This is a genomic window from Streptosporangium sp. NPDC023963 (assembly GCF_040639135.1).
In the GTDB taxonomy this organism is placed as follows: domain Bacteria; phylum Actinomycetota; class Actinomycetes; order Streptosporangiales; family Streptosporangiaceae; genus Streptosporangium.
The window spans coordinates 172,127-229,797 of sequence record NZ_JBEZZK010000014.1 but is presented as its reverse complement, the minus strand read 5'-3'; the positions used below and the strand labels follow the sequence as shown (position 1 = coordinate 229,797).

At 70.6% G+C, this 57,671-nt stretch carries 39 protein-coding genes (1 of these 39 cut by a window edge); 26 read left to right on the top strand and 13 right to left on the bottom strand.

The window, feature by feature from the left end; all coding sequences use genetic code 11:
• Positions 1-260: 260 nt before the first annotated feature.
• Positions 261-1,919 carry an NERD domain-containing protein kinase family protein gene (locus tag AB0F88_RS33190; protein WP_362693221.1) on the top strand — a complete coding sequence of 553 codons (1,659 nt, stop codon included), beginning with the start codon at positions 261-263 and terminating at the stop codon, positions 1,917-1,919.
• A 135-nt stretch (positions 1,920-2,054) separates the two neighbouring features.
• Here the strand turns inward: AB0F88_RS33190 and AB0F88_RS33185 are convergent, their stop codons facing one another.
• The 3 genes from AB0F88_RS33185 to AB0F88_RS33175 all read right to left on the bottom strand — a co-directional run bounded on the left by AB0F88_RS33185 (position 2,055) and on the right by AB0F88_RS33175 (position 6,149).
• A complete protein-coding gene (locus AB0F88_RS33185; RefSeq protein WP_362693218.1) occupies positions 2,055-2,210 on the bottom strand; it encodes a hypothetical protein in 156 nt (51 codons plus the stop codon).
• A gap of 108 nt (positions 2,211-2,318) precedes the next feature.
• Entirely contained in the window at positions 2,319-3,257 is a 939-nt protein-coding gene (locus tag AB0F88_RS33180; protein WP_362693215.1) for a diacylglycerol kinase family protein, read from the bottom strand.
• A gap of 111 nt (positions 3,258-3,368) precedes the next feature.
• Entirely contained in the window at positions 3,369-6,149 is a 2,781-nt protein-coding gene (locus AB0F88_RS33175; RefSeq protein WP_362693212.1) for an immune inhibitor A domain-containing protein, read from the bottom strand.
• Between the two features lie 191 nt (positions 6,150-6,340).
• Between AB0F88_RS33175 and AB0F88_RS33170 the strand changes: the two genes are divergently transcribed.
• Positions 6,341-7,702 (top strand): FAD-linked oxidase C-terminal domain-containing protein, encoded by a 1,362-nt coding sequence (locus AB0F88_RS33170; RefSeq protein ID WP_362693209.1) that lies wholly within the window; start codon positions 6,341-6,343, stop codon positions 7,700-7,702.
• A gap of 109 nt (positions 7,703-7,811) precedes the next feature.
• Complete coding sequence (locus tag AB0F88_RS33165) at positions 7,812-9,662, top strand: protein kinase (protein ID WP_362693207.1); 1,851 nt, start codon at positions 7,812-7,814, stop codon at positions 9,660-9,662.
• A 168-nt stretch (positions 9,663-9,830) separates the two neighbouring features.
• Here the strand turns inward: AB0F88_RS33165 and AB0F88_RS33160 are convergent, their stop codons facing one another.
• Complete coding sequence (locus AB0F88_RS33160; protein ID WP_362693204.1) at positions 9,831-11,066, bottom strand: MFS transporter; 1,236 nt, start codon at positions 11,064-11,066, stop codon at positions 9,831-9,833.
• 86 nt (positions 11,067-11,152) lie between these two features.
• On the opposite strand from AB0F88_RS33160, the gene AB0F88_RS33155 reads away from it, so the two are divergent.
• The 6 genes from AB0F88_RS33155 (at position 11,153) to AB0F88_RS33130 (ending at position 16,723) form a co-directional block, all read left to right on the top strand.
• The gene (locus AB0F88_RS33155; RefSeq protein WP_362693201.1) at positions 11,153-12,091 is read left to right on the top strand and encodes a helix-turn-helix domain-containing protein; all 939 of its coding nucleotides are present in this window, start codon (positions 11,153-11,155) and stop codon (positions 12,089-12,091) included.
• Positions 12,092-12,796: 705 nt separating this feature from the next.
• Positions 12,797-13,063: a hypothetical protein gene (locus tag AB0F88_RS33150; RefSeq protein WP_362693198.1), complete on the top strand. Its 267-nt coding sequence runs from the start codon at positions 12,797-12,799 to the stop codon at positions 13,061-13,063.
• Positions 13,044-13,556: a DUF6879 family protein gene (locus AB0F88_RS33145; RefSeq protein ID WP_362693195.1), complete on the top strand. Its 513-nt coding sequence runs from the start codon at positions 13,044-13,046 to the stop codon at positions 13,554-13,556. The genes AB0F88_RS33150 and AB0F88_RS33145 overlap by 20 nt, the downstream gene beginning before the upstream one ends.
• A 17-nt stretch (positions 13,557-13,573) precedes the next feature.
• A complete protein-coding gene (locus AB0F88_RS33140; RefSeq protein ID WP_362693192.1) occupies positions 13,574-14,431 on the top strand; it encodes a DUF5753 domain-containing protein in 858 nt (285 codons plus the stop codon).
• 262 nt (positions 14,432-14,693) lie between these two features.
• Positions 14,694-15,587, top strand: coding sequence for a radical SAM protein (locus AB0F88_RS33135; RefSeq protein WP_362693189.1), 894 nt, complete (start codon positions 14,694-14,696; stop codon positions 15,585-15,587).
• A gap of 2 nt (positions 15,588-15,589) precedes the next feature.
• Positions 15,590-16,723 carry a methyltransferase domain-containing protein gene (locus tag AB0F88_RS33130; RefSeq protein WP_362693186.1) on the top strand — a complete coding sequence of 378 codons (1,134 nt, stop codon included), beginning with the start codon at positions 15,590-15,592 and terminating at the stop codon, positions 16,721-16,723.
• Here AB0F88_RS33130 and AB0F88_RS33125 read toward each other — a convergent pair.
• The 3 genes from AB0F88_RS33125 to AB0F88_RS33115 form a co-directional block, all read right to left on the bottom strand.
• Complete coding sequence (locus tag AB0F88_RS33125; protein ID WP_362693183.1) at positions 16,720-16,983, bottom strand: hypothetical protein; 264 nt, start codon at positions 16,981-16,983, stop codon at positions 16,720-16,722. The two genes, AB0F88_RS33130 and AB0F88_RS33125, sit on opposite strands and share 4 nt — an antisense overlap.
• Positions 16,980-17,393 carry an ATP-binding protein gene (locus AB0F88_RS33120; protein ID WP_362693179.1) on the bottom strand — a complete coding sequence of 138 codons (414 nt, stop codon included), beginning with the start codon at positions 17,391-17,393 and terminating at the stop codon, positions 16,980-16,982. Before AB0F88_RS33120 ends, AB0F88_RS33125 begins: the two co-directional genes overlap by 4 nt.
• A 400-nt stretch (positions 17,394-17,793) precedes the next feature.
• Positions 17,794-19,044: a helix-turn-helix domain-containing protein gene (locus tag AB0F88_RS33115; RefSeq protein ID WP_362693176.1), complete on the bottom strand. Its 1,251-nt coding sequence runs from the start codon at positions 19,042-19,044 to the stop codon at positions 17,794-17,796.
• A gap of 112 nt (positions 19,045-19,156) precedes the next feature.
• Here AB0F88_RS33115 and AB0F88_RS33110 point away from each other — a divergent pair, with 112 nt between their 5' ends.
• Both AB0F88_RS33110 and AB0F88_RS33105 read left to right on the top strand, forming a co-directional pair.
• On the top strand, positions 19,157-19,708 hold the full coding sequence (locus tag AB0F88_RS33110) for a flavoprotein (RefSeq protein WP_362693173.1): 552 nt from the start codon (positions 19,157-19,159) through the stop codon (positions 19,706-19,708).
• 54 nt (positions 19,709-19,762) lie between these two features.
• Entirely contained in the window at positions 19,763-19,912 is a 150-nt protein-coding gene (locus tag AB0F88_RS33105) for a hypothetical protein (protein ID WP_362693170.1), read from the top strand.
• A 63-nt stretch (positions 19,913-19,975) separates the two neighbouring features.
• Here AB0F88_RS33105 and AB0F88_RS33100 read toward each other — a convergent pair whose 3' ends face one another.
• Genes AB0F88_RS33100 through AB0F88_RS33090 form a run of 3 tightly spaced genes read right to left on the bottom strand, consistent with a single transcriptional unit; the run spans position 19,976 to position 33,637 of the window.
• Complete coding sequence (locus AB0F88_RS33100) at positions 19,976-24,343, bottom strand: DNA methyltransferase (protein ID WP_362693167.1); 4,368 nt, start codon at positions 24,341-24,343, stop codon at positions 19,976-19,978.
• Positions 24,343-27,339, bottom strand: coding sequence for a DEAD/DEAH box helicase (locus tag AB0F88_RS33095; protein WP_362693164.1), 2,997 nt, complete (start codon positions 27,337-27,339; stop codon positions 24,343-24,345). The genes AB0F88_RS33100 and AB0F88_RS33095 overlap by 1 nt, the downstream gene beginning before the upstream one ends.
• 46 nt (positions 27,340-27,385) lie before the next feature.
• Positions 27,386-33,637: a protein kinase gene (locus AB0F88_RS33090; RefSeq protein ID WP_362693161.1), complete on the bottom strand. Its 6,252-nt coding sequence runs from the start codon at positions 33,635-33,637 to the stop codon at positions 27,386-27,388.
• 927 nt (positions 33,638-34,564) lie between these two features.
• Between AB0F88_RS33090 and AB0F88_RS33085 the strand changes: the two genes are divergently transcribed.
• Positions 34,565-37,048: an AAA domain-containing protein gene (locus AB0F88_RS33085; protein ID WP_362693158.1), complete on the top strand. Its 2,484-nt coding sequence runs from the start codon at positions 34,565-34,567 to the stop codon at positions 37,046-37,048.
• Positions 37,049-37,113: 65 nt separating this feature from the next.
• Here the strand turns inward: AB0F88_RS33085 and AB0F88_RS33080 are convergent, their stop codons facing one another.
• Positions 37,114-37,701: a hypothetical protein gene (locus tag AB0F88_RS33080; protein WP_362693155.1), complete on the bottom strand. Its 588-nt coding sequence runs from the start codon at positions 37,699-37,701 to the stop codon at positions 37,114-37,116.
• Positions 37,702-38,080: 379 nt separating this feature from the next.
• On the opposite strand from AB0F88_RS33080, the gene AB0F88_RS33075 reads away from it, so the two are divergent.
• Positions 38,081-39,070, top strand: a complete 990-nt coding sequence (locus AB0F88_RS33075) for a hypothetical protein (RefSeq protein WP_362693152.1) — start codon at positions 38,081-38,083, stop codon at positions 39,068-39,070.
• An 11-nt stretch (positions 39,071-39,081) separates the two neighbouring features.
• Here AB0F88_RS33075 and AB0F88_RS33070 read toward each other — a convergent pair whose 3' ends face one another.
• Complete coding sequence (locus AB0F88_RS33070) at positions 39,082-40,038, bottom strand: TIGR01777 family oxidoreductase (RefSeq protein WP_362693149.1); 957 nt, start codon at positions 40,036-40,038, stop codon at positions 39,082-39,084.
• 210 nt (positions 40,039-40,248) lie between these two features.
• On the opposite strand from AB0F88_RS33070, the gene AB0F88_RS33065 reads away from it, so the two are divergent.
• From AB0F88_RS33065 to AB0F88_RS33055, 3 genes are all read left to right on the top strand, one after another.
• Positions 40,249-41,571 (top strand): SWIM zinc finger family protein, encoded by a 1,323-nt coding sequence (locus AB0F88_RS33065; protein WP_362693146.1) that lies wholly within the window; start codon positions 40,249-40,251, stop codon positions 41,569-41,571.
• On the top strand, positions 41,568-44,144 hold the full coding sequence (locus AB0F88_RS33060; RefSeq protein ID WP_362693143.1) for a DUF6493 family protein: 2,577 nt from the start codon (positions 41,568-41,570) through the stop codon (positions 44,142-44,144). The genes AB0F88_RS33065 and AB0F88_RS33060 overlap by 4 nt, the downstream gene beginning before the upstream one ends.
• 214 nt (positions 44,145-44,358) lie before the next feature.
• Positions 44,359-45,525 (top strand): PrsW family intramembrane metalloprotease, encoded by a 1,167-nt coding sequence (locus AB0F88_RS33055; RefSeq protein WP_362693140.1) that lies wholly within the window; start codon positions 44,359-44,361, stop codon positions 45,523-45,525.
• A gap of 219 nt (positions 45,526-45,744) precedes the next feature.
• Here AB0F88_RS33055 and AB0F88_RS33050 read toward each other — a convergent pair whose 3' ends face one another.
• A complete protein-coding gene (locus tag AB0F88_RS33050; protein ID WP_362693137.1) occupies positions 45,745-45,942 on the bottom strand; it encodes a hypothetical protein in 198 nt (65 codons plus the stop codon).
• A 186-nt stretch (positions 45,943-46,128) separates the two neighbouring features.
• Here AB0F88_RS33050 and AB0F88_RS33045 point away from each other — a divergent pair, with 186 nt between their 5' ends.
• From AB0F88_RS33045 to AB0F88_RS33000, 10 genes are all read left to right on the top strand, one after another.
• Positions 46,129-46,866, top strand: a complete 738-nt coding sequence (locus AB0F88_RS33045; RefSeq protein ID WP_362693134.1) for a TetR/AcrR family transcriptional regulator — start codon at positions 46,129-46,131, stop codon at positions 46,864-46,866.
• Positions 46,863-48,482, top strand: a complete 1,620-nt coding sequence (locus AB0F88_RS33040) for a carboxyl transferase domain-containing protein (protein WP_362693131.1) — start codon at positions 46,863-46,865, stop codon at positions 48,480-48,482. The genes AB0F88_RS33045 and AB0F88_RS33040 overlap by 4 nt, the downstream gene beginning before the upstream one ends.
• Positions 48,483-48,490: 8 nt before the next feature.
• Positions 48,491-50,524, top strand: coding sequence for a biotin carboxylase N-terminal domain-containing protein (locus AB0F88_RS33035; protein ID WP_362693293.1), 2,034 nt, complete (start codon positions 48,491-48,493; stop codon positions 50,522-50,524).
• 56 nt (positions 50,525-50,580) lie between these two features.
• Positions 50,581-51,393 carry an enoyl-CoA hydratase-related protein gene (locus AB0F88_RS33030; RefSeq protein WP_362693290.1) on the top strand — a complete coding sequence of 271 codons (813 nt, stop codon included), beginning with the start codon at positions 50,581-50,583 and terminating at the stop codon, positions 51,391-51,393.
• A gap of 129 nt (positions 51,394-51,522) precedes the next feature.
• A complete protein-coding gene (locus AB0F88_RS33025; RefSeq protein ID WP_362693128.1) occupies positions 51,523-53,439 on the top strand; it encodes an acyclic terpene utilization AtuA family protein in 1,917 nt (638 codons plus the stop codon).
• A gap of 256 nt (positions 53,440-53,695) precedes the next feature.
• Positions 53,696-54,721, top strand: a complete 1,026-nt coding sequence (locus AB0F88_RS33020; RefSeq protein ID WP_362693125.1) for a phosphotransferase family protein — start codon at positions 53,696-53,698, stop codon at positions 54,719-54,721.
• Between the two features lie 208 nt (positions 54,722-54,929).
• Complete coding sequence (locus AB0F88_RS33015) at positions 54,930-55,511, top strand: TetR/AcrR family transcriptional regulator (RefSeq protein WP_362693122.1); 582 nt, start codon at positions 54,930-54,932, stop codon at positions 55,509-55,511.
• Between the two features lie 220 nt (positions 55,512-55,731).
• Positions 55,732-56,838, top strand: coding sequence for a Gfo/Idh/MocA family oxidoreductase (locus AB0F88_RS33010; RefSeq protein ID WP_362693119.1), 1,107 nt, complete (start codon positions 55,732-55,734; stop codon positions 56,836-56,838).
• A 254-nt stretch (positions 56,839-57,092) separates the two neighbouring features.
• On the top strand, positions 57,093-57,317 hold the full coding sequence (locus AB0F88_RS33005) for a hypothetical protein (protein WP_344745052.1): 225 nt from the start codon (positions 57,093-57,095) through the stop codon (positions 57,315-57,317).
• A gap of 135 nt (positions 57,318-57,452) precedes the next feature.
• Positions 57,453-57,671 carry the beginning of a helix-turn-helix transcriptional regulator gene (locus tag AB0F88_RS33000; protein WP_362693116.1) on the top strand. Its footprint extends 654 nt past the window's final position, so 219 of the gene's 873 nt are visible here — the first part of the coding sequence; it begins with the start codon at positions 57,453-57,455; its stop codon lies off the right edge, out of view.

Genomic DNA, 57,671 nt, shown 5'->3' with positions numbered 1-57,671 from the left:
GGCGGCCGGGCCGCGCCGGGCCGGGCCGGGCCGGGTCGGCGAACCCGGCCGGCGTGCCGAACGGCACGGCGGTGGCGGTGGCCGGGAGCGGGGCGGACATGCTCCGGACACGTCGATCACGCCTCGCGGCCGGGACTACGCCATGATCATAGGGAGGCCCGCGTGTCCCAGTGGTGGAAAAGTAGAGGTACGGGCGAAGATGAGCCTCTTGGGATAGTGCGTGGCACGATGAGCGCGATCAGAAAGGCGGCACGCTAGAGATGGCACAGATCGTCGGCGGCGGGAGCCCGGTCAACGACGCCGAGCGACGGGTCATCGCGCATCTGCGAGACAACGCCCCGGACGACTGGCTGCTGCTGCACAACATCGAGGTGCCCCGCGGGGACGACACCTTCGAGGTGGACGTGATCGTCCTGACCGGCCACTCGCTCTGCGTCATCGACGTCAAGGGCACCCGCGGCCGGATCGAGGTCGCGGGAACCCGCTGGTTCCCGCAGCGGCGGGAGGCGTTCGGCTCCCCCGTCGCCAAGCTGCGCGGCAACGGGCGCGCGCTCAAGGGCCTGCTCACCCAGGAGCGCCGCGAGCTGGACCGGGTCTACGTCGACAGCCTCGTGGTGCTCACCGGGACCGACGCGGAGCTGGTCGACCCGGCCGGCCGCGACTCGCGGCACGTCACCGACCTCGCCGGGCTGATCGGCACTCTGGGCGACGTCTCCCGCGTCAGGCGCGGCCACACCACGGACACCGCGCCGTACGGCACCGCGATCATCGAGGCGCTCAACGGGAGCGTGCGGCGCTCCACGGCGCCGCCGCGCTTCGGCAGCTGGGAGGTGGAGGAGCAGCTGGGCGGCGACAACCGGGTCACCGAGTACCGCGCGATCAACGCGACGGTCCCGGGCAGCGAGACGGTCCTGCTGCGCGTCTACCGGGCCGACCCGCTGGCCGAGGAGGAACCGAGGGCGGCCGAGCGACGGCTGATCACCAACGCCTACCAGGCCCTCACCAGGATTCCCCCGCACCCGTGCGTGGTGCGGGCCCGTGACTTCTTCGCCATCGACGACGAGAGCCGGTTCGTGCTGGTCCTCGACGACGTGCACGGCCAGGCGCTGCACCTGCACCTCACCGCCCCCATGTCCACGCTCTCCACCGCCGCCCGGCTGGACGTGGTGGAGGACATGCTGCTGGGCCTGGCCCACGTGCACGCCAACAACGTGATCCACCGGGCGCTCAGCCCCGCGTGCGTGCTGGTGACCGAGGAGGGCCGGGCCATGCTCACCGGGTTCGACTACGCCAAGCCGGGCCCCCGCGCGCACACCGTGGCCAGCGAGCTGCCCAACGTCCTCGACACCCATTACGCGGCCCCCGAGTGCCAGGCCATGCCGGAGCGGATGACGGCCGCCTCCGACGTGTACGCGGCCGGGGTGATCGCCTTCCAGCTGCTGACCGGGAGGCTTCCCCCGATCACCCCCGACGCCGAGCCCGCCTCCGGCGAGGCGCCCGTGGAGGTCATGGACCTGCTGCGGCGGATGCGCGACCACGCGACGAGCAAGCGTCCCGGCGCGGCCGAGGCCCTGGCCGACCTGCGGCGGATACGGCGGCCCCGCCCGCCGGAGCCCGCCGTGCCGGACCTTCGTCCCCAGGACCTTCGGCCGCGGCACCTCGGCCACCCCGAGGCCCCGGCCCTTCGGGAGGTCGTCCCCGAGTTCCCCGGCGTCCCCGAGATCCCCGCCGCGGCGGGCGCCGGCGTGGCGGACACCGGGCGGCCGGAGGAGCGCGGGCCGGAACACCACCCGCGGGACGCCCGCCCGCAGGCACCCGCGCGGTACGAGGACGAGCACCACGGGGGTCTGCCGGCACCGGAGCCGCTGCTCGACAGGCTCAGGACGAGATTCCGGCGTATCACTGGAAAACAGCCGTAAAGTTTCACTGGAAAACAGCCGCGAAGGCTCACCGGAGAGCAGCCGTGAGCCAACCGGCCGCCCGCCCGGCCGACGGCCGTGCGGGGGCCGGGCCCGGGCTCTCGGCCGGGGCCCCGGCGCCCGCCGGGCGGCGGGTCAGTGGCGGGTGTGGCCGCCCCGGAAGCGGGCAAGGAGCCCGCGCAGCTTCTGCTGGTTGCGCGGGTCGCGGGCCATCGTCTTGGCCTTCTCCATGTGCCGCTGTCCCTGCGGGGTGCGCAGGTAGTTTCGAACCCGATCCATCAGCGATGCCATGGTGTCCTCCATCTGTCGGAACCTCCGACTACCCGCTGAGACCGGTTCCAATCACCACCGGCACCCGGCCTCCCGGCTCCCCGGGCTCTCCCGGGCCGCATCGCGGGCTCAGGAGTCGACGAAATCGTCCGGGACCATCACCCGCAGGCCGTTGGGAACGGTGCGGATCATGATGGGGGTCATCAGGCGGACCTCACCGTCGACGTCGGCGGCCATCGGCGGGTCGGTCTCCAGATACATCTCCCGGCCCACGACGAAGGGGCCTCCCGCCAGGCTGCGCCAGCGGCCGCTGCCGGCGCGGACCATGGTCTCCAGCAGCAGGCGCAGGCGCTTGCCCGAGCCGAGCTGGTACGCGACCAGGCGGCCGTTGTCGATGCTGATGTCCCTGGCGACCTGCCAGCCGCCGTGGAAGCGGCCGTTGGCGATGTTGAGCTGGTGGGTGAGCAGCTCGTGGCGGCGCCCGTCCACGGTGAGGAAGGCCCGGAACGGCTGGTGGCCCGGGAGGATCGTCAGGGCCGTGATCGGGTAGGCCGCGCGGCCCAGGAGGCGCTTCACCCCGTGCCTGACCTTGCCCGCGACCTCCACGGAGACCCCGAAACTGGCCAGGTTGGCGAACTCGCGGTCTCCGGCGACACCCAGGTCGATGTCGGCGACCTTCCCCGTGCGGAGGACGCCGATGGCCCCGGCGAGGTCGAGGGGGACGCCGAGGCTGCGGACGAAGTTGTTGGTGGTGCCCAGGGGCAGCACGCCCAGGGCGACGTCGCGGTGGGCGACGTGCTTGACGGCGGCGCTGAGCGTGCCGTCGCCGCCGCCCACGACGAGCAGGTCGGGCTCGTCGGCCAGGGCCTGCTCCAGGGTGGCGCGCAGGCGTTTGGTGTCGACCACCGGGAAGAAGCGGATCGAGTCGAATTCCTGGGCCCGCAGCGCGCGGACCACGGCGGGGTAGTGGCGCCGGCCGCGGCGCGAGCGCGTGTTGACGACCACGCAGACCCTGCCCTTGGTCCGGATGGCCTCGGTGTGCTCGGCCTTGCTTCGAAGCTCTCCCACGCTGCCCCTATCCGATCGGGTGGTTGCCCGTTCAAATGGTAGGGCCCCGCCGTCGGTGACGGCGGGGCCCCGGGGCCCGTGGGCCCTCATTCGCCCGAGGGGCGGGGTGATCTACTTCTTGGGCGGGGTGACCTGCACGATCGCGCCGAGGTCGCCCGGGAACGGGGTGACCAGCTTGATCTTCACGCCCAGCGCCTTGCCCTCGTCACCGGGGTTGCCGGAGCCGAGGACGTGGCCGTTGCCCATGTCGGTCCCGTACAGCTCGGTGGCCGGGGTGCCGTCGGCGTTGACGACCCGGGTGCTGTAGGGCTGGTCGCCCTTGGAGGGGACGACCACCGAGGCGTCGAAGTCGCGGTAGAACAGGCTGGTGCCGCGCGCCTCGAACCCGGGGTACCAGGTCTTGGCGTCGGTGAACTCGGAGACCCCGCGCTGCGCGGCCACCTTGGTGCAGTACTCGCTGAAGGGCTCGCCGGGCCCCTCGAAGCACTCGGTGAAGGGGTAGGTCTTGGAGAAGGAGAAGGCGGCGTTCGAGGTCTGCACGCGGCCGTTCATGTTCTTGAGCGTGGTGGTGTCCTTCTCGGCCGCCGCGCCGGTCCGCCGCAGCGGGTCGAAGTGGGAGTCGACGAGGAGCAGGCTGCCCTTGGAACCGATGCTCGGCGCCAGTTCGAGGTTGTTGGCCAGCGAGTTGTTGGTGTAGTTCGAGTCGCGGAACCACACCAGCATGCCGGGGGCGTTGTACTTGACCTTCTCCACCTTCCACGCGCCCTCACGCGAGTAGTTGGTGGTGTAGGTGTACTGCAGGCCCTTGTCGAACCCGTCGAAGTTGCGCCACTCGGCCAGGTAGAACCGGGAGACCTCGCGCTTGCCGTCGTTGACGACCCAGCCCGCGCCGGTGGTGCCGTTGAAGGTGCCGCGGCCGGTCGTCCAGCCGCCGGCGCCGCTCTCCAGGTCGTCGCTCCAGACGGTCTCGGCGCCGTTGGTGAGCGCGAAGTCGTCGACGTGCCAGCCGCGCGGGGTGAAGGCGGCGTCGGTGTTGTAGGTCAGGCGCAGCTTGACGGTCGTGCCGGCGAACGGGGCGAGGTCGACGTAGTCGTGCCGCCAGCCGTCGGTGTTGCCGGTGAGGCCGTACTTCTTGTTGCCGAACGTGGCCAGGTTCTTGTTGGGGTCGGTGTAGTCGTCGTCGGTGGAGACCAGGGCGCCGCCCTCGGTGTAGACCTTCTGCTGGGCCCAGGTGGTGCCGCCGTCAGTGGAGATCTCGACGAAGCCGTAGTCCCAGTCCTCCTCGATCTCGTAGTTGTTCCACATCCAGAACTTCAGGTCGGTCCCGGCGGGCACCTGGACGTCACGGCCGAGCTTGACGTCGGCCCACTCCTGGTCGAAGTTCGACCAGAACGTCTTGGTGCCGCTGTGCGGCTCGACCATCGTGACCGGGGGGCTGGCCAGGTTCACCCTGACGCCGTCCTGGGTGAGCTTGGGCGTGCGCGAGGCCTGGCCGATCGTCACCAGACCGCCGCGGTCGCCGGGGTTGAAGACCTTGGGGTCGGCCCAGCCGAGGATCCACTTGCTCCAGATGCTCATGTGGGAGGGCATCGACTGGAAGATCGGGCCGCTGTGCGAGCCGCTGGACATCAGGTCCCAGAAGTCGACCGCCGAGGAGGCCTGGCCGCTGGTGTCGTAGAGGTCCGGCAGGCCCAGGTCGTGGCCGTACTCGTGCGCGAAGACGCCGACGCCGGAGTCCTCGGGCTGCACGATGTAGTTGGAGATCTTCACGTTCTCGCCGGGCACCTGGTAGCCGCCGGCCACCGCGCTGGAGTGCGCCCAGATCGCGTAGGTGCCCTCGGCGCCGCCGTCGGAGGACTTGTCCTTGCCCGCGTGGACCAGGACCAGGTGGTCGACCACGCCGTCGGGCTCGGCGAAGTTGCCGTCGCCGTCGGCGTCACCGACGTCCTCGATGTCGTAGTCGGCCCAGGGGAAGTCCGGGTCGGTGGCGGCCAGGGTCTTGACCGCGTCGATGGCGAGCTGGCCGGCCCCGAGCGGGTTGTCCGGGTGGCCGCTCATGTCCTGTACCGGCTGGCCGCAGGCGCGCGCGCCGTAGTAGGCCTCGGAGTGCGGGACCTTGATCCACGGGCTGGCCTGCCCGGTGACCGTGTAGGCGCCCTTGGACATCTCCTCGTACATGTTCTTCATGGTGGAGCCGGAGATGTCGATGCCCTTGCGGCCGTCCCGGGGGTCGGTCAGGTCGGTGCGGACGCGCTGGGTGATGCCCTGCTTGGTGTAGAGCATCTTGTTGAAGTGGTCGGGGCTGAAGTCCGGCACCCAGAAGCTGTTGTTGTCCTTGTGGGACAGCGTGGCCGGGTTGGGGATCTTGTTGTGCAGCGGGCCGTTGAGCAGCGTGCCCGCCGGCTCGGTGACGCACTCGGCCGGGTCCTCGCTGTTCACGTCGGCCGGGCGGGAGAAACCGGAGAAGTCGTCGTTGGCCTTGTCGTTGAACTCCACCAGCAGCGTGAGGAGCTTGGCCGTCTTGACGGTCTTCGACTTCTTGAAGAGGAAGTCGGCCGGGTTGGTCCCCGTCCTGATCGCCTGGGCCTCACGGGCCGCCAGCACCCGCGCGGCGACGGGGTTGCCCGCGGAGTACTTCTCGGCGATCTTCTTGGACGGGCTGACCTTGCGCGCCTTCGCCGACGGCACGGCCGGGTCGTCGACCTCCGGCTCGTCCCTGGGGGGCGCGTAGTTGATGTAGTAGTCGGCCGCGGTCGGCTGGTAGCGCGCGACCGAGGTGTCGCTTTCCGCCGAGGCCCCGCCCACGGCCAGTCCCGTGACGGCCAGGCCGAGTACGGGGACTATCGCGAGAAAACGCCTTCCGGCGCCTCCACTACTGACTCTGCCGGACAACGTGTCCCCTTCCCTGCGCCCGGGTTGGCCGGACGCGTCCCACTCACCGGCCCGCCGTATGAGCGCGCCGAACCGGGAGATTAGACGAGAAGGTAAAGTTAGAGTCAAGAGTCCAAATGATGTTGCGAAACTGCAATAAAGTGCGTTTTGTCCGGAGAAGGCATGTTGGCACAGGCCGTACAGTCCAACGTGTGACCGCTATCTCCGAACTCGTCGCAGCGCTCGCACCGGAGAAGGTGCTGACCGACCCCGACGTGACCGACTCCTACGCGCGGGACCGCACCTTCCTGGAGCCGGGGAGACCGCTCGCCGTGGTGTTGGCGCACACCAGGGACGACGTCGTCGCCGTGATGAGGTGGGCCACCGAGCACCGGGTGCCGGTGGTGCCCAGGGGCGCCGGGACCGGCCTGGCGGGCGGGGCGACCGCCGTCGAGGGATGCGTGGTGCTGGCGCTGCACAAGATGGCGGCGATCAGGGAGCTGTCCCCCGCCGACGAGATGGCCGTGGTCGAGCCGGGCGTCATCACCGCCGACCTGGACCGGGCCGCCCGCGAGCACGGGCTGATGTACGCCCCCGACCCCTCCTCGTACGAGATCTCCACCATCGGCGGCAACCTGGCCACCAACGCGGGCGGGCTGCGGTGCGTGAAGTACGGCGTGACCCGCGACTCGGCGATGGGCCTGGAGGTCGTGCTCGCGGACGGCCGGGTGATCAACACCGGCCGGCGCACCGTGAAGGGCGTGACGGGCTACGACCTGACCGGGCTGTTCGTCGGCTCCGAGGGGACGCTCGGGGTCATCACCGCGGCGACGGTGCGGCTGCGCAGGGCCCCGTCGGTCTACCCGGCGACGATCGCGGCCGAGTTCACCTCCCTCAGGGACGCCGCCGCCGCCGTCTCGGCGATCATCGCGGCCGGCTGCCAGCCGTCGCTGATGGAGATGCTCGACCGCAACACGCTCAAGGCCATCGACGACTGGCGGAACATCGGGCTGGAGGAGTCGACCCGGGCGATGCTGATCGCGCAGTCGGACGCGGCGGACGGCCCCGCGGTCTCCGAGCGGATGGCCGAGCTCTGCACCGCCAACGGCGCGGCCTTCGTGGCGGTGTCGTCGTCGGCGCAGGAGGCCGAGGAGCTGATCGGGGTCCGGCGGATGGCGTACCAGGCCAAGGAACGGCTGGGCAAGTGCCTGGTGGAGGACGTGTGCGTGCCGCGTTCCCTGCTGCCGGACATGATCGAGAAGATCGAGGCGATCGCGGTCAAGTACGACGTGCTGATCAGCACGGTCGCCCACGCGGGCGACGGCAACCTGCACCCGGTCTTCATCTTCGACCACGCCCTGACCGAGCCGCCGCCGCAGGTGTGGGCGGCGGCCGACGAGCTCTTCAGGGAGACCCTGGAGATGGGCGGCACGCTCACCGGCGAGCACGGCGTCGGGCTGCTGAAACGGCGCTGGCTGGCGCTGGAGACCGGACCGGTCACCGAGGAGATCCACCACGGGATCAAGAAGGTCTTCGACCCGCTCGGCATCCTCAATCCCGGCAAGGCCATCTGAACGGGCTTTCGCGCCGCGGCAACTGTCCATCGGCACTCACGCTGGTAGCGTTCTGCCACACATAAACCATTTTTTCGGGGTTTGTTCAGGGTTTGTTTCGGGGGAACACATGACAGAGCCGCTCACCGGGGAGGATCCACCACGGCTGGGCTCGTTCGAGCTGATCGGACGGCTCGGCGAGGGTGGCCAGGGGATCGTCTACCTCGGGCGGGGGCCCGGGGGCGAGCAGGTCGCCGTCAAGCTCCTGCACCACGGGCTGACCGGCGACCCCGAGGCCAGGGCCCGCTTCCTGCGCGAGGTGTCGGTCGCGCAGCGGGTGGCCCGGTTCTGCACCGCGGCCGTGCTGCACGCCGACCTCGCCGGCAGCCGCCCGTACATCGTGAGCGAGTACGTCCCGGGACCGTCCCTGCGCCTGCTGGTCGACCGGGAGGGGCCCCGGCGCGGCGCCTCCCTGGAGCGCCTCGCCGTCAGCACGGCCACCGCGCTGTCGGCGATCCACCGCGCGGGCATCCTGCACCGCGACTTCAAGCCCGCCAACGTGCTAATGGGCCCCGAGGGCCCGGTGGTGATCGACTTCGGCATCGCCAGGGCGCTGGACTCGCCGGGGATGACGGCGACCGGGGTGGCGATGGGGACCCCGTCCTACCTCGCGCCCGAGCAGCTCGGCCCCGGCGAGGTGACGCCCGCGGCCGACGTGTTCGCCTGGGGCGTCACGATGGTGTTCGCCGCGACCGGCACGCCCGCGTTCGGCCAGGACTCCATCGCCGTCGTGATCAACCGGATCCTGAACGCGCAGCCCGAACTGGGCCCGCTGGAGGGGCCGCTGCGCGACCTGGTCGCGGCCTGCCTGTCCAAGGACCCGGCCCAGCGCCCCACCGCCGAGCAGCTCGTCAGCCACCTGATGGGCTCGGGCCCCACCACCCCGGTGCCGCGCCCGGCCGCCTTCCCCCTCCCCGGTACCGGCGTCGGACCCGCGTCCGGCGTCGGACCCGCGCCCGTGCCCGGGACGACCGCGCGACAGGGCGGGCAGGGCGTACAGAGTCAGGCCGGACAGGCCGGGCCGCGGCACGGCGGACCGAAGCATGGCGGATCAGGACAGAAGCGTCAGGAACCCGGCGGGAGGAAGGCGCCCCGGCCGGTGGGGCTCCTGCTCGCCGGGGTGGCGGTGGTGGCCGCGCTCGGCGTGGCCGCCGGGGCCGTGGCGCTCCTCCAGGACGACGGCAAGGCCGCGGCGGCGCGACCGGTGGCGACCTCCGCCGTGTCGGAGGCCGCGGATCAGGAGCCGACGCTCATCCCCGACGTCGTGGAGGAATCCCCCCAGCCCTCGGAGCCGGCCTCGGAGGAGGATACGGTCGCCGCGATCACGCCCCATCCGTCCCGGCGCACCTCCCCTCCGACCTCCCGGCCGGCCGGGGGTCAGGACCCCGATACGGGGAAGCCGACGCCGAAGCCCAGCGGATCCCCCTCGCGGACCCCCACCGCCAAGCCGACCCCGTCCGCGAAACCGACGACCACGCCGACGACCACGCCGCGGCCGAGCGGCACCCCCAAGCCCTCCTCGTCTCCGAGTCCGACCTCCAAGCCCACCACCGCGAAACCGACGGTGAAGCCCACCGCCACGCCGAGCCAGAGGCCCAACCCCTACACGGCCACCGGCGTCTGCGGGAGCGGCTACAAGGTGGTCGCCTCCAGGGCCCTGGGCCGCGCGGCGACCGTCTACCTCCTCTACAACACCGCCCAGGGCAGGAACTGCGTCGTCACCATGTCCAGGTACGTGTTCCCGTCCAAGATCGCGATGAACGCGATCCTCCAGGTGAAGGGCGGCTCCACCGCGAGCAACTCCGGCAGGTTCACCGTCTACGCGGGCCCCGTACGGCTCCCCGCCGTCAAGAAGTGCGTCATCTGGGGCGGCTCGCACGGGTCACTGTCGTGGAGGAGCGGCTGGAGCCACTGCGGCTGAGCACAGAGGTGCCGCAGGTCTCGCCGGTTCCTGTCGTTCGCCGTCGAAAGCCGTCCTCGGGCAGCACCGGAGCAGATCCCCCGGGAGCGACCGGAACTCCGGGCCGCTCGGAGTGCCGGAAGCGGTGATCAGACGCTCGGGCGTGCGGACCCCTTCCCGCCCGGACGGTCAGATCCTGTGCAGGCGGCGGATCGGCGGGATGAGCAGGAGTGCGGCGCAGACGGCGGCGGTGACGCCGGTCGAGACGAACAGCAGGTCCCGGGGTTCGACGATCGAGGAGACCGGGCCGACGAGGGCCTGGCCCACGGCGACGCCCGAGACCGAGCCGGCGACCTCGTAGGCGGTCACCCGGTTGAGAACGTCCGGAGCCACCTGCGTCTGGACGCTCGTCGACCACATCACCGACCAGAACGCCCAGGAGGCGCCGCCGAGCAGATGTCCCGCCATCAGCGGGAGAGGCGGGAGTTCCAGGGCGGCCGACAGCGGGATGCAGATGAAGCCGGTCAGGGCGACCGCGCCCGCGGCCAGCGGGCGGGCGGGGCGGAAGCGGATCGCGACCAGGCCGCCGAGCACGGTGCCGGCGCCGAGGGCTGCCATCGCCCAGCCGTAGGCGGCCTCGCCCAGGCGGTCGCCGATCAGCCGGGAGCCGAGCGGGATGTAGGGGCCGAACACGAACATGCCGAAGAAGACCCAGACCAGGATCACCGACCACATCCAGCTGCGGGAGCGGAACTCCGTCCAGCCGCGCCGCAGGTCGAGCAGGACCGTCGAGGACTTCCCGGCTCCGGCTCCAGCCCCGGCTGCGGGGGCGAGCCTGATCAGGGCCAGGCAGAGGCCGCTGACCAGGAAGGTGGCCGCGTCGAGGGCGTAGACGGCGCCCGCGCCGGTCAGCGCCATCAGCAGTCCGGCCAGGACCGGGCCGCCGAGCTGGGTGGCCGCATCAGCGATCTTGAGGGTGCCGTTGGCCCGCTGGGGGTCCTTCGCGACCAGCGGGACCATGCCGTTGACGCCGGGCTGGAACATCGCGGCGGCCGTACCGGACAGCGCGGAGGCGACCATCAGCAGCCACAGCGACGGGGTGCCGGTGAAGAACGCGACGGCGAGCACGCCCTGGGTGACGATCCGCACCAGGTCCGCGCCGACCATCATGGCGCGTGCGCCGATCCTGTCGGAGAAGACTCCGCCGAACAGCACGAACAGCACGAAGGGCGCCGTCCAGACGGCGAGAACGTACCCCACGCCCGAGACCCCGTAGACGGCGCCGACCGCCAGCGCCGTCGCGACCGGCATCATGGCGTCGCCCAGCAGCGACACCACCCGGGCCGCGAAATAGAACGAGAAATCCCTGGTCCAGAGCGCGGGCGGGACGCTCGCGGCATCTTCACGATCGAGAATCGCGGTCATGTGACGAACTCCATGACCACTCATTCTGGATATCAGCGCATATCCCCGCAGACGTCCCGAATGACATTGTTGGGTACATTCTTGCCATGAGGCATCGCGTGGTCGCCCTGGTCGGCCCCACACAGGAGATGTATCCGGTGACCTGCGCGTCCGCCGTGTTCGGCTACCACGGTCCCGACATCCCCCAGCACTACGACTTCCGGCTCTGCGCCGAGCGGCCCGGCGCGATCCCGACCACGCTGGGCGCCGACATCGTCGTCCCCGACGGCCTGGAGACCCTGGCGCAGGCCGACACGATCCTCATCGCGGGCTGGTGCCCAGGGCCGGACGTCTCCGCCGAACTCGGCGCGGCGGTCCTGGCCGCCCACGGCCGCGGCGCGCGGATCGTCGGGGTCTGCGCGGGCGTCCACGTCCCGGCGAGCCTGGGCCTGCTGGACGGCCGCGGCGCCGCGGCCCACTGGGAGCTCACCCACGAGCTGGGACGGCTCTACCCGAGGGTCCGTGCCGACGCGACCGTCCTGTACGTCGACCACGGCGACGTCGCGACGGCGGGCGCCACGGCCACCACCGTCGACCTGTGCCTCAACCAGGTCAGGCGCGACCACGGCGCGGCCCTCGCCATGCGCATCGGCCGGCAGCTGTCGGCGGCCCCGCACCGGGAGGGCTGCCAGCGCCAGTACCCCGCGCTGCCGACGACCGGGCCGCTCCCCGACTCCCTCGCCCCGCTCCTCGACTGGATAACCGCCAACCTCGACCGGCCGCTGACCCTGGAGGACATGGCGGCCCGGTCGGGGATGTCGGCGCGTACCCTCAGCCGCCACTTCACCGAGCAGCTCGGCATCTCCCCGGGCCGCTGGCTGCTCGACCGGCGCATCGCCGGCACCCGCGCCCTGCTGGAGGAGACCGACCTTCCGGTGGAGACGATCGCCCAGCGCGTCGGCCTGTCCTCGGCGGTCAACCTGCGCCGCCGCTTCCGCAAGGCGCTGAGCACCACCCCGGCCGCTTACCGGCGTTCGTTCCGCTGACCGGCGTCCGGCTTGGTTCGCCGCGCGTACGGCGCCGAACCGCGCCACCGCCTAGCCCCGACATACCGCTCGTTGAGCCGGGTCGGTCGCCACGGCGGCAGCGGTGCTCCGGGGCGGGGACGGGGACGACGTCTGGAGCATGACGGCAGCACACCACCTCGCCCCCGCATCACGAGGATTGGACAGTTCACCGACGAGCGCCTCCGTCCAGGTGCCCACACGCGAGGCAACAGCAGACAGGTAAAGCCGCCAAACCTCTACGTCTCGCAGTATGGCGGCTGTGGCCATAGTGCAGGTCCGTGCGTACTGGTGCCGTACGAGGGCCGAGACAAGCCTCAGTCAAAGAAACCGGGGAGGCCGTCTCCACCAGCACCAGCGGCACCTTCCGCAGCGATGTCCGCAGCTCGCGCATTCCGCAGATGAGCATCGACGACCAACGGCTGTGCGGCACAGCCTTCCACGTCCTCGACGAGTTCGAACGGCGTGTCCGGGAACTCACCGAACCGACAACCGCGCCACTTCCCTGGCCCGCGGCGGCCTCACCGGTGGAGTCCTGCACCCCCACACCGACCGGTGAGAGGCGGGGCATCTCCCCACCGGCGTGTCCGGCTCCGGCCAGAGCAGCGGTCAACGGGCCGGGCGCCTTTACCGGCTCGCCACACCGGGTAAAAGTCCGCTGGTGCAAGTCCGTGCATACTCCCGATGGTGGAGGTCATCATGGCGCTACGGTTTCTGGGCATCAATCCCGGCACTCCGAACGACGGCTCTCCGACGATCTGGATCGACGAGGAGACCGGCGACTACATCGTTCAGTCGTACAAGGTGGACGAAGCGATATTGGAAGAGTGCAGGAAGACCGGCGACATCCCCGGCCACGAGACGGTGATCCGGCTCCCAGCGGTGATGATGCAGTTCTTCCCCGAGGTGAACGGCACGACAGAGGCGGCGAGCAATGACATCGGACATCCGTGACGGGCTCAGAGCAGCCCAGTCCTCAGCCGTACACCTGGAGCTCCGGGACGTCTACACTCCGAACGATCCCGACTACCTCGCCTGGATGGCGGGAAACCGGTTCGACCCGGCCGAACGCTGGAGCGACTGGTTCGATCTGATCGTCGCGACGGTCGCCCGGGGTGTCCGTGTACGGCGGGCCCGGATCGTGTCCGAACCGGTGACCGACTACATCCGCTACGAGTACGACATCACCGCCGCACACAACATCGCCGCAGGCGAGGAGGTCCGGTGGCTGCCCCGGCGGCAGGCCGCCGACCTGCTCGTTCCGGGCAGCGATCTGTGGATCTTCGACGGATCCGTGGTCGTGTTCAACCACTTCACCGGCGACGGCACGTGGCCCGCGGACGGGGTTGAACGGCGAGCCGACGAAGCTCTGGCCAAGCGACTTCTGGACGCGTTCGACACGGTCTGGGAGCGGGCGACACCCCACCAGGAGTATCGGCCCACCTGATCGTTTAATGTCCTCTCGTGTCCTCGTCCGTCTCCTCCAGCGCCCGCGCGGCCAGGAAATCCCTGGCCGGCCGACTGAGGGAGATCCGCCTCGATGCGAGTCTCAGCGCACGAGCGCTGGCGGCGGCGGCCGGATGGCATGAGTCGAAAACCTCCCGCATCGAGAACGCGAAGACGCCCCCCGCCGACGCCGACATCCGTGTCTGGTGCCGGGTGTGCGACGCCGAGGACCAGATTCCCGACCTGATCGCCGCGGCACGTGAAGTGAACTCGATGTGGGTCGAGTGGAAACGGATGGAGCGGGCCGGTCTGCGGCAGGCACAGGAGGCGCAACTGCCGCTGTACGAGCGGACCCGTCGCTTCCGTAGTTACGCGCCCAGCCTGGTCCCAGGGATCATCCAGACGCGCGCCTACACCACCGCGGTCCTACGGGCGATCATGCAACGACGGTCGATCCCCGATGATGTGGATGCCGCTGTCGCGGCCCGGATGGAACGGCAACGCGTTCTCCACGAAGGCGGTCATCAGTTCGCTTTCCTCGTGGAAGAGGCGGTGCTGCGCTCGGTGATCGGGGGCAGGGAGGTGATGGCCGCCCAGCTCGACCACCTGACCGTGGTGGCGTCCCTGCCGTCTGTCAGCCTCGGCGTCATTCCGCTCGGCTCGGATCGGACTCCGATGCGATGGACCGTCGAGGGGTTCTGGATCTTCGGCACCGAGCAGGTGTCGGTGGAGCTTGTGTCGGGATACTTGACGGTGACGCGGCCCAGCGAGATCGACATGTACGACCGCGCTTTCACCGAGCTTGCCGAACTCGCGGTGTACGGCGCCGACGCGCGGGCACTGATCTCGGCCGCGCTGCATGCTCTTACCCGATGAATTGTGCAAGCACCTGCAAGTTCGTTGAACCTCGCACGCGCTGATTTCTACCGTCAGGAGCATCCGCTCACCTGCCGCCGCACATCGCCTTCGCTTGCACAACGGCTCCGTCACACGCAGCCGAGAGCCACGGCCACAGCGGCGCCCCTCCCGGCAAAGGGTGGAGTCGCACTACAGCGCACCTCACGGCACGGCACGTTCCCCTAACCGGAAAGGGCACATGATGGTCACCGATCCTCTTTCCCCGCTCACACCGGCCTCCGTGGAGTTCCTCGAACTCGAACTCACGAACCGCTGCCAGCTCGTCTGCGCGCACTGTTACGCCCGCTCCGGCCCCACCGAGAGCCACGGCACCATGAGCACCGCCGACTGGCAGCAGCTCATCTCCTCCGCGCCCGCCGCCGGTATCCGCAAGATTCAGTTCATCGGCGGCGAGCCGACCGTGCACCCCGGCTTCGCGCATCTGCTCACCCACGCGATCAGCAACGGCTTGCAGGTCGAGGTGTTCTCCAACCTCCTGCATATCCTCCCTCCGCTGTGGCAGGTGTTCTCCCAACCCGGCGTCGAGCTGGCGACGTCTTACTACAGCGACGATTCCGCCGAGCACGACCGGCTCACTCGGCGAGCAGGCAGCCATGCCCGTACCCAGGCCGCGATCATCGAGGCACTCGACCGCGGTATCCCTCTCCGGGTCGGGATCATCGATCTCGGCGATGGGCAGCGCACCGAGCAGGCTCGTGCTGAGCTGGAGCGGCTCGGCGTCACCCGGATCCGCGTCGACCGGGTGCGTGGTGTCGGCCGAGGCGTCGTACCGGCAGGCACAACGCCAACCGTGGCAGAGCTGTGCGGCCGGTGCGGCGACGGTCGCGCCGCCGTCTCCTGCGACGGCGAAGTCCGCATGTGCGTACTGTCGCGCTTCCTGCCCTCCGCGGGCGACGTCCGCCGAACTCCGCTGACGGACATCTTCACGGGTGCCGCGTGGCGGAACCTACTCGTCCAGGTGCCGCGCCGCCGCCCCGTCACGGCGTGCAACCCCGACAGCGACGGCAACGACTGCTCCCCGGCCGAGACCGTCGCTCCGCCTCCGGTGCCGCTGCCGGTCACCATCCCCCGCCGCACAGTGGCGACGGCCGGTACGGCGGGAGCAGACTCCTGAGCATGGACTGGATCCCGTACGCCTCCGCGCTCGCCGAGCATGCCACCCGCCCCGGATCACCGTGGCGGCTCCCCGTCACGGACACACCCCGGCACACGTTCGTACCCCGCTGGTGGAAAGCCGCCGGCAACGGAGCGTGGACCCTGCAGGACGGGCCCGGCGACGCGGAAGCCTGGATGGCCGCCGCCTACAGCGACCGCAGCCTCGTCACCCAGGTCGGCACGTCACACGCCGACCACGCCAGGCCGCAGGACCATCCGACCGGGAAACCGACGTCCTCGTCCACCCTGCCGACCCTGGTCGTGCAGATGCTTGAGCACGCCGCCATCGAGGACACCTCCACCGTCCTGGACGTGGGCACCGGCTCCGGGTACGGAACGGCGCTGCTGTGCGCCCGTCTCGGCGCGGCCCGGGTCACGTCGATCGACGTGGACGCCTACCTCGTCAAGGCGGCCGGGGAACGACTGGCCGAACTCGGCCACCAGCCGTCCATGGTGACCGGCGACGCCACCGGCTCCCTGCCGGGGCCGGTGGATCGGATCGTCGCCATGGTGTCGGTACGGCCGGTCCCCACCTCCTGGCTGGCGGCGCTCCCGGCCGGGGGACGGCTCGCCACCACCATCACGAACACGTCGATCATCCTCACCGCCACCAAAACCGAGGACGGCGGCGCGATCGGTCGCATCGAGCGAGACTGGGCCATGTTCATGCCCACCCGCGTCGGCGCCGACTACCCACGCCGGGAACGGACACTCCTGAAACGAGCCCGGACCGAGGACGGCGAGGACGTCGGCCCAGGCAGGTTCCCGGTGCTGGATGTGATCGAGTCATGGGAGGTACGGTCCATGCTGGAACTCGCCGCCCCCGGCATCGAGCACCACCACGAGACCGACGGCGACACCCGCATCGCGCTCATGCTCCACGCGGACGGGTCATGGGCACGCGCCGAGCAGGCCGGGCAGGCGCCACCAGTGGTGCATCAGGGTGGCCCGCGTCGCCTGTGGGACCTGCTGGACGAGGTCCGTGACCACTGGCTGCGGCATGGGCGACTCCCGCTGTACGGCGCCCTGGCCCGGGTCACTCCGGACGGGACGATCCACCTGCGGCGCGGCACCTGGAACGCCGTCATCGGCTAGGCCGACGAGCCGGGAAGAGGAGAACGACCCGGGTGTGGCTCGTGGTCGCCCGCTGAGCAGGACGGGTTGCACAGCACGTCGACCCAGATGTCGGCGACCGGCGCGGTGATCTGCTCGACGGTCTCGGCCGGGATCACGTCGTCGGTGACATCGGCCCAGATCAGGCGTACCGCCGCCGCCAGCGTGACGATGTGGGTTCCACACCCCGCACACAGGCGCACCCCGTCGGACAGGTCCACGATGGGCAGCGGACCGCTCACCGAGACCTCCACTCCGCGCAGACGAACCAGACGATCTTGCCGTCCGCCGGCTTGCCCTCCGACGCCGGTACGACGCCCCACCGGTCGGCGTAGGCCGTGACGATCGCCAGCCCGCGACCATGCTCCTCCTCCGGACCGGCCGGGACCGGGTTCGGCCACCCGGCGCTGTGGTCGGTGACCTCCCCACGAACCACCCGCCCGTACATGTACAGGGCGAGGGTGATCGGCGCCTTGCCGTGTAGGATCGCGTTGCTCACCAGCTCGGACACGACCATGGTCACGTTCTTCTCCACGGAGGACATGTCCCAGGCGGCGAGAACCTCACGCGCGAGACCGCGCGCCTTACCGACCGCTTCGGGATCGGCGGGCAGATCCCAGCATGCCTCAAGGGCGTTTTGAGGTGTCTTCATAAGTGCTCCAGCGAGGGCGAGGCCGACAGAGGGAGTGCCGCACTTGGCGTGCGCGCTTAGAGAAAAGACCGGTCTCCATCACTGGTGAGCCGAATCCTGCTTGGTCATCGCGGGATGGAGAGGCCGGCGTCTCGGACGAGTGGGGATCAGGTCCGTGGACGCCGGCCTTTGTGCGCTCCACGTCCGGCAAGGGAGACCGCAGATGTGGACCGGCCTCGGGTTCGGCGGATCGGGCGGTCTTCGATGTCGCGGAGCCGTACACGGAGGCGCCGTGCTCTCGGCTCTTCAGCCGGTTCCCGCAGTGCCCGTTGAAGGGCTTCCTGGCCGACACGTTCTCGGTTCATGCCGCTGACCGTACGACGGGCCTTGGACGGAGAACCCAACCAGCGGTTGGGGGTCGCTATCCGATGAGGCGGGCTCGGGTGGCGAGATCGAGGAGGGGGTGTGCGGGGCGGCGCTGTTTCTCGATCATTTGTGTGATGGTCTGCCGGGCGACCGGACTGAAGACGATCGTTTCCGTGGAGTGCCGTTCGGACATCAGCAGGCACGTCAGCGCCTGGTCGGGGTCGCGGCGGTGGAGTTGGCCGCGTGCCAGGTCGATGAGGTGCTGCGCGCGGCGGTTCGACGAGGGGATGGTGGAGATCGAGATCGCCTTCGCGCGGTCGACCGCTGCGGCCGAGCAGCCGACCTCCACCTCGATGGCGACGGCGTAGATGGCCACGTTCGTTTCCCCGAACATCGTCAGCGGGTTGTGGTGGGTGGGTCCCAGCTTGGTCGCCGCGCGGTGTGCGAGGTCCCAGTGCCGCCAGGCGTTCGCGGTCTGTCGATTTTTCGCGTACGTGATCGCGGTGAACAGCTGAAGAGAGCCCCACGCGGACAGCGCGTTGCCGGACGTGCCAAGAGCGGGCCGCAGATGGTCGGCCGCCGTCGTGGCGATCTCGCATGCCTCGTCGATCTGGTCACGGCCCAGGGCGGACATGGTCGAGGTCCAGGCCGAGGTCGCGATCAGGACCGGGTCGTCGGTTTCCTCAGCGGCGACCATCGCGCGATCAGCGGCACGGGCCGCGAGTTCGGGCTCACCGACGCAGTAGAGGAACCGCTGGGCCAACTGGAACACCTCAGCCAGGATCGCCCAGGTTTGGGGACGTTCGGAGTGCTGCGCCGACCGGTGAAGACCGAGGGTGTCTCGCAGCAGTCCGGGAGCCACCATGCCCAGCGCCGTGTACGGCCGGGCGGACCGATGCCAAGCCGACCAGGCCATCGCCAGCCGACGTCGTACTCTGCCGATCTCGATCGTGAGGTCACTGACCGGCTGGGCGGGAAAGGTCGGGGTGGAGAGCACATTCCGGATGGCAGGCACCGCCTCGTGCTGGAGTCTGCCGCCCTCGCTGCGGCTGCAGGTCAGCCCGTCCAGGCGGTTCTCCACGATGAGGGCAAGGTCGCGGACTCCGAGCACGTGAGCCAAGCCGACCAGTGTGGAGAGCTTGTCCAGGCGTTGTTCACCGCGTTCGACCTGGCGGAGCCATTCTTCGGTGCGTCCGCAGAGTTCCGCGCAGGCTCGCAGGCCGAGTCCTCGGCGTAGCCGGAGCGCGCGGACGCGTTGGCCGATGAGCCGGTCCGCCTCGCCGGGATCTTTGTGTCGCGTCGCCATGGCAGGACCTCGGCCCTCGGACGTAGTGTTCGCCTGGGCTCACAGTAGCCCTGTCGCTACGTCATCGGGTGACAACGTTAAGTGATTTCTGCAGTGAGGAGAGCGGCGGAACATGACGAGCGGCAAGCCGGTTCTGTATGTGATCGCGTGTGGAGGGCGACCGGCCGCGGAGCTTCCCCGTCTCGTGGGGCATGCCCAAGCGCAGGACTGGACCGTCTGCGTGGTCACCACACCGTCGGCGACGAAGTTCGTCGACACGACACGGCTCGCACAGCTCACCGGATACCCGGTGCGAAGCGACTACAAGCGCCCCGAGGAGCCGGACGTCCTTCCCCCTGCTGATGCGATGGCCGTGGTGCCCGCCACCTTCAACACGATGAACAAGTGGGCCCAGGGCATCAGCGACACCCTCGCCCTGGGACTGCTCAACGAGGCGCTCGGGCTCGGACTGCCGCTCGTGGCCGTGCCCTGGCCCAACATCGCACTCGCCCGCCACCCTGCCTTCGCCAACAGCCTGGCCCTACTGCGCGAGTGGGGCGTGCGGGTCATCTTCGACGTGGAGCGGCTCCCCGCCCCCAACTCGGGCGAGCCCGGAGCGGTCACCTTCCCCTGGGACGAGCTTCGCGAAGAACTTCAGGAAGTACGATCCGCCTGCAAACCTTGATCACCGCTGCACACGAGACCGAGCTTCTCTCTGACGGGCATCGGCTGTGCGGGCATGACCGTGACCAACCGCCGGGCCAGGGCTTTCAAGCCCGGCCGGTGGCTGGTCAAGACGGAGGCGCCGCGCAGCACGAGTTCGGCCAGGCGCGGCGCGTTCTGGTGGCGGGCGTTGAGCCGAGTGGGCCGCCAGACGGGCAACTCGTGACCGCGTGAAGGCAGGGTGGTGTCGACCAGCCGAACACGCAGGCGCAGCAGTCTGGCGCGGACGTCAACGCGGGGGTTTGTGTGGGTCGATCACGTCACTGCCACCCGACCATGTCATTCCACAGACGGGGCAGTGGACGTACCAGTCCTCCCACCCGTCCCGGAACTCCAGGCGTCCCTTCCGCCCGGTCCCCGGACATACTTCCGGGACTGGGGGTTCCTCCGATACTTCGGGATCGACATGGAGGGCCGCTCTGGGTGCTTCGCCGGTCGTTGACGCACTCTCCGAGCTCTGGAAGGTCGTGGTGGTCGACTGGTTGGGATGGCGAGGGCCGTGGCCGGGGGGCGGGGTGAGGGTGGAGGTGTAGTTCTCGCCGTCTAGCAGGGGGGTGGTGAGGCTTACGCCGGATGCGGCCATGCAGTCGTACTCGGCGAGGACGAGGTCCTTGGTGCGGTACGTGCCGTACTTTGCGATCTCGTTGTTCTTGAGGCCGCCATTCTCGGTCTGGAAGGTCTCCAGGATGTAGTCCACGTCGGGGCGGTCGATGCCGTAGAGGTAGAAGAAGTAGGCGTCCAGCTCGGCGCGGATCTGAGCGCGGCGATCCTCGTCCCATCGGAAGGGAGCATCGGTGTCGCCGAGGTCACGAGCGAGTCCGGCCATGTCGTGGGCGGCGTAGACGAGTTCGAGGACGCGAGGAACGAGGAAGGGGGTATGGGGTTCCAGTGTTCGAGGCGCGGGGACAGGGAGTTGCTTCCATGTCATGAGAGCCATGTGAATGCCGCCTACCTTCTGGCGGCTCACGAAGTCGAAGACCAGGGAACTCTGAGCAGCGACGAGGGCAGCGACGAGGATGGGTGAGACACGCGGCAGCATCAGGGGATACGTGTGTCCAGCAGCGGCACGTGGAAGGAAGGCGGGAATAGCGGTCCGCTCGTTGGTCGACGAGGTGACATCACACCAACCGCAGAGCCAGTCTCGATCCCACTGAATATCCTTCAGGCGTAAGGAGACACCGGGAACAGAAATATCCTTACCATTCCTCTGTGTCGGAATCAGTCCATTATCGGCGATCCAATTCAATGGTAGAGCAAGCCGATTCGCATCCTGAAGTTCCTTGACCGTGAGGTAACGCGGCTGGTTCTGACGGTTGACCGCTGTCTCGCTCTTGACCACGTCGGCGGCGCGATGGTTGAAGAAGTTGACCATCTTCGCCTCGTACAGCGGCAGCATCCGTTCCCCGCCCCGGACGAACACGTTGCCGTGTAACTCCCACCCCTCCTTGTCCAGTTGTTCCCGCGTGCGGAAAAGGTCGGAGTCGTCGGTCATGTTGAAGAGATTCTTGAAGGTAATACCCCAGGTATTGCCGTTTTTCTCGGTCTCGTTCCATAGGACCGGGACATGCCGGTAAATCGCAACAGTTAAGTCAGCATCCTTGCGAGTACGGAAGATGGGGAGAGTTCCGGTGTTGGGGTTGATGAGGGCGATCTCCTCGGGACTGAGCGCGAATACGCGCTCGGAGTCGTCGAGGTCGGTCGTGTCCTCAAGGAAGAAGGCGAACTTCGCCGCCGGTTCACGTAGGTTCCGGCCGGTCATCGAGAGCAGACAGAACTTGTAGCGGGAGTCCACCCCGACGAAGAGTGGCTTGAGGTTCTCGAAGTCGTACAGGGAGGCGATGGCGCCGCGCCGGGTGAGGTCGCTGAAGAGGTGCTGCGCTCCCGCCCCCGTCGCGATGGCCGTCGGGATGATGCAGCCGAAGCGCCCCTGGGGTGCGGCGATCATCGTGAACCGCTCGGCGAAGAGTTGATCGGTCTGAAGCGAGTTGACGCCCTTAACCGTAAGCCCCTTGGCACACAGCGGGTATGCCCCAGAGCCGCCCGCGAACAAGAACGTGGACTTGACCTTGCGGCGTTCGGCCCAGTAATGCTTACCGGCCCCCGGATTCTCTTCGGCCCACTCGGCGATCCGGGTCCGGCGGGCCGTGCCTGAGATCTCGGCGATCGACGGCTCGACAATGCTGAAGTACTTCTTGTCCTCGAAGTCGACCTTGTCCCACGGCGGATTGCCGAGGACGCAGGAGAAGCCGCCTGTCCAGCCGGTAGCAGGGTCCACGCCCGCGCCGCCATCTGGAACCGTGAAGACATCGGGAAACGCCAGATACCAATGGAAGAAGCGGTACTGCTCGCGGAGCCGCACGATCTCCTCGTGGGTCTCCTGTGAGGCCGCCGTCGCCTCCGGGTCCTGCAGAGCGCGGAAAACCTTCTCGGTGATCGCGGGCGGGGCGTCCTTGGTCTTGTGCCACATGAACGCCGCGCACCAGGCGTCGGCCACGTGCACGGCGTGGACGTACGCGGCGGAGGTCTCCCAGGCGCGGTAGTCCTCGGCCTGCCGGTGGACCTCGGCGAGGGTGCCGGAAGGAGCGGTGCTGATCCGGCGCAGACCGGCGGCGAAGGCGGTGTTGGCCACCTTCGTCTCCTTCACCACCTCGAACAGCGTGCCCTGTCCCGCGCGTTCTTGGTCGTTCTGCTTCTCCAGAGACCTCGCGAATGCAGCGTCGTCCCCCTCGACCGCCTTGAACGCCTTGTTCGGGATACCGTCACGCAGCAGGACCGGTGTCGCCCCGATCAGGCCGTTGCCGTGCTTGATGTGCGCGTCCAGGAAACCGAGCGGCTTGCCCGGCTCCAGGGCCTCCAGCCAGAGCGACACCTTGGCCAGCTCGACGGCCATCGGGTTGAGGTCGACGCCGTACACGCAGCGCGCGATCACCTCGTGCAGCGCGTGCCGGACCGCGTCCAGGGTGGGTTCGGGGTTGCGTTCCCGTACAGCGGCGACGCGCTTGGCGATCCGGCGGGCGGCGGCGACCAGGAAGTGGCCGGAGCCGCAGGCCGGGTCGCAGACGGTCAGTGAGAGCAGCTCGGTGACGATGGCCTCGGCCGGGTCGGGCTCGCCCGCCGCCGACGCCTTCAGCTCACCGCGCTTCTGCGCGTCGTCGATGACCGGATCGAGGGTGGAGTCGAGCAGTGTCTCGATCAGGGAGCTCGGTGTGTAGTACGAACCAGTCTTCTTGCGGTCGTTGCCGAGGCGGTTGACCAGCTCGAAGGTGCGGTCGACGGCGCTGTGCTTGGGGACGAGTTCGAGGAGCGACTCGTAGATGGAGCCGAGTTCCTCCGAGCCCATGTTGCGATAGTCCACCTGACGCCAGCGGGCCGAGTTCACGTCGCGGACCCGGTCGAGGTGGCGTATGGCCTCCAGCAGATGGACGTTGGAGAGCGACAGGCCGTGCAGCGGGGCATCGGCGGCGGTGTCGTCGAATAGCCCGCCGAGGCCGGGCAGTCCCAGTTCCGGGCGACCTTTCTCGTCTCCGAGCGCCTTGAGCACGATCCCCAGAGCCTGGTAGAGATCGGTGTGCGCGGTGCCCCGGCGGCGGCGTGCCTGGCCGCGTAACCGATCGGAGGAGAAGTAGGCCGCGTATCGCTCGCGGGTTCTCTTGTCCGTCCCGGGCGGGTGGAGCACGTCCCGGTCCTCGGTGACGAAGAGGAAGATCAGCCGGTAGGCGAGGCGGAGCAGTGCGGCGTGGAAGGCGTCGACGTCCAGGTTCTCGCGGAGGGCCTTGTTGTCGGGATGCTTGAGGAAGCCGGTGCCGAGCGCGGTGATGGCCTTCTGGACCCCTTCGCGGTGGTTCTCCAGTGCCCGTGTGCCGGACGCGATCGCCTCGATCCGCCATTTCTCCAGCCAGCACGCCGACGGTGCCTGATCCTCCTCGATCCTGAAGCGGGTGAAGTGCAGCAGCCGGTAGAGCAGGACGAACTCGCTGAACAGCTCGCCGTCGAAGATGGCTTCCAGGTCGAACTCGACGTACGAGGCGGTGGCGAGCGCGTTGGAGTCGCGCAGCAGGCGCAGGCGGCGGCCGTTGGTGAGCACTCCCCACAGCTGGGCGTCGGTGCGGTTGAGGCACTCCTGGAGCAGGGACTGCGGCGGGACGGTGCCCGCGCCGCCAGGACGCTTGTCCAGGGCGGCGTTCCAGGCGACCAGGTGCAGCGGGACGTGACCCCAGCGGTGGCTGATCGCGAAGGTCTTGCCGCCGTCGTCGGACGGGATGCCCGACGCCCCGACCGCCGCAAGGTCACCGAAACCGAGCTCCGCGAAGAGCGGTTCGAGCCACTGTTTGATCGCGAGACCGGTGGGGTCGGACGGGGCCTCGACCTCCGGGGCGACGGGGAGCTTCTCGCGCAGTTCCTTCCAGATCGACTTGAGGTAGTCCCAGTGGCGCTCGGCGTCGTCGCGTACCGAACGGGAGCCGACGGCGCGGTAGTCGGCGGGCAGTGAGCCCTTGACGTCCCGGCCCTCGGAGATGCGGACCAGCATGTCGGCGGGGATCAGGCCGCCGATGGTGTGGACGGCGGAGAAGACCTGGTTGCGGACGGTGGCGGACATCAGGCTGCTCCTCCGGCGACGGCGACAGTGGCGGCGGGAGTGGGGGTGACGGCGCCGGAGGCCGGCAGGTAGACGTAGACGCCGAGGATGTCGGCGGGTTTCTGCGCGGTGACGTCCACGCCCCGGACGATCTCGCCGGAGGCGCTGCGGACTCGGCGGTGCGAGGCGAGGAGTTCGTCGGCGAGCTCCTCGCCGTACGCCTCCAGACGCGCCTTGGTGGCGGGCAGGCCGTCCAGGACGCGGCTCATCGTGCGCTCGCCGAAGGCGGGGGCGGTGTTCTCGTCGGCGGTGGCGTCGAGCAGGCCCAGTGCCTTCTCGGCGGGCAGCCAGACGGCGTTCGCGGGTGAGCCCTCGAAGGCGAGCAGCCGGGCGTCCTCGGCGACGAGCTCCCGCTCCCCCGACCTGGACGGCAGCGTGAGGTGGAAGCGGTAGCGGACCAGGAGCAGCGTGGTGCGGTCGCCGACGGCGTTGGTACGGATCACTCCGCAGCGGCGGGCCGGGCGAGGTCCTTCGGCCTTGGCGTCGAGTGCGGCGTTGAGGACGTAGCCGGCGAGCGCGCCGACCACGGGATCGGTGCGGACCAGGGCGGCCTCACCGCGTGCCACCGCAGCCGTCGTACGGAACGGGACCGGGCGGCCCAGCTCGACGGCGTCGCCGCCGAGGACGGGGGCGAGGACGTCGCGGAGCCCGGCGGGGGCGCCGCTCACCTCCGCGGTGAAGTCGCCGGCGCCGCTCGCGTCGTCGCGCAGGACGCCGTCGAGGGCTGACAGGGAGTGTCGTACGAAGTCGCGGGTCTCCGCCGAGCGTCCGAGGGTGTCGCGGATCGCGGCGACCTCGCGGGCGACCTCCTCGGGGTGGATGGAACGCTGGGCGAAGCGGGAGCGGGAGGTCTTCTCCCGTTCGGCGGCGGACTTCCACTCCGTCTCCAGCTCGGCGGCCCTGTCGTCGATCGCGCCGAGTTCCTCCAGGCCGAAGAGCGTCTCCTGACCGCGTTGCCGGTCGCGCATCAGCACCCATTCGACGATCGCGTCGGTCACCCCGGAGGAGGCCGCGTCCGGGACGGAGACGGAGATGCCGAGGTCCTTGCGGATCTGGCGGTGCTTCTTGATCAGGACTTCGAGGACCTTGCCGTCGATGCCGTTGTCACTGCCCCAGAGAGTGATGATCTTGACGATGTCCCGCTTCTGGCCGTAGCGGTCGACGCGGCCTTCGCGCTGGTCGTGGCGGGTGGGGTTCCATGCCAGGTCGTAGTGGACGACGGCGTCGAAGTGGTGCTGGAGGTTGACCCCCTCGGACAGGCAGTCGGTGGCGATCAGGACGCGGCGGGCCGCGCTGTCGTCGCCCGCCTCGTCGGCGAGTTCCTCGATGCGCTGCAGGCGCTGCTGCGGGGAGAGGGTCCCGGTGACGGCCCGGACAACGGTCTTCTTGCCGAGCTTGCCGTCCAGGTGTTCGGCGACGTACTCGGCGGTCGGGATGTAGCGGCAGAAGACGATCGGGTGGTAGCCCTCGTCGAGCAGTTTCTTGAGGTGCCTGACCAGCGCCGCCAGCTTCAGGTCGTCGGCCGTTCCCTCCAGGCGGGCCGCCCGGTCGGCCAGTTCGGCGAGCCGTGCGTCCCCCTTTCCGGTCTTCGCGATCTCCGCGCCGGTCCCCGTGATCTCCGCGATCTCCGCGCCGGGGGCGACGTCGAGACCTTCCAGGGCGTCGTTCTCCGAGGAGTCGCTGGTCAGGGGTGCGCCGAGCCTGTCGGCCTCCTCGGCGGTGGTGGCCTTCGCCGCCGCCGAACGGGTGCGCAGCGTCTGAGCTGCGGCACGCGGTGAGGAGACCAGGGAGCGGAGCAGCGCGATCGCCGACCACCAGGCGATCCGGGTCTCGCGCCTGCCCCGGTCGCCGGCGGCGGTCACCCGCTCGCGTGCGTAGGCGATGGCGTCGTCGAGGAGTGCCTGGTAGGCCGGGGAGAGCTTGTAGGTCTCGTCCTTGAAGTACCGGTCCGAGGGGAACGAGGTCTCCTCGGCCAGGCTGTCGTCGGCCAGCCCGTCGTTCACGGTGAGGAACTGGCGGACGTCGGCTCGCTTTCGGTGCACGAAGTGCGCGGCGAGCAGCCTGCGGCCCTCCTCCGAGCCGAGGTCGACCTCGGCGAGCTCCGGCCTGACCAGGCCCAGCAGGTTGCGGAACGCGCTCTCCTTGCCGCTGTGCGGGGTCGCCGTCACCAGCAGCAGGTGGCGGTCGGCCTTGGGGTCGGCGATGCGTCGCAGCAGCTCGTAGCGCAGCTGGTTCTGCGTGGAGCTGTTCTCGTCGGCGGCGACGCACGTGTGGGCCTCGTCGACGATGACCAGGTCTGGGCAGTGCCGGACGAAGTCGTCGCGATGCCGGGTGGACTTGATGAAGTCGGTGGAGACCACCACGTGGGGGTGCCGGTCGAAGAGGGACTGGCCCAGGTCCAGGCCGCGCTCCAGCCTGGAGACCGTGGAGGCCAGCACCAGTTCGGCGTCGATGCCGAACTTGGTGCGCAGCTCCTGCTGCCACTGCTCGGCCAGCGCGGGTGAGCAGAGCACGGCGAGCTTCTTCGCGCCGCCCTGGGCGAGCAGCTCGCTCGCGATCAGACCGGCCTCGATGGTCTTGCCGATGCCCACGTCGTCGGATATCAGCATCCGTACCGTCTTCTGGCGCAACGCCATCATCAGCGGTACGAGCTGGTAGGCGCGGGGATCGACGGCGATCCCGGCCAGCGAGCGGAAGGGACCGGCTCCGGAGCGGAAGCCGATGCGCAGGGCCGAGCGGAGCAGGCCCGCGGCGTGCGCGTCGCCGAGGTCGGTGGCTGCCGGGGGTGCAAACTCGGCGCTCGTGACCTTCTCGAAGTCGGGGAAGACGGCCGCGATGTCGTCGTCGGCTCCGCCGAGGGGACGCAGGACGAGCATGTCGGGGGCGCTCTCGGGGAGCACCACCCAGTCACGGCCTCGGGCGGAGACCAGGGAACCGACGGTGGGGGGAGTCGTCATCGAAAGGGGGGATCCTTGGCTAGTTGATCGCTGTCGGTTTCCTGGTTCAGGCGCCGGTCCCGAAGTAACGCCCGAACTCCGCCACGATGGCGGACCAGTCGGCGTCGTGGGGGAAGCGGACCACGTCCCAGCCCTTGTCGAACAGCCGCTCCTCCGCCTCGCGGTCGCGTTCGGCGACCGAGGCGTGCTCGTGGACGGGGCCGTCGACGAAGACCGCGACGTTGGCGCCGGGCAGCCGGTAGACGTAGTCGGGCCGGGCATGTGCCTCGGCGACGAGGGTCTGCGCTTCGTCGGGCAGGCGCAGACCCCGCTCCTTGAGCCAGGTGATGAGCCTGGTCTCCAGCGCGGTGTCCGACTGCGCGGTCAGCCGCGCCAGCTGCTCGGAGCGGGACTCGCCCCTGCCGGTCGTACGGGCCGTCGAGCCCGCGATCCGCAGCAGCAGGTCGCGCATCGAGTGGCGGTCGATGAGGGCGTGGTTGAACTGGTTGCCGTAGGTGAGCAGGCATTCGTAGCAGCCCTTGGCGCAGGGGCGGTCGGGGTGCGGTCCGCCGAGATCGTTGCCGTCGGCGTCGAAGTGGCAGATGGCGAGGGCCTCCGCGGCGGCGCGGGCGAGCGCTCCGGACTCGGACTGCATCAGGCGCAGCACGCCGGCGCCGCCCTCGGCGGCCTCGGTGAACAGCATCCGGTCGCGGGGACCGTCGTCGGGGGGCAGCAGTTCGCTGCTCAGCTCGGAGTCCTCCAGCTCGAAGGCGGCCTCGATACCGCGTTCCAGCGCGTACATGAGCGAGAGCGCGACCGGTTCGTCCAGCGGTTCGTCCAGCTTCAGTACCAGGATGTTGCGGCTGTCCTGGACGTAGGGGATGACCCGCTTCTTGCGCCGCTTCTCGTTGCCGTCCGCGTCGATGACGGGCATCTCGCCGGAGTCGCCGGAGGCCTCACCGGCGTCACGCTCGTTCATCCAGCGGCCGTCGGCGGGGTCGAGCCAGAAGCCGTCCGGCTCGGTCGGCTTGGCTCGCACCCGGCCGACGTTGGTGATGCGGACGGTCGCCGAGTCGCCGTAGGACAGGATGGCGAGTTTGTCTCCGGCCTCGAAGACGAGGGCGTCCTGACGGCCGGAACGATCACCGTGATCCTGGAAGCTGTAGGAGGTCACCAGCCGGAACCCGGCCCTGCGCCGCTCCTCCTCGTCGGAGGAGATCCGCTCACGACGCCTGGTGTAGACGGTGTGCAGCTGGAGCAGCCCGTAGGTGGTCTCGCCCAAGGGTTCCTTGCACATCTTGCAGCGGTCGTCGCGGTCGTGGACGTCGTGGTGGTAGCCGCACCCGGCGCACCTGCGGGCGCTGCTGGTGACGACGTCGCCCGTCGCGTCCGGCGGCAGCTGGATGCGGGTGACCTGGTATCGGGACCCCTCGTGGTAGATGAGCGCTCCGGGCCCGAACTCGCGGATGGCCAGGAAGCGGGGACGCTGGAGGTAGTCGCCGTCGCCGAACCGGCTGCCGGTCGTGGGGATGTAGGCGGCGAGCGGCAGACGCGGGAAGGAGTAGCCGGGCAGGAAGCCCTCGCCGGCGAGGTAGCGGTAGGGGTTGAAGTCGGAGAGCACCGACCTGCTGTCCGCGCTCTCGTTCTTGAGGAGGTTGAGCTGAGTCTCGGCCTCCCTGCGGCGGCCGACGGCGATCTTGCGGTCGCGCTCTGAGAGGGTGTGGTCCAGGACCCGCCGATTCTGCTCGGCCTGGTCGACCAGGGCCGCCCTGAACAGGCCACGCCAACGGTCGAACGCCCGGTCGAACTCCTTCGGAGCCAGGCGGATCGCCGCCTCGATCCACCGGTCGTCCCACCAGGTGGTGGCCGCGAAGTCGGTCAGCAGTCCGCCGAAGACCTTCTGTGCGGCCTGTAGCGCACGCTCCTGCGCGGCGGTGTCGCGCAGGGCCTCGTCGATGTGGTCCTGCAGGGCGAGTGCGGGATTGGGGACGCGGGCGTCCTCGGCGTAGCCGATGTCGATGATGTTGGGGATGGCGTTGCCCAGTTTGAGCCCGGCCTCGGCCAGCCAGATGGCCTGGACGTGCGAACGGACCAGGTCCTCGTTGGCGAGGTCGAGACGGGGTGGGGCGACGGCTCCCGCGACCATGCGCTCGGAGCGGCGGAAGTAGTACTGGTCGTGGCTGTTTCCGGTCGCGCAGTAGGTGGTGACGAGCGCGGGCTGCCCGGACCGGCCCGCCCGGCCGCTGCGCTGCGCGTAGTTGGCCGGGGTGGGCGGCACGTTGCGCATCATCACGGCGTTGAGCTCGGAGATGTCGACGCCGAGTTCCATCGTCGGCGAGCAGTAGAGCAGCTTCAGCTCGGCCTTGCGGAAGGCCTCCTCGCGTCGCTCCCGCTCCTCCGGGGTGACCTGGGCGGTGTGCTCGCGGGCGACGAGGCCCCCGAGGGCACCGGCCGCGCCCCGGTAGAGGTCGCGGAAGAAGGCGTTGACCCGGGGGCCGTCGCCGCTAGCGTAGGTGCGGGTCAGCGGGTCGTGGGTGCCACTCTCCCCCGTTCCGGCCCGCCAGATGAGGGCCGCGGCGGAGATGCGGTAACCGGTGACGGCCGGCCCTGAGCCGCTCCGAAAGCGGCCCGCGCGCTGCGGGGTCGTGGCGATCTCCTTGACCAGTCCTGCCTTGGCGAGCACCTTCAGCAGCTCTGCGATGATCAGCTGGGCGTCGTCGACCGGCAGGTCCTGGCCGAAGTGCACCCGCCGCAGGTACTTGCCGAACTTGCCTCGGCCGGACAGGAAAAGACCCGACCGGTCCAGACCGGGCCTGGAACCCTGTGGGTAGGCGGTGCCGACCTTGGGACGGTCGCTCGCGGCGAGTACCCAGGGATCGACGAGGCGCTCCTCGCTGGCGCGCTGGAGGGTGTCGAAGTCCTCACGGAAGTGCTGCACGTCGATGGCGAGGGCCCGGCGCATCTCGTCCAGCAGTGCCCGCATGATCTCGACACGCTGGCCGGGGGCCGCCTCGCGCAGCTTCCGGTGGGTCCCCGACCACCGGTCCTGTTGCTCGGCGAGCCACTGCAGATCCGCGTAGTGGATCTCCAACAGGCCGGTCTGCTCCAGGTTGGGCATGGTGATGCGCCAGCCGCGTTCGAGATCCAGGTAGAGGCGGAAGGCGACGACGTCCTGGAAGGTCTTCGCGGCGTTGCGCGCCATCGAGGGAGGCAGGTCCGCGCTGCCCGCGTAGTCGGCGAGCTTCAGACCCAGGGCGACCGAGACGCGGGAGGCGAGCTCCTCGTGGTTGACGCCCTCCTCGCCCGCCTCCCCCGCCTCGACGGCCGCGTGGTAGAGGGCACCGCGCAGCTGGGTGATCTGGACGAAGTCATTGAAGTGACCGGCCTGCAGGGAGGCGTCCTGCCGGTTGTCGACGAAGGTGAGCAGCTTGCGGGCCTCCTTCTTGAGCGCCTCGGCGGGCACCTCCTTGAGGGAGCGGACGATGGAGGCGGAGACGAGGGAGGTCGCCGAGGAGCGGCCTTCCTGGTCGAGGGTGGCGAGCTTGGCGAAGTCCTTCCCCCTGACCTGCTCGTAGCTCACCCCGCAGTGCATGCAGAAGAGGAACGGCGAGGGGATGAAGGCCGCCTTCAGCTCGCCCTGGCCCTCGACCCCGTACGCGTCGACGGTGACGGCTCTGGGCAGCCGGACCCGGTAGGAGGCGCGTATCACCTCCTGTCCCCGCTCGTCGATCTCCAGCCAGGACTCGGGCAGCCGGCGATCGGCGATGACGTCCTCCGGCGTGCTCGGCCAGGGCCGGTCAGAGTCGACGTAGAGGTAGCCGTCCCCGGCGCGGCCACCGGTGGCGGCGGTGTCGCGGCGAGGCTCGTAGACGACGCGACCGTCCTTCTCGGTGCGCCACACGGTCGGGTACTCCTGGCCGCACTCGCGGCAGAAGGCGAGCGGCAGCAGGATCTTGCCGTCCGAGCCGGGCTGGACGAGCTGGTAGTCGCGCGTCAGGTGACGGACCGGCTTGTCCTCAAGGGTGACGTAGACGGTGTCGCCCTTGGAGAGGAACTGGTGCAGCCGGAAGGCGAACAGGGGGCGCTCGGTGACGGGGTTTCTCGCCTCGGAACCGGCCTCCAGCGTGCGGCGGATCGCCCGCACGCACTCGGCGGCGGTCAGCCCGCTGTCTCCGGCGAGTTCGAGGGCCGCTTCCTCGATCTTGGCGGGTCTCTGCCGGACCAGCCGCCCCGTCTCGTCCGTGGTGAGACCGAAGCGCGTCTCGATCCAGCGGGCGAGGGGGTCCTTCACCAGGTCGGCGTAGGCGCGCGGCGCGCCCGGGGCTCGGAGGCGCTCGACCGGGACCGTGCCGGGGGCCTCGTCGGTGGCGCGCACGAGGGTCTCGCCGATGATGTTCTTGGGTCCCACCGTGGTGCCGAAGAGGGTGGTGGCGACGCGGCCGACGGCCTTCCGCTGCTCTTCCGCGGTGCCCTCGCTGGACATGGTGGCGGAGGTGCCGATGCACTGCAGACGCGTCGCCTGGCAGGCCTCACGCACCCGGCGGATGAGCAGGGCCACGTCCGCGCCCTGGCGGCCTCGGTAGGTGTGCAGCTCGTCGAAGACGAGGAACTCCAGTCCCTTGGCCATCTTGATGAGAGAGCGCCGGTCACCCGGTCGGGTGAGCATCAGCTCCAGCATCACGTAGTTGGTGAGCAGGATGTCCGGTGGGTTGTCGCGGATCTCCTTGCGCTGCTCCTCGTTCTCCTGGCCCGTGTAGCGGGCGTAGGTGACCGGCTCGCGGCCGGGGCCGTAACCGTCGCGCAGATACTTGTCGAGCTCCTTGATCTGGCTGTTGGCCAGCGCGTTCATCGGGTAGACGATGATCGCGCGGACCCGCTTGCGCGCCTCGGGTCCCTGCCGCTCGCGGTCCCTCAGCACCTTGTCGACGATCGGCACGATGTAGGAGAGGGACTTTCCCGAGCCGGTTCCGGTGGTCAGCACGTAGGAGGCGCCGGACTTGGCGGTGTCGATCGCCTCGCGCTGGTGGCGGTGCAGGGTGAGCGGGCGGCCGTCGCACACCGTGCCGTCCTCGGTCTTCCCCGCCTGGAAGATGCGCGCGCACTCCGGATGCAGCACCCCTGCGGTCGCGAGTTCGAGGACGGTGCCGCCCGAGGCGAAGAACGGGTTCAGCGACAGCCAGGGGTCGGGCCACTGGGACTTGGCGTCCAGGTCGTTCTCGACGAAGGCCGCGATCCGGTCGTCGCGGATGACCGTGCCGCCCTCGGTGAACGAGCGGTAGTCCTTGATGAGCTTGCGGTGCAGCCCGAAGACGTCCATCCCGGACCCGGAGGTCTGGGGCTCGGGGGTGTCTGCGGGTTCAGTGGCCGGCTGGGAGAGGCGGCTCTCCGCGCGTACCTTCGCCAGGTGTCGTACCGGGTCGAGCCCGTCCCAGCCGAGGACGCGCTCCTCCCCCACGGCGAACGGCAGCAGCGTCTCGCGGATGGTGACGGCGTCGGCGGGCCGGTCGGCCGGGTCCTTCGCGAGCAGCCGTTCGATGAGCCTCTCCAACTCCGCGGGAACATCGGAGCGGAGCAGCCGTACCGGGGGCGGCGGCTCCGTGAGGTGTTTCCGACCGAGCTCGTACGCGGACTCGCTGTGGAACGGCGGGACACCGGTGAGGAGTTCGAACAGCATGCAGCCGAGGGCGTACAGGTCGGCCGCCTGTGTCACCGTCGAGGCGAGGAACTGCTCGGGGGCCATGTAGCGCGCGGTGCCGACCGTAACACCGGTGCTCGTCACCTTGCCCCCCTCGATGTCGTCGAGGATCCGCCCCATGCCGAAGTCGAGAACCTTGACCACTCCGCCGCGCAGCAGCATCACGTTGGCGGGCTTGAGGTCACGGTGGATGACACCGGCGGTGTGCGCCGCGGACAGTCCGTCCGCGATCTGCGCGCCCAGCGCCGCCCCCCAGCTGACGGGGAGCTGCGGATGCTCGCTCACCAGGTCTTTCAGGGTCTCCCCGTCGAGAAACTCCATCGCGATGTAGGGCAGGCCGTTGGCGTCCACGTCGCCCGCGATGATCCGGGGAAGGTTGCGGTGGTCGAGCCTGCGCATGATGCGCATCTCACGGCCGAACCGCTGGACCGCCTTGTCGTCGGCGCGCGAGTCGATGATCGCACCGGAGCGGTTGCGCAGGATCAGCTTCACCGCGACTACGCGGTCCCGGTCTTCGGTGTCCGCCTGGAGGTCCTCGGCGCGGTAGACCTCCCCCATGTTGCCCTTGCCCACGGCCTCCAGGAGACGGAAACGACTCGCCACCCGGTCCAGGTTCACAGGCACTCCGCGTTCTCCCCATGCTCTGAGCTGGGAACGCGCCCCAGCGGCCGTCAGCGGGATCCAATACCGTGGTTAGGCAAAACCCCACTATTCCCGGCAGGCTACACGATGTTTCAAAAGTGAGATAGGGTTTCTCTATTGACTTAGTTAACAGACTTATAGCCTTCCCGTAGTCGAACGACTTCGAGTCCGAAGCGGACAGGCTGATCACGGAGGAGAGCAGGGGCGGGCCGCGATGACAGGGAAGCTGCATGGAGAGGCCACATGCCCGTGATATCAGGGATTGACGGGGGGAAGGTTACGCCGCATGTGCTGATTGTTATGAACTCGGAGCCTTCTTTGGTGGCTATCCGCCCGCGAAGACGGATTCGTCACGATTCTTCTCCTCGGCATGGCGACCGCAACCGCGACGATGCAAGAGATCACCTCATGGACGTGGCGAGGTTCGGAACTACTATGTCCCGATTTTGATCGTGACCGAAAATATCCAGCGGCGCCTGGCCCAAGCCCTGGACGGCGTGCAGACCCCTGACGTCCGCAAGGCTCAACCAAACCCGGCCTGCGCTTCCCACGAGGACCCCAGCGGCATCCCTGGCGAAAGCCGGATCGGTTGTCCCGATGATCGTCTGTCCTTACCGGCACCGACTGACTGGAACTCCCATGACAGGTCTCAGGAAGCCGAACCTGGTCAGCGTCATCCAGAGAGCACTGGCAAACGGGCCCATTAGGGCTGATGACCTGCTCGCCACGATCCATCAGGCCGGACTGCGGCGAACCGACTCCGGGGCACTCTGGGAAATCTGCGCCACCCACGGCCTCGCCGATCTTCGTGACGGCATGTGGGTACCGCGAGGATGGGCTGCTCTCCCTGCCGTACAACCTCGCCCTCGGGAGTCTGTCGAGGAACGAGCCGCAGCGGAGGCCACACGTATGGCCATGTCGCTTGGCCTGCCCGCGCACGAGCCCCTGCCGCCCGCCGGCCCCATGTCGCCCCAGTGGCCCGAAGCCGCCAGGAAGGCGGCGGCCGCGCTCCGTCACGAACTGACGGCCGTCTCCAAACGCCGAGTACAGACCGATGTCCCGCTGATCGCAGTCGCGGGCTCGGCAGTGTCAAGAGGCAAACTGCGACGTTTCGAGGCGCAGGGCGAGATCGGCGCCGGTGAGGGCACCTCTGCCATATTGATCATCAAGGACAAGCAGTTCCAGGTGGAGGTCGTGTCGGTGTTCGGCAGCGTTGTCACACTGTCGACACCACCCGACGCACCGGTGGTGACTGAGGCGACGCTGCGCACGGACCTGTCGTGGCTGCTGACCGAACAGAGCAAGCGGCTCAACGAGCTGGTCGAGGGCGGCCCCGGTTTCAACGCCGTAGCCGCCCTGGCCGCTGTGACGCCGCCTGAGGCCGGAGCACCCATACGTCTCGTAAAACCAATCGGCCCCGCAGACCTCAACCAGGGGCAGCGGACGGCCGTTCATCTCGCGCTCACGCCCGGCGTGACCTGGCTCTGGGGCCCGCCGGGCACTGGCAAGACGACAACGGTCGCCGCGCTGATCGCCGAACTGTGCGCACGTGGGCAGCGGGTGCTGCTGGCGGCGCCGACCAACGCGGCCTTAGACGTGGCGATCCAGTCGCTACTCAGGCGCCGCCCCGGCTTGGCCGATGGTGCGCTCGTCCGGATCGGCCAACCCGCCGACCCGTCCCTGACCCGCCAGGTCCTCGTCGAGGAGATCGCCGCCACCCGAGGGGCTCCCCTGGCCCAGCACCGCGTCGAGAAAGGCCGGGAGCTACGTGAATGCCGCAAAGATCTCAACGCGCTCAAGCAACGGGAGCTGACCCGAGCCGAGGAAACCGAACGACTGCGGCTGGAGACACAGATCGCCGAGTTGCAGGCGCTCCTGCGTGAGCTGGACAGCAGACTCGGGCAGGTCCGGCGCCAGGTCTGCCGGGAGGCCACCGTGGTGGCCGCCACCGCTCACCAGCTCGCGCTGGAAACCCTCAAAAATCTCAGCTTCGACGTCGTGGTCCTCGACGAGGCGAGCATGACCACAGCCGCGCTCGCCATGCTCGTGGCTGGAGCGGGTAGCGGGCACACCATCATCGCGGGTGATTTCCGGCAGTTACCGCCTGTGGTGATCGCCGACACTCCCGAAGCACAGGAATGGCTGCGCCACAGCCCGTTCGAGAAGGCGGGCATCCCCGTGGCTGTGTCGGAGCGCAAGGATCCGCCTCGCCTGGCCGCCCTGACCGAGCAGTACCGCATGCGCCAGACCATCGGCGACGTCGTCAGCACCGCCTTCTACAGCAGTCGGCTTTCAACAGCGCCCGGCACGGCGAGCAGAACCGTCCGCAGCCGGGCGTCATGGGCCAAAGCCGAGCTCGTCGTCATCGACACCGCCTCCATGCGCAGCCGTACGGCGCGCAGACAGGGCAGCCAGTCTCGCTACAATCTCGCGCATGCCCAGCTGGCCGCCTCGCTCACCAGCGACGCCACCGCGACGGCAGCGGACCTCGGCCTGATCACGCCCTTCGCCCCGCAGGCCCGTCTGCTGGAGTCGCTTCTGCCAGAGGATCATCTGGAGGATTGGGCGGCCTCCACGGTCCACCGCTTTCAGGGTGGCGAAAGAGACATCGTCATCTACGACACCGTCGACACCGGCCGCGGCGTCTCGCCGCTCAACCGCTGGTTCACCGAGGGGCACACCGGCAGCGAGGGCGCCCGCCTGCTCAACGTGGCAGCCAGCCGGGCACGTGACCACCTCGTGGTGATCGGCGCGCTGGACGCCCTGCACCACCGGTCTGCCGCCTCCCGTGACCCGGTGTGGACATTCTTCGCCCACCTCATCGACACCGCGGCACCGATGCCGTGGCAGGCGGCAGTTTCTGCCGGAGTGACCGAGCGCATCGATGAGGACCTCGTGGAACGGCTGCGGTCCGACATCAAACGAGCCGCAACGGTCGACATGTGGCTGCCTCGCGGTTCCCATCGCGCTCTGCCGTCGCTCCTTCCCGAGCTCACCTCCGTCCGCGGTGACGGCTCGGAAGCGGTGACGATCTGGATGGAGCCGGAGCGAGATGGCTACCTTTCCGTCGAAGCCCTCCAGGCCCGGCGGGAGGGAGTCAATATCCGGCCCTGCCTGCCCATCCTCGAATCCAGTGCCATCATCGGCGACGTTGTCTGGTCCTCGTCGGCATCTCTGCTCGGGATGGAGCCGGGGCTTGTGCTCCGTACCGAGCACCGTGCCTTCGCCGATGCCGCACGCCGAGCCCAGCGGCGGCGTTCCGGCGCGGGAGCCCCGGGAAGCGGGCAGCTCGGTGACAACTGCGGCCGCTGCCGCCGGATGCTGATCCGTTACGAGCAGGACCGTCGTGGCAGGGCCGGTCTCCGTTACGAATGTGCGGCCTGTGGGGCATAGCACCGAGTCGTGGAAGAGCGGCTGGAGCCACTGCGGCTGAACGCGGGGTTCGGCCACACTCCCTGTCAGCCGGAAGCCCGGAGGGGGGCGGTCTCCTCCCGGGCGGCCCAGAGCCGCGCGGACATCCACGCGATGCCCACGGCCGCGATCACCAGGCCGGCCAGGTAGACCGGTACGGGCACCAGGTTCCGGAGCGAGCCCGGGATCATGCCGGCGGCGTAGAGCGCGACCGCGACGACCGGCAGGGCGCCCGAGCGCAGGGCCGCGGCGCTGAAGGTCAGCACTCCCACGATCAGGACGACCGAGGTGACGAGGAAGGCCCGTCCGGTGCCCCCGGCCAGCAACTCGTCGATCGCGGACCTGCCCAGAAGCGGGAAGACGTAGTGCAGGGTGTACTCGATCGCGAACGCCCCGGCCAGGCCGGCCGAGTTGAGCAGGTAGCCGACGAGGCCGAGCCCGCCGGCCGTGTCGCGTATCAGTAAGTAGAGGCCGGTGATCGCGAGCAGTCCGGCGAGCGCGCCGAACGGTGCGACGGCGTGGGTGAGCGCGGTCTCCGGCAGCACGCCCGCGCGGCGCAGGATGTTGACGAGCAGCAGCACGGCGCAGACGAGGCCGGCCGCCCCGGTGGCCCGGTAGAGAGCCGATTGACGCATGGGGAAACTCCATTCCTTATGGTCATGACGCTCGTCATCGTGCGCGTTGCCGGCCACGAAGTTGAGTGGGTGCGCGAAGACGTAAGCACCCCGAAAGAGGGACGTAAGCACCCGGAAAGAACCGGGCCGACCGCGCCGCGAACCGCTCCAGGCGGGCCTGCGCGGGCCACCGATCTCCTGGACCCTTCGAGACGCCGCACGTCAGCCGGGAGGGACGTTGCCCCGTCGGCGAACGCTCGCCTCCTGGGCGCGCTTTCCGACCACGTGGTACGGCCGGTCCCGGGGGCCTCGTCCCGTGCCCGCTCGATCGGCACGTACCGCCGTGGCCGGTAGCATCGGGCGGAAGATCTTTCTCGTACAAACCCGTTGGACGTGGTGAATGAGCTCGCACACTCACGGTTCCGGAAGCCGCGGCGATGACGGCACGCGGGATTCGATCTGGGACGTCCTCGCGCGGCCCTACTCCGGTGAGGTCGGATCGGCTCCCCCGTGGATCGCCAAGTGCCTGAACGGCTCCAACGCGCCAGGTGACCGCATACGCCTGGGCGATTCGGCGACCGGGACGTACGTCATGTTGAGCAAGTTCATGGACCGGTACGTCTGCGCGGAGATCTTCGAGGCGCGCGGGCTTTCCGACGCCCGGCAGGAGCGGCTTCACGCGCTGGGCTGGAGACTGGAGGCCACCGGAACCTCGCAGATCCGTCCCACCTGGACCGTCGGCTGGACATGGTACGAGAGCGACCTGGAATTCCTCACGGGTCGCGCCGAGGCCGTCATCGGCGCGTTGCGCGACGTGCTCGCCGTGCCGCCGGAGCGGTTGCGCTGCTGGTCGTGGGGTGACGACGGCCCCCTCGACGCCCCGTACCTGTTGAAAGACCGCGACGAGCGGCCCACGGCCACCGGCGCCCCCGCCCGGTGCACCGAGTGGGAGGACCTGCGGCGGCGCCTGGACTGGGTGCTGCAGACCCTCCCCACCGACAGCGCCGTGATCCTGACCAACAGGGAACGCGGCGGGGTGCAGTTCATGACGGATCACTATGGCTCCATGGACACCGGCGCGCTCGACTACCGGCCGGTGTCGACGGAGGACCCGGATCCGGACAACCCCGGGAACGACCGCGAGCGGCGACTGTTCGAACTCGGCTGGACTCCCGACATGGTCACCGCGAGATCCGCCTGCTGGACGGTCGGCAGCCCGGTCGTCTGGGCGGACATCGGGCCGCTGGCCACGCAGGCGGTCGAGGCACTGCGGGCGCTCGGTTTCCACGATCCCTCGGAACTCGCCGTCAGGACCTTCCGCAACGGCATGGGCGACGAGCACGTCAAGCACGTCGCCGAGGAGCTGGGCATCCGCCCCGAGGGCGTCTGATCCGCCAAGCCCTACCCGGTAACGCCGGACCCGCCGCGCACGCGCCGTACGAGGTCGCCGGCGGCCTCCGGCCAGCGGGCGTGGTCGAAGGCGAAACCCGCTTCGAGCAGGCGTCCGGGGACGACCCGGCGGCTCTTCAGCAGGAGTTCGGTGTCCGAGCGCAGCGCGAACGCGCCGAGCTCGGCCATCCACCTCGTCGCGGGCAGGCCGACCCGAACACCCCACGCGGCGCGCAGCACGCGCATGAACGCACGCTGGGGCAGGGGATCGGGGGCGGCGAGGTTCACCGGCCCGGCGAGGTCGTCCCGGCCGGCCAGGAACTCGACGGCGCGGACGAAGTCGCGGTCGTGGATCCAGGACACGTACTGCGCGCCGCCCGCGATCGGGCCGCCGAGGCCGAGCCGCGCCATCCGCAGCAGGACGTCGAAGACGCCGCCGCGATCGGGACTCATCACCATGGCGGTGCGCAGGGCGACCTTGCGCGTGTGCGGGGTCTCGGCCTCCTCCTGCGCCCGCTCCCACGCCTTCGCGATCTCGACGCTGTAGGCCCAGTAGCCGGGGACGCCGGGTTCGGTGCCGCCGAGCACGCCGGTCGCCTCGTCGTTGGGCGCGTCGAAGCGGTGGGCGTAGACGGTGGCGGTGCTCATCTGCAGCCAGACCCGGGGAGGCCGCGCGGCGGCCGCGATCGCCTCGCCCACGGCCCGGGTGGAGCGCACGCGCGAGTCCATCATGGCCCTCAGGTTGGCGGCGGTGTAGCGGCAGTCGACGCTGCGCCCGGCCAGGTTGACCACGATGTCGCTGCCGTCGATCTCCCGTGCCCAGGGTCCCGGTGTCTCCCCGTCCCAGCGGACCTCACGCTCACGCGCCGGCCGCCTGGTCAGCACCACGACGTCATGCCCCGCGGCCGTCAGCGCACGATCCAGGATCGCGCCGACCTGACCGCTTCCTCCGGGTATCACTATCTTCATCGGACTCCCCAGAACGTGTGAGACCACCGTAGTACAGCGCGCTGAACGCGTTCAAAAGTGGGTCACCATTCACGCCGGGAAATGTTCGGCGCACCTCTGAGCCCGCGGAGGCGAACGGACGGCGACCTCTGCCGCCGGGCGCTGATTCGCTACAGACGAAACCGGTCTCCACTATGAGAAATGTCGGTGATCACGGCTACGGTCCCGATCATGACCAATGCGGTGCAGGCGTACGCGTACGCCGGACCCTCCACGCTCACCGCCGGGCGGCTGGCCCTGTCCACCTCGGGCGGGCGTACCGCGCGCGGCCCGCTGAGCCATCCCCGGTTCTTCAGCGGCCTGCTGACCGAGGCCGCCCCCGCCGCGGCCGGGCTGCTCGCCGTCGCGAACGTGGCGCAGGCCCGTTACGACCGCCCGGCCCCGACCTTCTCCCGCGATCCGGTGGTCACCTGCAACGGCGACCGGCTCCGCTTCGAGTCGTTCTCCGCCTGCGGCGGCGTCTACGCCCGCCTCGACGTGCTGGAACGCGCCCTCGACGGGGAGGTGGTCGACCTGGGCACCACCAACGTCGACGTCAACGGCCCGCTGCGCGAGGCGCTGGCGCGCGTCGGCGGCGCCGACCCCCTCCACCTGGGCGTCGGGCGCGACGAGCTGGCCGTCACCACGCTGGACGGCGCGGTGGTGGAGAAGAAGGTGCCGCTGCCCGAACGGTGGCTGCGCGGCTTCGCCGAGGTCCAGCTCGTCACCGCGGGTTTCGACCTGCGGGCGGAGCTGAGCGGACCGGAGGCGACGCGTTTCCTGCGCACGCTGCCCCGGCGGGTCGGCTCCACCCTGTGGGCGGTGCCCTCGGGCCGCTCGCTGCGGCTGACCGCGGGCCCGGCGCCCGGCGCCGTCTGCCTGCCGGGCCCCGACCGGCTGGCGACGATGCTCACGCTGCTGCGCTTCGCCAGGACCCTGCGGCTGTACGGCCCGGCCCGCCCTGACGCGGCCGTGGCGAGCGCGTGGGAGCTGGAGCTGCCCGGCATGCGTTACGTGCTCACCCTGTCCCCGGACAGCGGGCGCTCCTTCTCCACCGAGGGGGCCGTACTCCGGACGCTGGCCTCCGACGACGCGGCGGACGACGCCGACCTGGTCGGCGCGCTGCTCGCCTTCGAACCGAGGGTGGAGCCCGACCTGCTCGCCGAGCGCTCCGGTATCGACGCGTCCCGGGTGCGGGCCGCGCTGACCCAGCTCGGCGCGGCCGGCCGGGTGGGCTACGACACCGCCGAGGCCGGTTACTTCCACCGCGAGCTGCCCTACGACCGCGACAGGGTCGCCGCGATGAACCCGCGCGCCAGGGCCGCCCGCGAGCTCGCCGACGGCGGGGCGGTACGGCTCGACGGGCCCGACCGGGCCCTGGTGACCTCCGGCGACCAGGTCCGCGAGGTGCGCGGCACCGCCTGTACCTGCCCGTGGTGGGCCAGGCACCAAGGACAACGGGGACCGTGCAAGCACGTGCTCGCCGTACAGATCATGAAGGGAGCCCAGGCGTGAGCGCGTGGGACGACGTACGCGACCTGATCGACAAGAGCGACGCCGACGGCGTCGCGAAGCTGGTCGTGACCCTGGACGACGCCGCCCGGCGCGAGGTCGCCAAGCGGCTGCCGGGGCATCTCAAGGAGATCCGGCTCTATCTCGACTCCTGGCGCGGCGCCGGGGACCGGGCCGAGGCGCTGCGCGCGGCGGGCGCCGGCACGATCGCCGCCGCGGCCTCCGTCGCGTCCTGGCTCACCCGGCGCGGCCTGGTCGGCTCCCGCGAGACGGTGGACGACACCGATCGGCTGCTCGGCCTGGTCGGCGCCCGCCCGCACGCGTGGCAGGCCGAGCTGGCGGCGCGGCTGGCGGAGAGGCTCCGCGGGAGCGACCCGAGTTACGAGCTGACCGCGTCCCTGATCCACCGGACGGGTATCGAGCCGCCGGCCGACGACGGCTTCGTCGTGGGCTGGGTGTCGGCGGCGCTCGGCCGCGGACCGGTGGCCGAGGTGCTGGCCGCCGACCCGCTGCTGGACGCGCTCCTGCCGCGGATCTTTCACGCCCAGGGAGTCGGCGAGGCCCTGCAGTGGGACGGTGACCCCACCTCCGACCGCACCTGGCTGGGCGGGCTTCGCACGCTGGCCGCCGACGGCCGGGTCGACCGCGCGATGCTGCTGGACGGGTGCGTCGGCCGTTTCCTGCGCGGCGGCACCGCGCTGGAGCTGCGCTTCTTCGTCCGCCTGCACCAGGCGCTCGAACCCACCCCCGCCGAGGTCGGGTCCCGGGCTCGCGACTACCTGCGGCTGCTGCCGTCCGCGCCCGGTACGGTCGCCGAGCTCGCCCTGGGCCACCTGCGCGAGCTGCCCGCCGTGTCCCCCGGCGACTTCGCCGAGGCCGTCGAGGCGCTGATGTACCGGCCGGAGAAGAAGCTCGTGCGCGCCGGTCTCTCGTGGCTCGACCGGTCCGTGCGGCTGTCGCCGGAGTATGCCGGGGCGGCGGCCGGGGCCCTGGCGACGGCCTTCGCTCACGAGGCCTCCGACGTGCAGGAACGCGCCGTTCGGCTGGCCGTCAAGCACGCCGCGCACCTGGACCCGGCAGCGCTCCGCGACGCGGCCGGCGCCCTGCCCGCCGATCTGCGCGCGCTCCTCGGCATCGCGGAGCGGCCCGGCGGGGAGGAGGAGAGGCCCGTCCTCCTGGTCGCCCCGCGACTCCCCCGGGTCGAGTTACCGCCGCCCATCGCCACGGTGGCTGAGCTCGGCGCGGAGTTCGCCCGGCTCGCGGCCGACCCCTACGGTCAGCTCGACCGGCTGGAGACAGAACGGCTGATGGCGGGGCTGGTCGAGCTCACCCACCGGGACCGCGAGGCCGTACGGGCGGTCCTGGCCCAGGTGCCGGTCCGCAGGTGGGGATGGAGCGAGAACGACAACCCGCTGGCGTGGCTGTGGGCGGCCATGCAGGCCGTCGCCTCTCCGTCGGCGCCGTCGTCCGCGCCCCAATTTCCGGGGCCCGGCCATGTCTCGGTGCCGCACGTGCTGACCCTGCGCCGGATGGCCGAGCTCGTCACCGCGGCGCGGGCGGACGCCCTGCCGCCGGTGCTGCTGGCCACCCCGACGAGCGCCGACGGCCATGTGGACCCGGCCGAGCTCCTCGCCCGTCTCGAACGGCTGGAGGCCGTGGGCGTGGACCCGCCGGACGCCGACCTGCAGCAGGCGTTGCTGCGGATCCCCCGGCGGGTCGAGGCCGAGGTGGCCGCGAGGGCCGCCCGGCTCACCAGCCCCGCCGGGCGGCTCGTGGCGCGGTGGATGTCCGGGGAGGGGCTGGCCGATCCCGTCGTGACGGTCCGGTACAACCACCTCGAAGGCGCCTCCCGGCGCTGGTTCGACGAGGGGCGACCGCCGCTGGACCCCTACGACCCGCGTGCGGTCTCGTTCGTCGCGGCCTCGCCGGTCGAGCTCGACCTGGTCGACCTGCTGTGCCGCGATCCCGAGACCTACGTTCACAACCGTGGCGGCTACATGAGCTGGTGGGCCGGGGTTATGCCCTCCCACCGCGAGGTCGTCGCGGCCCACCTGCTGCCGTTCTTCAGCTGGGACTGGCCCGAGAACAGTCCCCGGCTGCCGGTCCTTCACGATCTCGCCCGGGCGGACGGCCCCCTCGGCCCCGCCTTCGCGACCATGCTGGTCTTCCACCTGAACAACGAGGACCCCGCCGAACGTACGGCGGCCCTGGACCTGCTCCTCGCCCTCGCCGCGACCGGCGACCTGCCCACCGCCGACCTGGGAGACCAGCTCGGCCGCCTGGTCCGGAACGGCATGGTGACGCTGGGCCGCGTCATCCCGTCGCTGGCCGAGGCGGAACGGGCGGGCGCGGGCGCGCGGGTGTGGCCGGCCGTCGCGGCGGCCCTTCCGCACGTGCTGCCCCCCGACGGGGAACGGCCGCCCAGCGGCCTGGCCGACCTACTCGCGCTCGGCGTCAGGACCGCTCCCCCCGGCGACGCCACGCCGGTCCCCGGCCTGGCCGCGATCGCCGCGCGCGGCGGGTCGAGCCGGATGGTCCGCGAGGCGCTCCGCCTCACCCGGCTGCTCTCCCCCTGACGAGGTGAACCCTCCCCGGGGGACGACGCCCCGGGGAGGGTTCACCGGGGACGGCATACCGGCCGCTCGGTCACCGAGGTCTCACCACCCGCCGACCGGGACCGGGGGCGAGCCGCCGGGTGGCCGGTCGTTTTGTGAATGTCAAGAGGATGTCAACCGATTTGCGGGACTGTGGTGCTTTTCAACCAGAAGCACCATGAGGAGACCGACACCGATGGACACGAACGAGGCGGCCGTGCCCCCCACGCAGGGCGGACGACCGCCGATTCTGCCGCCCCGGCCTGGCAGGGGGCTGATCGCCGCTCTGGCGGTCTCCGGGATCTGTGTCCTGATCGCCATGGGCATCGTCCTGGCGAACGGGGGCACCGCCGGTTTCGGCATCTCGTTCGCCCTGGGACTGGCACCGCTGCCGATCCTGCTCGCCGCCGTGCTCGCGCTCGACCGGCTGGAGCCCGAACCCCGGCTGAACCTGCTCTTCGCGTTCGCCTGGGGAGCCGGGATCGCGGTGGTCCTCGGCGTCGTCCTGGGGACGGGCGGCACGACGGTGCTGGTGCAGGCCTTCAGTGTGGGCGAGCAGGCGGCGGATGACATCACCACGGTGGTGGTGGCCCCCGTGGTCGAGGAGGCGCTCAAGGGCGCCGCGCTCCTGTGGCTGATCTGGCGGTGCAGGCGCGAGATAAACGGCCCGACAGACGGCATCATCTACGCGTCCATGGTCGGCCTGGGGTTCGCCACGGTGGAGAACATGATCTACTACTCCGCCGAGTTCGCCGAGGCTGGCACGCAGGGGGCGGTGGAACTCTTCGTGCTGCGGGGGCTGATGTCGCCGCTCGCGCATCCCCTCTTCACCTCGACGATCGGGCTCGGCGTCGCCTACGCGGTCACCGCGCGCCGCAGGGGCGCCTCCCTGGCCGTCCCGCTGGGCTACCTCGGCGCCGTGCTCCTGCACGGCCTGTGGAACGGGTCCGCGACGCTGGGGGGTCTGCCCGCCCTCGGGATCGCCTATCTCCTGGAGCTGGTCGTCATCTGCGCGCTCGTCGTCGTCACCGTACGGGAGCGGCGGCGGCTGGTGGCCATGATGGGCGTGTACCTGCCCGCCTACCTGCCGACCGGCCTGGTCACGCCGGACGACATCGGCATGCTCGGCTCGCTGGGCACCCGCAGGCAGGCCCGCCGGTGGGCCAGGAAGATCAGGGCGGGCCGCGCGATGTCCGACTACCAGCAGGCCGCGACCGAGCTGGTCATGCTGCACCAGCGCGCCGAGCGCGACAGCACCGGCCCCGGGGATTTCGCGGCCGAGCGCGACGCCCTGCTGACGGTCATGGCGCGGTCACGGGAGAGCTTCGCGCCGCGCTTCCCGTCACAGCCGCAGCCCGCGTAGAACGGCGTAGGGCTCACCGGCCCGCGTCGGACGGTACGCGCGCTCACCGTACGGACGGAGATCGGACGGTGCACGCGCTCACCGTACGGACGGAGATCGGACGGTACGCGCGCTCACCGTACGGACGGAGATCGGACGGTGCACGCGCTCACCGGTCCACGCCGGGCACCGCGCGGACGGACCGGCTCGCACGGTGCCCGGTGTGGACCAGGGGGTCGTTCACCCCCTGCCTCCGCCCTTCTTGCGCGAGGCCATGAAGGCCACTCCCAGGCCGGCGCCGATGGCGATCCCGAGAGCGAGGCCTATGGCCAGGTTGTTGAGGGCGACTCCCAGAGCGGCGCCGATGGCGACACCGATACCGACACCGATGGGGAGGCCCATGGCGGCCTTCGCCGCGTCGTCCGACTTCTCGTTCATGCGCTGCCGCTTCCCTCGCTCTCGCGGAACATGCGCTCGCTCGGGGCGACATCTCGGTATGTCGGCCACCTTCGAAACCCGGCCCAGGTCTTCCCGTCTTCCCGGTCGTCGTCAGGTCACCGGATCCCGGGCGGGAAGACACGCCGCCCCTGGCGGGGGCGCCGGTTGTGGGCTACCGTACTTGACGTGATCGTCAAGTCCGAGACCCTCGGCAGCAGGGGGCGGCGCACCCGGGCGGCGCTCGTCCAGGCGGGGCGGGAGGCGTTCGAGGAGCGGGGCTACGACGCCGTGCGCGTCGACGACGTCTGCGCCCGCGCCAGGGTCTCGCACGGCACCTTCTACACCTACTTCGGCTCGCGCGAGGAGCTGTTCCGCGAGGTGGCGGCGACCGTGGTGGGCGAGATGTTCACCGCCAGCGTGGTCGGGCCGGCCGCCCCCGGCGACCCGTACGCCCGCATCGAGGCCGCCAACCTGCTCTACCTGCGCGCGTGGGCCGCCAACTCCCGGCTGGTACGGATGCTGGAGCAGGTCGCGGCCACCGACGAGAGCTTCCGCGGCCTCCTGCTCGAGCTGCGCGAGGTCTTCGTGCGTCGGGGCGCGGAGGGGCTGCGGCGCCTGCAGGAGCAGGGGCTGGCCGACCCGTCGCTGGACCCCCGGCTCACCGCCGTGATGCTGGGCGGGATGGTCGAGCACTTCGCCCACGTCTGGCTGGACCTCGGCGAGCACGCCGACGAGCGGACCGCCGTCGCGGCGCTCTCCACGCTCTGGGCCCGGGCCATCGGCCTGACACCGGCTCCGGCGTGGGGCCCGGCGCCGGTACGAACACCGTCACCGTCGCAAGCACAAGCACAAGCACAAGCACAAGCACCAACAGGCCGGAGCGTCGATGTGACGTCCGCGTCAACCAAGGGAGCGGGCTCATGAGCCGCCTGGACACCTCCGGTGACGACTACCTGGCGCGGCGCGAGGCGATGCTCGCCAAGCTGGCCGAGCTCGACGCCGAGCAGGCCAGGGCGGTGGCGGGCGGCGGCGGGAAGTACGTCGACCGGCACCGCGCGCGGGGCAAGCTCCTGGCCAGGGAGCGGATCGAGCTGCTCGTCGATCCCGACTCGGCGTTCCTGGAGCTCTCGCCGCTGGCGGCCTGGGGCAGCGACTTCCCCGTCGGGGCGAGCGTGGTCACCGGGATCGGGGTGGTCGAGGGCGTCGAGTGCGTGCTCGTCGCCAACGACCCGACCGTGCGGGGCGGCTCGTCCAACCCGTGGACGATGCGCAAGACGCTCAGGGCGGCCGACATCGCCCTCGAGAACCGGCTGCCGCTGATCAACCTGGTGGAGTCGGGCGGGGCCGACCTGCCGACCCAGAAGGAGATCTTCATTCCCGGCGGCCGGATCTTCCGCGACCTGACCCGCCTGTCGGCGGCCGGGATCCCCACGATCGCCCTGGTCTTCGGCAACTCCACGGCCGGTGGGGCGTACGTGCCGGGGATGAGCGACCACGTGGTCATGGTCAAGGAGCGTGCGAAGGTCTTCCTCGGCGGGCCGCCGCTGGTCAAGATGGCCACCGGGGAGGAGGCCGACGACGAGTCGCTGGGCGGCGCCGAGATGCACGCCCGTGTCAGCGGCCTGGCCGACTACCTCGCCGCCGACGAGCACGACGCGCTGCGGATCGGGCGGCGGATCGTCAGGGGACTGAACCGGCGCGGGTCCGGCGTCTCCCCCGGCGCCGTGCGCGAGCCGCTGTACGACGAGGACGAGCTGCTGGGCATCGTGCCGGAGGACCTGAAGATCCCGTTCGACCCGCGCGAGGTGATCGCGCGGGTGGTGGACGGCAGCGAGTTCGACGAGTTCAAGCCCCTGTACGGCGGGAGCCTGGTGACCGGGTGGGCCCGCCTGCACGGCCATCCGATCGGGATCCTGGCCAACGCCCGGGGCGTGCTGTTCAGCGAGGAGGCGCAGAAGGCGGCGCAGTTCATCCAGCTCGCCAACCAGGTCCGCGTCCCGCTGGTCTTCCTGCAGAACACCACCGGCTACATGGTCGGCAAGGACTACGAGCAGGGCGGCATCATCAAGCACGGCGCCATGATGATCAACGCGGTGTCCAACTCCTCCGTCCCGCACATCACGATCGTCATGGGCGCCTCGTACGGGGCGGGCAACTACGGGATGTGCGGCAGGGCCTACGACCCCCGCTTCCTGTTCACCTGGCCCAGCGCCAAGTCGGCCGTGATGGGGCCCGCCCAGCTCGCCGGGGTACTGTCCATCGTCGGCCGGGCCGCCGCCCAGGCGCGCGGCCAGGTCTACGACGAGGAGGGCGACGCGGCGATGCGGCAGCTGGTCGAGGCGCAGATCGAGGCCGAGTCGCTGCCGTTCTTCCTGTCGGGCCGCCTCTACGACGACGGCGTGATCGACCCCCGCGACACCCGGACGGTCCTGGGCCTGTGCCTGTCCGCCGTGAGCAACGGCAACACCGCCTCCCACAACACCACCTTCGACAACGACACCGTCCCGCGGCCCTCGGGCTTCGGCGTCTTCCGGATGTGACCGTGACCATGACCATGCCCGTCTCGCCGATCCGCCGCCTGCTCGTCGCCAACCGGGGTGAGATCGCCCGCCGCGTCTTCCGTACCTGCCGCGACCTCGGCATCGAGACCGTCGCGGTCTTCTCCGACGCCGACGCGGACGCGCCGCACGTGGCCGAGGCCGACCACGCCGTACGGCTGGGCGGGGTCCGGCCCGCCGACACCTACCTGTCGGTGGAGAAGATCATCGAAGCGGCCCGCGCGTCGGGCGCCGACGCGGTCCATCCCGGGTACGGCTTCCTGTCGGAGAACGCCGCCTTCGCGCGGGCCGTGCCGGAGGCCGGGCTGACCTGGGTCGGCCCTCCGGCCGGGGCCGTCGCCGCGATGGGCTCCAAGATCGAGGCCAAGGCGCTGATGGCCGGGGCCGGGGTCCCGGTGCTGCCGGGTTTCGTCGCGGGACCCGGCTACTCGGCGGACGACCTGGAAGGCGACCTGGACGCCGTGTTCACCCGGATGAGCGGGACGGCCTCCGGACGGGCCGTACCCCTGCTGGTGAAGGCGTCGGCCGGTGGCGGCGGGCGCGGGATGCGCGTCGTGCGGCTCACCGACGACCTGCCCGAGGCGGTCGAGTCGGCGCGCCGGGAGGCGGCGTCGGCGTTCGGGGACGGCACGGTGTTCGTCGAGCCCCTGCTGGAGGGCGCCCGGCACATCGAGGTGCAGATCCTGGCCGACGGGCACGGGACGGTGTGGGCGCTGGGCGAGCGGGAGTGCTCGATCCAGCGGCGGCACCAGAAGGTGGTCGAGGAGACCCCGTCCCCGGCGATCTCCCCCGCGATGCGGGCGCGGCTCCTCGACGCGGCGGTCACCGCCGCGCGGGCCATCGGCTACGTCGGCGCCGGGACCGTCGAGTTCCTCGTCAGGGACGAGACGGTCGCCTTCCTGGAGATGAACACCCGGTTGCAGGTGGAGCACCCGGTGACCGAGTGCGTCCACGGCGTCGACCTCGTCGAGTGGCAGCTGCGGATCGCCGAGGGCGCCCGGCTTCCCGCGTCGCCGCCGGGACCGTCCGGGCACGCCGTCGAGGTGCGCCTGTACGCCGAGGACCCGGCCCGCGACTGGCTTCCGCAGAGCGGCGTCCTGCACCGCTTCGAGGTGCCCGGCGTGGACTCCCGCTTCGCGCCCGTACCCGGCGGGCGCCACGGGCTGCGGCTGGACTCCGGCGTCGAGGACGGCTCGGAGATCGGCGTCCACTACGACCCGATGCTCGCCAAGGTCGTCTCGTACGGCGCGAGCCGCCCCGACGCCGTGCGCAGGCTGGCCGCCGCGCTGGCGGGCGCGAGGATCCACGGTCTCGTCACCAACCGGGACCTGCTGGTCGAGGTCCTGCGCCACCCGGCGTTCCTGGCCGGGGACACCCACACCGGTTTCCTGGAGGAGCACGGGCTCACCGGCCCCCCGGCGCCCGGCCGGGAACGGCCGGAGCTCGTGCGCCTGTCCGCCCTCGCCGCCGCGCTCGCGGGGGCGGCGGCCAACCGGGCGGCGGCGACCGTGCAGGCGGGACTGCCGAGCGGGTGGCGCAACGTGGTGTCGCAGCCGCAGCGCGCCGCCTTCGCGGAGGCCGAGATCTCGTACCGGATCACCAGGGACGGCCTGCGGGCGGAGGGGTTTCCCGATACGGTCCTGGTCGGCGCGACGCCCTCGCTCGTGGTGCTGGAGACCTCGGGCGTGCGGCACCGCTTCGCCGTCGCCCGCTACGACGGCGTGACGCACGTGGACTCCCCCCTCGGTTCCGTACGGCTCACCCCGCTGGCCCGCCTGCCGGAACCGGTGGAACACGTGCTGCCCGGCTCCCTGGTGGCGCCCATGCCCGGTACGGTGCTGCGGGTCGACGTCAAGACCGGCGAGACCGTCGGGGCGGGGCAGGTGGTCGTGGTGCTCGAAGCCATGAAGATGGAGCACCGGATCGCCGCGCCCGCGCCGGGCACGGTGGCGGCGGTGAACGTGACGCCGGGCCGCCAGGTCGAGGCGGGGGCCGTGCTGGCCGTGATCGAGGAGCAGACGTGACCTCCTCCCCCGGTTCCCGGGAGCCGGGAGGAGGTCACGACGACGGAAGGACCGAGATGAAGAGCGACGGGGGCTGGCCGGTGGAACGCCTGGTGCGCAGGGAGGTGTCCGGCGGGGTGGCGACGATCACCCTCGACTCCCCCCGCAACCGCAACGCGCTGTCGGTGCGGCTGCTGGGCGACCTGGAGGACCGGCTCAACTGGGCGCTGGCCGAGGAGAGCGTCCGGGTGATCGTGCTCACCGGGACCGGGCCGGTGTTCTGCGCGGGCGCCGACCTGAAGGAGCAGCGGGTCGCGCCGGGCGGCGCGCACGAGGCGCCGGTGACCGCGTCGTTCCCGGAGATCATGAGCCTGATCTGGGAGAGCCCGAAGCCGGTCGTCTGCAGGCTGAACGGCACGGCGCGGGCCGGGGGGCTCGGCCTGGTGGCGGCCTGCGACTTCGCGATCGCCCCCGACTCCGCGTCGTTCGCGTTCAGCGAGGTGCGGCTCGGCGTGGTGCCCGCGATGATCTCGGTGACCGTGCTGCGGCGGCTCGGCCCGCGCGCCGCCGCCGAGTACCTGCTCACCGGCGAGACGTTCGACGCCGCCCGCGCCGTGGAGATCGGGCTGCTCACCCGCGCCGTGCCCGAGGAGGAGCTGGACGCGGCCGTCGCCCACTACACCGGCATGCTGCTGCGCGGCGGCCCCGAGGCGCTCGCCCTCACCAAGCAGCTGGTGCGGACCGTGCCCGGGCTGAGCGTCGAGGAGGGCATGCGCCAGATGGCCGAGCTGTCCGCGCGGCGGTTCACCTCCGCCGAGGGGCAGGAGGGGATCGCCGCCTTCATGGAGAAGCGGCCCGCGTCGTGGATCCCCGCGCCGGAGACGATCTGATGCCGTACGGCGAGCCGGGGGCACGCGGAGGCACGTCCCGGATCGGGGAGGGCTGATGCCGTACGGCGAATCGGAAGAATCGGAAGAGTCGAAGGCGCGCGGCGGCGCGTTTCGGACCGAGGAGGGCTGATGCTGCGCGTCGCCAACTGCTCCGGCTTCTACGGCGACCGGCTGTCGGCCGCCAGGGAGATGGTGGAGGGCGGCCCGATCGACGTGCTCACCGGCGACTGGCTCGCCGAGCTGACCATGCTGATCCTGGCCGGGAACCGGCTGAAGGGCCGCCCCGGCTACGCGCCGACCTTCCTCAAGCAGCTGGAGGAGGTCCTCGGGACGTGCCTGGAGCGGGGCGTCAGGATCGTCTCCAACGCGGGCGGGCTGGACCCGGCCGGGTGCGCCGAGGCCGTGCGCGAGCTGGCCGGGCGCCTCGGGCTGCCGGTGAGGGTCGCCCACGTCACCGGCGACGACCTGACCGGCCACGACCTGGCCGGCGCCCTCAACGCGGACACCGGTGAGCCGCTGCCCGCCCCCGCCCTGACCGCCAACGCCTACCTGGGGGGCCGCCCGATCGCCGCCGCCCTGTCGGCCGGGGCGGACGTGGTGGTGACCGGCCGCGTCACGGACGCCGCCCTGGTCACCGGGCCGGGGATCTGGCGGTACGGGTGGGGTCCTGACGACCTCGACGCGCTGGCCGGTTCGGTGGTCGCCGGGCACGTCATCGAGTGCGGCTGCCAGGCGACCGGCGGCAACTACGCGTTCTTCGGCGAGGTGCCCGACCCGGCGCGCTGCGGGTTCCCGCTGGTGGAGCTGGAGGCCGACGGCTCCAGCGTGGTCACCAAGCACCCGGGGACCGGGGGGCTGGTCTCGGTGGGCACGGTCACCGCGCAGCTGCTGTACGAGATCGGGTCGCCCCGCTACCTCGGGCCCGACGTGGTCGCGCGCTTCGACACGATCCGGCTGGAGCAGGAGGGCCCCGACCGGGTCCGCGTCTCGGGGGTGCGCGGCGAGGCCCCTCCCGCCACGCTCAAGGTCGCCGTCAACTACCTGGCGGGCTACCGCAACACGATGACGCTCGTCCTGACCGGCCTGGACATCGAGGCCAAGGCCCGGCTGGCCGAGGAGGCCATCTGGTCGCGGGTGCCGAAGGAGTCGTTCGACGAGGTCCACGTGGAGCTCACCCCGCTCTCACCGCTCTCACCGCTCTCACCGCTCACCCCGCACGCACCGCTCGCCGGGACCGCCCTGCTGCGCGTCACCGTGATGGACGCCGACCGGCGGAGGGCGGGGCGCGCCTTCTCCGCGGCCGTGGTCGAGACCGGCCTGGCGAGCTATCCCGGCTTCTACGGCCTCACCCCGCCCGGTGACGCCTCGCCGTACGGGGTCTACTGGCCCGCGCTCGTCCCGGCGGAGACGGTGCGGGCCCGCGTCTGGCTCGACGGCCGCGAGCTCCCCGCCGCGTCCGGCACAGGCGACGCACCCGGCGCACGCGACCTGTCCGAGGTATCCGGCACACCGGATGCGCCGACCGCGCGGGCGGCGAGCGGCGGCGAGGCCGCGGACCACGGGAGCGACGCCGGCACCGCCCCGGCCGCCCCGCACGACGAGCACGACGAGCACGACGACGGCGAGCACGACGACGGTGAGCACAGCGACGGCGAGCACAGCGACGGCGAGCACGACGACGGCGAGCACAGCGACGGCGAGCACGGCGACGGTGAGACCGCGCGGGTCGCGCTGGGCACGATCGTGGGCGCCCGCTCGGGGGACAAGGGCGGCAACGCCAACCTGGGGGTCTGGGTCAGTACGGCGGAGCGGTTCGGGTGGCTGGAGGGCTACCTGACGGTCGAACGCCTGGCGGAACTCCTGCCGTTCACCGCCGGGCTGAGGGTCGAGCGCTTCGAGCTGCCCAACCTGCTCGCCCTCAACTTCGTCGTGCACGGCCTCCTCGGCCGGGGCGTGGCCGCGAGTCCCCGTCTCGACGCCCAGGCCAAGGCCCTCGGGGAGGAACTCCGCGCCGGGCTCGCCGACATACCGCGGCGCCTTCTCTGACGGACCGTGTGTACCCGCAGGTCCTGACCGCCGCCCCGGCGCTCCCGTGCGTGAACGGCGCGCGACACGGGGACATCCCTGCGCGGTCACCCTCTTTCACCCGATTTCACCCGACGCCGCGAGACCTCACCCGACGCCGCGAAACGAGTTCTCGCGGCGCGGACGCCGCTTCCGCCGGAGCGGGAGACTATTGACCGTCGCGAACGGGAATCATAGATTCGCCCCACCTAGAACATAATTCGGTCAAGGAGGGTGCATGACGTCCACGCACATCGACGTCACCGCGATCGACTTCGACGCGCTCGGTGCGTGGATGGACGCGCGGGGGCTGCCGGGAGGGCCGTTCGAGCGGGTCGCGCCGGTGACGGGCGGGACGCAGAACGTCATGGTGCGCTTCGAGCGGGGCGGGGCGTCGTACGTGCTGCGCAGGCCGCCGCTGCACCCGCGCGCCAGGAGCAACGAGGTGCTCCGCCGGGAGGCGAGGGTGCTCGCGGTCCTGCGCGACACGCCGGTGGCGGCGCCGCGCCTGGTCGCGGCCTGCACCGACGAGAGCGTCATGGGCGCGGTCTTCTACCTGATGGAGCCGGTCCGGGGGTTCAACGCCACCGTCGAGCTGCCCGAGCCGCACGCCGGCGACCCCGCGATCCGGCACCGGATGGGACTGGAGGCGGCCTCGGCGCTGGCCGACCTCGGACGGGTGGACCACGGCGCGCTCGACGGGTTCGGCCGCCCCGAGGGGTTCCTGGAGCGGCAGGTGCCCCGCTGGATGGACGAGCTGGACGGCTACGGAACCCTGAAGGGATATCCGGGGCCCGACATCCCGGGGCTGGCGGAGACCGCGGGCTGGCTGGAGCGCAACCGGCCGAAGGAGTTCACCCCGGGGATCATGCACGGCGACTACCACCTGGCCAACCTCATGTTCGCCTGCGACGGGCCCCGGGTGGCCGCGATCGTCGACTGGGAGATGTGCACGGTGGGCGACCCGCTGCTGGACCTGGGATGGCTGCTGGCCACCTGGCCGGCCCCCGACGGCGTGGGGGTGATCTCCGGCGGGGTCACCGGGCTGGCCACGGCCGCCGAGCTCGTCGACTGCTACGCGGCCCTGTCCGACCGGGATCTGTCGGCCGTCGACTGGTACGCGGTGATGGCCTGCTTCAAGCTCGGCATCGTCCTGGAGGGCACGCACGCCCGCGCCTGCGCGGGCAAGGCTCCCAAGGAGATCGGGGACCTGCTCCACGCCACCACGCTGAACCTGTTCGCCCGCGCCCGGACGTTCATGTGACATCCTCCCCCGCCCGAGGGCGGAGGACGGTCCTGCCGGTGGCGCCTCCGCCGTCGATGTGACGGCGTGCCGGGGAAGGTCGACGTGACGGCGTACCGGGGAAGGGAGCCTCGACCTCCCCGGCCGGTTCGGGCCCGTGCACCGCCGATATCTGAACGAGCCAGAGAAAACTTGACTGTTCGTTCCAGATAAGGCTAGTTTGGGCGATATGGCACGAGTGAGGGAGTTCGACACGGAGGCCGCGCTGGAAGCGGCGATGTTCGTCTTCCGGCACAAGGGCTACGAGGGCACCTCGGTGCAGGACCTGGTCGACGCCACCGGGGTGGGCCGCGGCTCCCTCTACGCGGCGTTCGGCAGCAAGGAGGGCCTGTACCAGGCGGTGCTGGACCGTTACCGGGAGCGGTACGCGCTCCCCCTGGTCGATCTGCTGCGCAGCGGCACCCCGGCACGGGAGCTGGTCCGCGACATCCTGGTCGACCTGGTGGAGACCATCCTGCGGGACGGGCGCGAGCAGGCCTGCCTGATCGTCAGCGCCGCGACCGAGCGGCTGTGCCACGACCCCCAGGTGGCCACGCGGGTGGGGGCGACGACCTCGCTGCTGGAGGACGAGCTGACCGAGGCGATCGCGGCCGCCCAGGCCCGCGGCGAGCCGGTCGGCGTCCGCGACCCCCGGGACTCGGCGAGGTTCCTCATGACCGTCATTCACGGGTTACGGGTCACGGGGGCGATCAACCCCGACCGCCGGTACCTGATGAGCGTCGTGGAGGCGGCCCTGGGCTGCCTCGACTGACGTTTCACGGCCCGAATCTGTAACGATCATTCAAGATATCCGCCGTCGGCGGACAGGAGGAGACGCCATGGACGACGGCGACCCGCCGCACCGCCGCTTCGAGGCCGGAGGCGTCCGGGGCGGCTGATCCCGCGCTTCCGGCCCACCACACCAACCCCCCGCACACGACATCGGCACACCCCGTTCGCCACCGGCGACCGGGCATCACCTTAGGAGCATCATGAACATCGGCGTCGGCATCATCGGGGCGAGCACCGGCGGCTGGGCGGCCATCAGCCACGTTCCCGCGCTCAAGGCCCTCCCGGGCTACGAGTTGCGCGCCATCAGCACGTCACGCCGCGCGTCCGCCGACCAGGCCGCCAAGGAGTTCGACGTCCCGGCGGCCTTCGACGACCCCGCCGATCTGATCGCCCACCCCGGAGTGGATCTGGTGGTGGTGTCGGTCAAGGTACCTCACCACCACGCGCTGATCTCCGCGGCGCTGGCGGCGGGGAAGATGGTCTACAGCGAGTGGCCCCTCGGCGTCGGCACCGACGAGGCGGCCGACCTGGCCGCCCGGGCCGAGGCCGCGGGGGTCCGTACGGTGATCGGGCTGCAGGGCGGCTTCCTTCCGGCGATCCGCCACACCCGTGACCTGGTCGCGGACGGCTACGTCGGGAAGGTCCTCGGCACGACACTGGTCGGATCGGGCCTGGCCTGGAGTCCCGTGACCGACCGCGCGCACGCCTACCTCTACGACGCCGGCGCCGGCGCGACGCTCTTGACCGCTTCCGCGCTGCACGCCCTGGAGGCGGTGAACGCCGTGCTCGGCGAGCTCGCCACCGTCTCGGCCAACCTGGTCACCAGCCTCACGCAGGCACAGGTGGTCGACGACGGCTCCACCATCCCGGTGACGGTGGCCGACCAGGTGTCCGTCACGGGCACCTTCCGCAGCGGCGCCGCCCTCTCGATGTTCTACCGGGGCGGTTCCTCCCGCGGCGACAACTTCCACTGGGAGATCAACGGCACCGACGGCGACCTGGTCCTGACCGCCCCCGGCATCAACGGCAACCTCCAGGCCCTGGACCTGCGGCTGCGGGGCGGCCGGGGCGACGACCGGGCACTCGCCGACATCGCCCTCCCCGACAGCCGCTTTCACCCGGTCCCGCGCGACCTGCCCGCGACGGCGCAGGGCGTGGCCCAGGTGTACGCGCGCTTCGGGCGAGACCTGCGTGAGGGCACGCGCACCGTGCCCGGCTTCGAGTACGCCCTGCGGCGGCACCGGCTCGTCGACACGATCGAGCGGGCCTCCCGCACGGGAACCACCCAGACTCCGGACCCGGCGTAGGGGAACCGCCCGGGCGCAGGGGAACCGCGTGGGCTTAGGGGCACCGCCCGGGCGCAGGAGCCCCGCCCGGGCGGTTCCCGCCGCGTGGAACACCTCACCCGTCAGGTCCGCCGGGTGGTTCCCGGCCTGCGCCTCAGCACCCACTGCCCCTTTCATCCGGTACCGGTCCGTCCCTTTGAAACCTTCATGCAACCTTTCGCGTCCCAGGATTGCTCGCAATTGCTTCAAGAATGTGGTTCGGGAAGGATTCAGTCATGCGTCTCCGGTTTCTTGGCTCCACCTCCGAGGCGGGGGCCTGTCCCTCCCTCTACGAGACCGACCGCGGGACCATCGTGGTGCAGGGTCTCCGGGTGACCGACGCGGCGGCGCTGGCCGATCTGCGCCACGTCCTGGACGGTGAAACCGCCGTCGAGGTACCGCGTGAACTTCTCGCGGACATCGCGCGCCGAGTACTTTCTGTAAATATTGGTCACGATTAGGAGTGCTCTCTGGCTTGATCCACACGCTCGGGTCTAGCGTCGTGCGCACCATGCGGGAGGTGACGTGAGCACGCGGGGAGCACAGGCGGACGGCGGCCGCGCCATCCGGCTCGCGCGAACGGCCGAGGAGATCGTGTGACCGGGTTCCAGCAGGCCAGAACCGAGCTCGGGGTGCGGCTACGGCACCTGCGTGAGGCGGCCCACCTGTCGGGCAAGGAGCTGGCCGAGCGGCTGAGATGGCAGGCGTCCAAGGTCTCCCGGATCGAGAACGCCCGCCAGACCGCGACCGAGGACGACGTCACCCGGTGGGCGCGGGCCGTGGACGCCTCCCCCGAGATCGCCGGGGAGCTGGTG

Bases quoted from the DNA above. Each gene is read 5' to 3' on its own strand.
- AB0F88_RS33190 (WP_362693221.1), top strand. From the start codon at position 261: ATGGCACAGATCGTCGGCGGCGGGAGCCCGGTCAACGACGCCGAGCGA.
- AB0F88_RS33185 (WP_362693218.1), bottom strand. From the start codon at position 2,210: ATGGCATCGCTGATGGATCGGGTTCGAAACTACCTGCGCACCCCGCAG.
- AB0F88_RS33165 (WP_362693207.1), top strand. From the start codon at position 7,812: ATGACAGAGCCGCTCACCGGGGAGGATCCACCACGGCTGGGCTCGTTC.
- AB0F88_RS33160 (WP_362693204.1), bottom strand. From the start codon at position 11,066: ATGACCGCGATTCTCGATCGTGAAGATGCCGCGAGCGTCCCGCCCGCG.
- AB0F88_RS33155 (WP_362693201.1), top strand. From the start codon at position 11,153: ATGAGGCATCGCGTGGTCGCCCTGGTCGGCCCCACACAGGAGATGTAT.
- AB0F88_RS33145 (WP_362693195.1), top strand. From the start codon at position 13,044: ATGACATCGGACATCCGTGACGGGCTCAGAGCAGCCCAGTCCTCAGCC.
- AB0F88_RS33130 (WP_362693186.1), top strand. From the start codon at position 15,590: ATGGACTGGATCCCGTACGCCTCCGCGCTCGCCGAGCATGCCACCCGC.
- AB0F88_RS33120 (WP_362693179.1), bottom strand. From the start codon at position 17,393: ATGAAGACACCTCAAAACGCCCTTGAGGCATGCTGGGATCTGCCCGCC.
- AB0F88_RS33115 (WP_362693176.1), bottom strand. From the start codon at position 19,044: ATGGCGACGCGACACAAAGATCCCGGCGAGGCGGACCGGCTCATCGGC.
- AB0F88_RS33110 (WP_362693173.1), top strand. From the start codon at position 19,157: ATGACGAGCGGCAAGCCGGTTCTGTATGTGATCGCGTGTGGAGGGCGA.
- AB0F88_RS33105 (WP_362693170.1), top strand. From the start codon at position 19,763: ATGACCGTGACCAACCGCCGGGCCAGGGCTTTCAAGCCCGGCCGGTGG.
- AB0F88_RS33100 (WP_362693167.1), bottom strand. From the start codon at position 24,343: ATGTCCGCCACCGTCCGCAACCAGGTCTTCTCCGCCGTCCACACCATC.
- AB0F88_RS33095 (WP_362693164.1), bottom strand. From the start codon at position 27,339: ATGACGACTCCCCCCACCGTCGGTTCCCTGGTCTCCGCCCGAGGCCGT.
- AB0F88_RS33085 (WP_362693158.1), top strand. From the start codon at position 34,565: ATGGCCATGTCGCTTGGCCTGCCCGCGCACGAGCCCCTGCCGCCCGCC.
- AB0F88_RS33080 (WP_362693155.1), bottom strand. From the start codon at position 37,701: ATGCGTCAATCGGCTCTCTACCGGGCCACCGGGGCGGCCGGCCTCGTC.
- AB0F88_RS33075 (WP_362693152.1), top strand. From the start codon at position 38,081: ATGAGCTCGCACACTCACGGTTCCGGAAGCCGCGGCGATGACGGCACG.
- AB0F88_RS33070 (WP_362693149.1), bottom strand. From the start codon at position 40,038: ATGAAGATAGTGATACCCGGAGGAAGCGGTCAGGTCGGCGCGATCCTG.
- AB0F88_RS33065 (WP_362693146.1), top strand. From the start codon at position 40,249: ATGACCAATGCGGTGCAGGCGTACGCGTACGCCGGACCCTCCACGCTC.
- AB0F88_RS33055 (WP_362693140.1), top strand. From the start codon at position 44,359: ATGGACACGAACGAGGCGGCCGTGCCCCCCACGCAGGGCGGACGACCG.
- AB0F88_RS33050 (WP_362693137.1), bottom strand. From the start codon at position 45,942: ATGAACGAGAAGTCGGACGACGCGGCGAAGGCCGCCATGGGCCTCCCC.
- AB0F88_RS33040 (WP_362693131.1), top strand. From the start codon at position 46,863: ATGAGCCGCCTGGACACCTCCGGTGACGACTACCTGGCGCGGCGCGAG.
- AB0F88_RS33035 (WP_362693293.1), top strand. From the start codon at position 48,491: ATGACCATGCCCGTCTCGCCGATCCGCCGCCTGCTCGTCGCCAACCGG.
- AB0F88_RS33030 (WP_362693290.1), top strand. From the start codon at position 50,581: ATGAAGAGCGACGGGGGCTGGCCGGTGGAACGCCTGGTGCGCAGGGAG.
- AB0F88_RS33025 (WP_362693128.1), top strand. From the start codon at position 51,523: ATGCTGCGCGTCGCCAACTGCTCCGGCTTCTACGGCGACCGGCTGTCG.
- AB0F88_RS33020 (WP_362693125.1), top strand. From the start codon at position 53,696: ATGACGTCCACGCACATCGACGTCACCGCGATCGACTTCGACGCGCTC.
- AB0F88_RS33015 (WP_362693122.1), top strand. From the start codon at position 54,930: ATGGCACGAGTGAGGGAGTTCGACACGGAGGCCGCGCTGGAAGCGGCG.
- AB0F88_RS33010 (WP_362693119.1), top strand. From the start codon at position 55,732: ATGAACATCGGCGTCGGCATCATCGGGGCGAGCACCGGCGGCTGGGCG.
- AB0F88_RS33005 (WP_344745052.1), top strand. From the start codon at position 57,093: ATGCGTCTCCGGTTTCTTGGCTCCACCTCCGAGGCGGGGGCCTGTCCC.